Below are 56654 nucleotides of genomic sequence, written 5' to 3'. Positions count from 1 at the left end.
CGATGCGCCTCCGCGACGGTCGGCCGAAGCGTGGTGCCGAGCCGCTCCGCGGTCGCTTGAACGAGCGCGGAGACGACGGTCTCGCGCGGGTCCTCGAGGTGCTGGCGCGACCAATCCGGCGTGGCATGGATGGTGAGCCGTATGCCGTCCGGACGGCCGGGCTTCGAGGAGTCGCAGGCGATGAGGCCGATCGGATCCTCCCGAGGCTCCATCAGGGGCTCCGCCGTCGCCGCCTCGACGGCGAGCATCAATGACCAGCACGGCGCGTACCGGGCCAGGGCGACGCCGGGCAGCGCGAAACCGGACGTTTCGAGCAGGGTGAGCGCTTGGGGCGCGGGGAAGGTGATCGCCACGGCGCCGAACGGCCCATGAACTGCGCCCGTCGCGTCCTCGATATGCCACTCGGACTCGCGCCGCAGAATTCGCGTGATCGTGGTGGTGCTCATCACTGCAAGACCGGCCAGCAGATCGCGGACCGGAGCGGTCATGCTGGGCTGGCCGACGTGGCGCCCCGAACCCGCCCAGGGCGCCGCCACGCCCCGCCGCACCCAATCTTCGAGCCGGATAGCGAATGCGTGTCCATGTGCCCGCATGAATTGGGCACCATGGTCGAACTGCGCGGCCCCGGACCGCCGTGTTGCCATCCGGCCGCCGACGCCGCGTCCCTTGTCGAACACTTGGACGCGTAGCCCGGCTTCGGCGAGTCTGCGGGCCGCCGCCGCACCGGCCATGCCGGCTCCCAGGATCGCGACACTGCGCTGCACGTCCACGGACTGGCTCTGCCCCGATCAAGTGGCGCGAACCGCCGCGCACCGGTCAAACTAGGGGAGATGGAAGAGGACGTCAGGGCGACCGGCTGTCTCGATCCCGCCCGTGCTCACGTCCGCGGATCTGCAACTCGCCCCCTCGCTCCGGAAAGCGGGAACGCCTCGGAGGTCTCGAGGGAGCCCCTTGATGGCCGATACGATCCGTGACGAGCTCGCTCGAGACTGCTGCGCAGTGCCTCGCGATCAGGTTCTGCGGATCCGGGTCCGACGACACGATCCGGGCGAAGCGGTTCTGGCGAGCGCCGGGCAGTTGCCTGCGGCGCGACCGCGCCGCGTCCGGCAGTGCGTGGTGCGGGTAGAGGGAATCGAACCCCCACGCCTTGCGGCTGGCGATTTTGAGTCGCCCGCGTCTACCAATTCCGCCATACCCGCCCGTACGGCGCTCTTCGCACAGGTCGGCCGCGCCGGCCAAGCGCGTTTTTCGCCCGCGGTGCCAATCTGGTCAACGCGGAGCGCCTATGCTCAAAGGGCGCCGCTCGGTCACTTCGGACGGTTGGATGCTTCGCCGGCTCTATGCGTGGATCTTGGCCCTCAGCGACAGGCCGTCCGCGCCCTACGTGCTCGGCGCCGTGGCGTTCGCCGAGAGTTCTTTCTTCCCGGTCCCACCGGACGCGATGCTCGTGCCCATGGCGGTGAGCCGTCCGGACCGCGTCTGGCTCTACGCCACCATCGCGACCGTCGCGTCGGTCCTGGGCGGACTCGTCGGTTATGCCATCGGCGCGCTGCTGTTCGACTCCCTCGGCGAATGGCTCATCCGGGTCTACGGCCTGCAGAATTCGGCCGCGACCTTTCAGGAATCGTATGCGCGATACGGGCACTGGGTCATCCTGTTGAAGGGTCTGACGCCGATCCCCTACAAGCTCGTCACGATCACCTCGGGCCTCGCCCATTACAGCCTGTTCTGGTTCACGGTGCTGTCGGTCATCACAAGAGGTGCCCGCTTTTTCATCCTTGCCGGTCTGCTCGGCCGCTACGGCATCCAGATCCGCGGCGTCCTCGATCGACACCTCAACGCCGTCGTGGCGATTTCCCTCGCCGTCATCATCCTCGGCTTCCTGCTCTTCAAGGTGATCCTGTGACGATGAATACGGCAGCTACCCTGCGCGTGAAGACGACGGGCCTGTGGCTCGCGATGCTGGCGGCCCTCGTCGTGGCGGCCGTCCTCGTGATGCAATACGGATACGGCTATGCGCCCTGCAAGCTCTGCCTGACCGAGCGGCTACCCTACTACGCGGCCGTCCCGCTCGGGTTGATCGCGCTGTTCTCGCCCGAGCGTGTCGGGCGGATGGCGCTCGGACTGGCCGCTTTGGGGCTGCTCTACGGCGCCGGGATCGGCGTCTACCACGCTGGCGCCGAGTGGGGCTTCTGGCCGGGACCGTCCGATTGCGGCGGCGGGACGGGTGCCAATCCGGGTCAGATCGGCAATTTCCTCAACGCCCTCCAATCCACGAAGGTGGTCGACTGCTCGATCGCAGCGCTGCGGGTTCTCGGGGTCTCCCTGGCCGGGTGGAACGTCCTCGCGTCCTTCGCCCTCGCGTCCCTCGCCGGCACGGCCGCGGCGCGGCCCTGAGCGGACAGACGCTTGAGCCCTCTGTCCCGGCCGGTGACGCGCTGGTTTAGTTCCGATCGTCGGGCAGAAAAGGCAGGGCGGCCACGTCGATCCCTTCCTCGATGAGCGCGCGCGCCTCGTCGGGGCTGGCCTCGCCATAGATCGAGCGGCCTTCCGTCTCGCCATAATGGATTTTGCGCGCCTCCTCCGGGAAGCGGGCACCCACATGTTCGGAATTGGCCACGACGTGGTCCTTCAGCGCACGCAGCATCGCCCTGAGCTGTCGCTCGGGTTCGGCCACCATGGTCATGGGCGCCGCCGGTTGCGGCGGCTGCCGGGCAGGTGCACGCTCCCGATCCGTGCGGGCGATGCTCGGGACCATGAGCGCCTTGCTGACTTTCGCACTGTCGCAGATCGGACAGGTCACGAGGCCGCGCGCAGCCTGCGCGTCGTAGGAATCCGACGAGGGGAACCAGCTCTCGAAGCCGTGGGCCGCCTCGCAGACGAGACTGTAACGGATCATTCGCCTGAACTTGCTGCTGTTTTATTGTGCGGCCTGCACCTTCGGGCCGGCCTGTTCAACGGTGAAGGGCCGCCCATGCTTCAGCGACGGAATGCGCGCCCGGGCATCGGCGACCTGCGCCACGTCGATCTCCGCCAGGATCACACCGGGCTCGGACCCGCCCGCATCGGCCAGCACCCGGCCCCAGGGATCGACGATCATCGAATGGCCGTAGGTTTCCCGCCCGTCCTCGTGCAGACCGCCCTGCGCGGCGGAGATCACGAATGAACCCGTCTCGATCGCCCGCGCCCTCTGAAGAACGTGCCAGTGGGCCTCCCCGGTCTGGCGGGTGAAGCAGGCGGGCGCGGTGAGGATCTCGGCCCCGGCTTCGGCCAGCGCCCGGTAGAGACCCGGGAAGCGAATATCGTAGCAGATCGTGAGGCCCAGCATGGCCCACGGCGTGGCCGCGACGACCGCGCAGGCTCCGCCGGTATAGGTCGCCGATTCCCGCCAGCGCTCGCCGCTCGGCAGATCCACATCGAACAGGTGAAGCTTATCGTAGGAGGCCAGGATCTCGCCGTCGGCACCGATCAGGTAGGCGCGATTGGCGATCTTGTCGCCCGAGCGCACCGCGATCGAGCCGATCTGCACCACCGTTCTGGTTGCGCGCGCGGTCTCGCGCAGATCCGCAAGCGTCGCATCCCGGGCCTCGTCGGTCACCTGCGCGAACAGCCGCTCCCGGCTTCGTTCGACCAGGGAGGTCATCTCAGGTGTCTGAATGTAGACCGCGCCGAGCCCAGCCGCTTCGCGGATGCCCGCGACCGCCGCCGCACGGTTCGCGCCCGGGTCCCGGCCCGAACGCATCTGCAAGCAGGCGGCCGCAAACCGGGTTTCAGGCATCGGCCGTGTCCTTCAGGAGGCGATCGAGCTTGCCAGCACGGTCCAGGGCGTAGAGATCGTCGCAGCCGCCGACATGCGTTTCGCCGATGAAGATCTGCGGGACGCTGGTGCGTCCGCCGGCGCGGTCGACCATCGTCTTGCGGGCGCCCTGCACGCGCTCGACATCGATCTCCTGGAAGGCCGCGCCCTTGTCCTTCAACAGGCTCTTTGCCGCCGAGCAATAGGGGCACCAAGCCGTGGTGTAGATCGTGACCGGCTGCATGGCGTTGGTCGTCTCGCGCGTGAACTCCGACCATATAGGAGGGCGCAATCCGAATTGCCTATGCCCGTGTGGTCACAGCGCACCGCGCCGGCAGCGGCGCATCGTGCGATGCGCTCGGCCGCGTGGCGCCGCTCAGGCCGCCAGCAGCTTCTCGACCTCGTTCACGAGGTCGCGCAGATGGAAGGGCTTCGACAGGACCTTCGCGTCCTTCGGCGCCTTGGAATCGGGATTGAGCGCCACAGCGGCGAAGCCCGTGATGAACATGACCTTGATGTCGGGATCGAGCTCGGTCGCCCGGCGCGCGAGCTCGATGCCGTCCATCTCGGGCATCACGATATCGGTCAGCAGCAGCTCGAACGGTTCCTCGCGCAGCCGATTATAGGCCGAGAGGCCGTTGTCGAAGGACAGGACGTCGTAGCCCGCGTTCTGAAGCGCCTTGGCGAGGAACCGGCGCATGTCGTTGTCGTCTTCCGCCAGCAGGATTTTCATCGGCCGGATCCGAGCCTTCGAGTCAGGAGGTTGATCCCATAAAGGGAGGCGATGGTAAACAAGGTGTTAGGATGGCGCCCGCGATTCGCACCGCGATGCCCGAAGCGGCTCCGTGAGCCGCGCGCTTGGAGTGGACAGGCGGCCGATCGCGCACCACAGTGCGGGTCTGCCGCGATTGCCCAACCGCCGGGGTGTCCACGAGACGATGACTGCGCCTGAACCGGTCGAGCCAGACGCCTTCGGATTCGCCCCGGCCTTCATGGTCGACGAGCCGGCGGCTCACACCCTGCCTTTCGTCTTCAATACCGGTCATTCCGGAGCCGTCTACCCCCCGCACTTCATCGCGGCCTCACGCCTCGACGCCCTGTCCCTGCGGCGCTCCGAGGACGCGCACGTGGAGCGCCTGTTCGCCTCGGTGGTGACGCTCGGCGCACCCTTGCTGCGCGCGAATTTTCCGCGGGCCTTCCTGGACGTCAATCGCGAGCCGTTCGAACTCGATCCGCGCATGTTCGACGGTCGGTTGCCGCCCTTCGCCAACACCCGGTCGATGCGCGTCGCCGGCGGACTGGGCACGGTTCCCCGAGTGGTGGCCGACGGTCAGGAGATCTACGCCCGCAGATTGCCGGTGAGCGAGGCGACGGCGCGGATCGAGGGGCTCTACAAGCCCTATCACCGGGCTCTGCGCGACCTCATTCAGCGGACGTCGCGCAATCACGGCCATTGTGTGCTGATCGACTGCCACTCGATGCCGTCTTCAAGCCTCGGGCGCGATACCGAGGTCAAGGCCGATGTCGTCCTGGGGGACCGGTACGGGACCGCCTGCGCGCCGAGCCTGATCGAGGGCTTCGAGGCCGCCTTCCGGGGGCGCGGCTTCCGCGTGGTGCGCAACAAGCCGTACGCCGGCGGCTTCATCACCGAGCATTACGGCGAACCCAACCTCGGGCGCCACGCGCTCCAGATCGAGGTCAATCGCGCGCTCTACATGAATGAGGTGAGCCTCGCGATCACGCCGGGCTTCACCAGCCTCGTGGCGGCCTTGGAGTCGATCGTGGCTGACGTCGCCGCCGACCTGGGCGACCTCGCACCGCGCCGGATGGCGGCCGAATAGCCTTCGCCTGCGTCCGCCTCAGACGGAAGCACCGCCGTCAAAGAAAAAAGGCCACTCCCGAAGGAGCGGCCCGAAGTCTAGGGAGGAAACGCCCAAGAAGGGCTGCGGGACCGCGACGCCATCGCGATCTCGCAACGCACAAACTAAAGTGCGACGCACAAGAAGCAAGGCTTAAATCGTCGCCGCTTCCGCGTCAGGTGCATGGCTGCACCGCGCCGTTCAGCCCTGATCCTTCAGCAGCTTGGCGATCTCGATCCGGAGAGGGCCTGCCAGATCCGGGCGCTCGAGGGCGTAAGCCAAGTTGGCCGTGAGGAAGCCGAGCTTCGAGCCGGTGTCGTAGGTCCGCCCGTCGAACCGCAGGCCGAAGAAGTCCTGCGTTTCCATCAGGTCGATCATGGCATCGGTGAGCTGGATCTCGCCGCCCGCCCCCTTCTTGCCGTGCTCCAGGATACCGAAAATCTCAGGCTGCAGGATGTATCGCCCGGAAATGATGTAGTTCGACGGCGCGGTGCCCTGCTTGGGCTTCTCGACCATGCCGGTGATCTGGAACGATTCTCCGTAGGTCTCGCCGACGCTCACGATGCCGTATTGATGGGTTTCTTCGGGGGCCACCTCCTCCACGGCGATGACGTTGCCGCCGTGCTGCGCGTAGGTCGCCAGCATCTGCTGCATGCAGCCGCGGCTCAGCATGTCGGGCAACAGGACCGCGAAGGGCTCGTCCCCCACGATCTCGCGGGCGCACCAGACCGCGTGTCCGAGGCCGAGGGGCGCCTGTTGCCGGGTGAAGCTGGTCTGACCGGCCTTCGGCAGATCCCTCTTGAGATCCTCGTAGGCCGCGGTCTTGCCGCGCTCCTGAAGGGTGTGATCCAGCTCGAATGCGATATCGAAATGGTCCTCGATCACCGCTTTGCCGCGGCCGGTCACGAAAATGAAATGCTCGATCCCGGCTTCCCGAGCCTCATCGACCACATGCTGCACGACCGGCCGGTCCACGACCGTGAGCATCTCCTTCGGAACCGCCTTGGTCGCGGGCAGGAAGCGCGTACCCAACCCCGCCACGGGCAGGACGGCCTTGCGGATCGGTTTCATCGAACGGTAACCCCGAAACTGATTGGAACGACGTGGTCGACGCTGCGGCACGTGAGATAGGCGAACGCGATACACCACGACGACCCTGCGCGGATTCTATGTGGCAGAGTGCCGTAAATATACCGTCTGCGCGCGACTAAGTGGTCATCGCAGGCAGGCTTCTCGAGGGGTGATATGGCGGTTCTTGTGACGGGTGGGGCCGGTTATATCGGCAGCCATATGGTTCTGGCCCTGCTCGATGCAGGTCACGACGAGGTCGTCGTCTTGGACGATCTCTCCACCGGGTTCGATTGGGCGGTCCCGGAAGGCGTGAAGCTCGTCGTGGGGGACGTCGCCGATCAGGCGCTCGTCACGCAGACGATCCTCCAGCACCGGATCGACGCGCTCGCCCACTTCGCCGCCAAGATCGTGGTGCCTGAGTCGGTATCAGATCCCCTCGGCTACTACCTCGCCAACACCGTCAAGACCCGTGCGCTGATCGAGGCGTCCGTGCGGGCGGGCGTGAAGCACGTGATCTTCTCCTCGACGGCGGCCGTCTACGGGGAGCCCGAGGTCGTTCCGGTGCCCGAGGATCTGCCGCTCGCGCCCATCAACCCGTATGGCCGCTCCAAGCTCATGAGCGAGTGGATGATCGCCGACGCGGCGGCCGCGCACGGCTTCTCCTACGTGATCCTGCGCTATTTCAACGTCGCCGGCGCCGATCCGAAGGGTCGGTCCGGTCAATCGACACCGAACGCCACGCACCTGATCAAGGTCGCCACGCAGGCGGCCTTGGGGCAGCGCGAGCGGCTGGACGTGTACGGTACCGACTACCCCACCCCCGACGGCTCGTGCCTGCGCGACTACATCCAAGTGTCCGATCTGGCCGAGGCGCACCGGGTTGCCCTCGATCACCTGCGCTCTGGCGGCGAGAGCCTGACCCTGAACTGCGGCTACGGACGCGGTTACTCGGTGCTCGAGGTCATCGAGGTCGTCAAGCGGATCTCGGGCCGTGATTTCACGGTGCGTCTGTGCCCGCGCCGCGCCGGAGACCCGGCCCGGATCGTGGCCGAGGCCAGCCTGATCCGCGACCGGCTCGGCTGGAGGCCGCGCAACGACGATCTCGACGCCATCGTCGACCAGGCCCTCGCCTGGGAGGACAGCCTCGGCAAGCGCAACCGGATCTGACCGGATGCCCACACGCAGAGCCGTGTGCGCCGCGGCGCTGTGCCTCGCCGCGGCTCCGGCCCGCGCCGCCGAGGGCGCGCGCAGGGACGGCACCTTCCGGACCTTCGTCGAGGCTTTGCGGCCGGACGCCGCCGCGCGCGGCGTCTCCGCGGCGACCTTCGATGCCGCATTCCGGGGGATCAGCGGTCCGGATCCTGCCATCCTCGCCAGGACCCGCGGTCAGAGCGAGTTCGTGCGTCCGGTCTGGGAATACCTCGTGGGCGCCGTCTCGGGTGGTCGCCTCGCGCGCGGGCGCACGCGGGCCGCGGCCGCAGCATCGACCTTGACGGCGATCGAGGCGCGCTACGGGGTCCCGGCGCCGGTGATCCTGGCAATCTGGGGCATCGAGTCGGATTTCGGTGCCAGTGCCGGCAGCGTCCGCACGATCCGAGCCCTGGCGACGTTGGCCGAGGCTCAGCATCGGGGCGCCCTGTTCCGCGACGAGCTCCTCGCGGCGCTCACGATTCTCGAGCGTGGCGACGTCGCGCCCGATCGCATGAGTGGCAGCTGGGCCGGTGCGATGGGCCAGGTTCAGTTTCTTCCGTCCACCTACCTGACGCACGCGGTCGACTTCGACGGCGACGGACGGCGCGATATCTGGACCAGCGATGCGGACTCGCTGGCGTCGATCGCGGCCTATCTGAAGGATCTCAACTGGAACCCGACGGTCTCGTGGGGCTACGAGGTGCGCCTGCCAGACGGCTTCGACCTGTCTCAGTACACGGGCGAACTCGGCGATTTCGCCAAGCGCGGCGTGGGTCGCGCCGATGGCAAGCCTCTTCCTGGGCGGGGCCGTGCCAGCCTCTTCCTGCCGGGCGGAGTGGGTGCGCCCGCCTTTCTGATCACCGACAATTTCGAGGTCATCCGCGGTTACAACACCTCCGACTCCTACGCGCTCGCCGTGGGGCATCTGGCTGACCGGCTCGACGGTGGTGCGCCCCTATCCGCACCCTGGCCATCGGCGTCACTGCGCCTCGACGGACCCGGTCTACGGGCGCTCCAGGCCAGCCTCGGCGCGGCAGGATTCTACGAGGGCCCGCGTGACGGCCGCGCGGGACCTCGACTGCGCGAGGCGGTGCGGCGCTATCAGATCAGCGTCGGACTGCCGGCCGACGGTTATGCCACGCCGGCCCTCCTGGCACGGATGGTGGGCAAGCCCGCGCCCCGGCCGTAAACTGCGGAGTGATTTAGACCCGCGGCCCAGTTCCCCTATACTGGGTCGATGCCGGGCGGATTCCGTCCGGCGAAAGAGTGCGGAATGCGCATGAAAGTCGCTGGTCGGCATGCCTCGATGAACCCGCTGCCGTTCGGGTTCGCGGCTGCCTTGGGGTTGGCGGTTCTGGCGCTGCTCGGCACGGCGCCCGCGCGGGCCCAGTGGGGCGACGGCTATCAGCAGCCCAGTAACGGCGCCTACTACGAGGCTCCGCCGCGTCGCCGCCCCCGGGACGCCTATTACCGCGACGACGGAAGCTACGCGCGCCAGCCACGCTACGCCCCCCAACAGGAGGCGCCGCGCCAGTTCTACTGGCCGTGGGAAGACAGGCCCCAGCCCGTCGCGCCCCAGCCTGAGCGAACCTACCGCGCCCCGCGCCCGCGTCCCAACTACGGCACCACGGAAGCGCAGCGACCGCCGCCCGCGGTCAAGCGCCGGGTCCGCCCCGCCCGAGCCCCGACGCCCGCGAAACCGGCGGTGGCCAAGAGCGAACCGAGCGTGCAGATCGCGATTTTCGGCGACTCGCTGGCGGACCACTTGGCGAAAGGCCTCGATGACGTCTTCGAGGACAATGCCGACGTGGCCGTGATCGACCGCGCCAAGGGGGACAGCGGCCTCGCCCGCAAGGACGTGGTCGACTGGCCGAAGGTGGCGCAGGATTACCTGCAGGTGAGTCCGAAGGTCCGATACGCACTGATCATGCTGGGCGCCAACGACCGGCAGCCGATCCGCGAGGGCGACGAGACGGCGGAACCGCTGACCGATCGGTGGCGGGTCCTTTACAAGGCTCGCGTCGACGCCCTGATCAAGGTCTTCACCGATCGCAAGGTCCCGCTAATCTGGGTCGGTCTCCCGCCGATGCAGAGCGAGGCGCTCAGTCGCGACCTCGCGTCGATGAACGACATCGTCCGCGACAGCGTGACCAAAGCCGGCGCCACCTACGTCGATATCTGGCCGGGCTTCGTCGATGATCGGGATCGCTACGCCGCCTCCGGTCCCGATCCGGAGGGGCAGATCGCCAAGCTCCGTACCGCCGATGGCGTTCATTTCACGAAGGCCGGCGACCGAAAGCTCGCCCACTTCGCCGATGTCGAACTGAAGCGCCTCATGGGTACGGCGGCGCCGGCAGCCGACCAGCCCCCGGCTGCGGCCGTCGCGCCGAGTTCTCCGTCATCCGTGTCGGGACCAAGCCTGGACGGAAGCGGTCAGCCGACCGATACCGCCGCGATCGACCGCCAGATCACCGCGATGCTGCCCAGCCTGCCGGAGCCGCCGGGTGTGCCAGCACTGCCGGTGAAGCCAGCAGCCGGTCCGGTGGTGCCCTTGAGCCGTGCTGAGGTTTCGCCCGGGGGCACGCTGCTGAATGCCCGTCCGAGGGACGCCGACAATCTCGGTACCGTGGAGCGGACGCTGCTGCGCGGGAACGCTCCGATGCCGCAGCCCGGCCGCGCCGACGATTTCCGGTGGCCGCCCGGCTGATCGCCGGGCTGCCCCGTGAAACATCGCCGCGTCCGATCGGCGGTGACCTACCGGGGCAGGACCGTTGCGCCCATCAGCGTCTCGTCGATGGCGCGCGCGGCCTGCCGCCCTTCCCGGATCGCCCAGACCACCAGCGACTGGCCGCGCCGCATATCGCCGGCCGCCCAGATCTTCGCGTCGGAGGTGCGGTAATCCTCCTCGTTCGCCTCGACGTTGCCGCGCTTGCTCACGCCGATGCCGGACTGCTCCAAGAGACCCTTCTGCACGGAGCCGGCAAAGCCGATCGCCATGAAGACGAGGTCGGCGGGCAGGACAAATTCTGAGCCGCTGATCGGCTGACGCTTGGCGTCGACCCGGGCGCAGACGACGCCGGTGACCCGGCCCTTCTTGTTGCCCTCGACCCGGAGCGTTGCGGCCTGGAACTCGCGCTCCGCACCCTCGGCCTGGCTCGAGGAGGTGCGCATCTTGGTCGGCCAGTAGGGCCACACCGACAGCTTGTCCTCGCGCTCCGGCGGCCGCGGACGAATGTCGAGCTGCGTGACCGAGAGGGCGCCCTGCCGAAACGCGGTGCCGACGCAATCGGAGGCCGTGTCGCCGCCACCGATCACCACGACGTTCTTGCCGCTCGCCAGGATCGGCAGTTCGCCGTTGCCGCGCATCGGCTCGTTGTTCACCCGCCGGTTCGACTGGACGAGATAGGGCATCGCGTAATGCACGCCCTCAAGGTCCTGTCCGGGCAACTGCGGGTTGCGCGGATCCTCCGCGCCGCCGCAGAACATCACGGCGTCGAACTCGGCCTTCAGCTCCTCGACCGGCTTCGTCACGCCGATGTTCTGGTTGTAGTGGAAGACCACGCCCTCGGCCTCCATCTGGCGTACCCGCCGATCGATGTGGCGCTTCTCCATCTTGAAGTCTGGGATGCCGTAGCGGAGCAGGCCTCCGGCCTTCGGCTCACGCTCGAAGACGTGGACGTCGTGACCGACCCGGGCCAGCTGCTGCGCGGCCGCCATGCCAGCCGGGCCCGAGCCGACGATCGCGACGCGCTTGCCGGTCCGCATCTGCGCCGGCTCGGGCTTGACCCAGCCCATGTTCCAGGCGCGGTCGGCGATCGCCTGCTCGATCGTCTTGATGGCGACCGGCTGGTTCTCGAGGTTCAGCGTGCAGGCCTCTTCGCAGGGTGCGGGGCAGACGCGGCCGGTGAACTCGGGAAAGTTGTTCGTGGAATGGAGATTCCGCGAGGCCTCCTCCCAATCCGACTGGAAGACCAGGTCGTTCCAGTCCGGGATCTGGTTGTGGACCGGGCAGCCGGTCGGGCCGTGGCAGAACGGGATGCCGCAATCCATGCAGCGCGCCGCCTGCTTCGTGAGGTCGTGCTCGTCGAGCGGCAGCGTGAATTCGCGGAAGTGCCGCACCCGGTCGGCGGCGAGCTGGTACTTCTGCTCCTGCCGGTCGAACTCAAGAAAGCCTGTGATCTTGCCCATTGGTCAGCCCCTGGGCCGGCCAGTCCCTGACTGCGCTGCCCGCGTCGTCTTGTATGCTGCATGCGTGACCGGGCGGTGCGCCGCCCGGCCTCGAAGGCCGCCTATTCAGCGGCGACCGGCATCCGCGCCATTTCCATCTCGCGGAGTGCGCGGCGGTACTCCACCGGCATCACCTTCACGAACTTGGTGCGATAGGCCGACCAATCGTCGAGGATCGCCTTCGCGCGCGGGCTGCCCGTGTACTTGAGGTGGTTCTTGATGAGCTGCGTCAGCCGTTCCTCGTCGTGGCCCGACATGTCGGCCAGGATGTCCACCCGCCCCTTGGTTTCCAGGTCGCCGTCCTGATGGAAGCGACGCATCAGGTCGTCCTCCTCCTCGACCGGCTCGAGGTCGACCATCGACAGGTTGCAACGCGCCGAGAACGAGCCGTCCTCATCGAGCACGTACGCGATGCCGCCCGACATGCCGGCGGCGAAGTTGCGGCCGGTCTCGCCGATCGACACGACGACGCCGCCGGTCATGTACTCGCAGCCGTGGTCACCCATGCCTTCGACCACCGTGATGGCACCCGAGTTGCGCACCGCGAAGCGCTCGCCCGCCGAACCGCGGATGTAGCACTCGCCGGCGATCGCCCCGTACAGCACGGTGTTGCCCACCATGATGGTCCGGTCCGGCGGCGATTTCAGCGCGTCGCTCGGCCGGATGATCAGCTTGCCGCCCGACAGACCCTTGCCGACGTAGTCGTTGCCGTGGCCGGTCAGCTCGATCGTCACCCCCGCCGCCACCCAGGCGCCGAAGCTCTGGCCGGCGGTGCCGCTGAGCTTCACCACGATGGTGTCGTCGGGCAGTCCCTCGTGACCGTGTGCTTTCGCGACCATGCCGGACAGCATCGCCCCGGCGGCCCGGTCCGAGTTCCGGATCGTGTCTGTCAACACCACCGATTCGCCGGTCTCGATCGCGTGCTTAGCCCCCTCGATCAGGCGCCGGTCGAGGACCGTGTCGATCGGATGGTGCTGCACATCGACGTGGCGGATCGCCGTACCCTCATCCACCTTTGGCCGGTGAAACAGCTTGGCGAAGTTGAGTCCCCGCGCCTTCCAGTGGGCGATGGCCTCGACCTTGTCGAGCACGTCCGAGCGACCGACCGCCTCCTCCAGCTTGGTGAAGCCGAGCGACGCCAGGATCTCGCGCACCTCTTCGGCCACGAAGAAGAAGTAGTTCACGACGTGTTCGGGCGTGCCCTTGAAGCGCTTGCGCAGCACGGGATCCTGCGTGGCCACGCCGACCGGGCACGTGTTCAGGTGGCACTTGCGCATCATGATGCAGCCGGCCGCAATCAGCGGGGCGGTCGAGAAGCCCATCTGATCGGCGCCGAGCAACGCTGCGATGATCACGTCGCGCCCGGTGCGAATGCCGCCGTCCGCCTGGAGGGCGACGCGACCGCGCAAATTGTTGAGCACCAGCGTTTGCTGAGTCTCGGCCAAACCGGTTTCCCAGGGGCCGCCCGCGTGCTTCAGCGAGGTCAGCGGCGCCGCGCCGGTGCCGCCGTCGAACCCGGAGATGGTGATGTGATCGGCCCGGGCCTTGGCGACGCCCGCCGCCACGGTGCCGACGCCAACCTCGGAGACGAGCTTCACCGACACGTCGGCCGCCGGGTTCACGTTCTTCAGGTCGAAGATCAGCTGGGCGAGATCCTCGATGGAGTAGATGTCGTGGTGCGGCGGCGGCGAAATCAGGCCGACGCCCGGCGTGGCGTACCGGACCTTGGCGATCTTGGCGTCGACCTTGTGGCCGGGCAGCTGGCCGCCCTCGCCGGGCTTGGCGCCCTGCGCGACCTTGATCTGCATCATGTCGGAATTGACGAGATATTCCGTCGTGACGCCGAAGCGGCCGGAGGCCACCTGCTTGATCGAGGACCGGCGCGACCGCCCGTCCGGCAGCGGCTTGAACCGCTCCACCTCCTCGCCGCCCTCACCCGAGTTCGAGCGGCCGCCGAACGAGTTCAGCGCGATGGCCAGCGTCTCGTGCGCCTCCTTGGAGATGGAGCCGTACGACATAGCGCCCGTGGCGAAGCGCTTGACGATCTCGGAGGCCGGCTCGACTGACTCGATGGGAACCGGCGCACGGCCGATCTCCGAGGCCGACTTGATGCGGAACAGGCCGCGGAGCGTCTTCAGCTGGTGTTCCTGGCGGTTCACCAGCTCGGCATATTCCCGATAGCGCTCCGGCACGTTGAGGCGCACCGCGTGCTGCAGCGTCGCCACGGTGTCGGGCGTCCAGGTGTGGGTCTCGCCCCGCAGCCGGTAGGCGTACTCGCCGCCGACATCCAGCGCGTTCCGATAAACCGGTGCGTCGCCGAAGGCGTCCCGGTGACGGCGCACCGTCTCCTCGGCGATCTCGGCCATGCCGACACCCTCGATCGTCGTCGCCGTGCCGAAGAAGTCCCGACCCACGAAGGTCGAGTTCAGGCCGACCGCGTCGAAGATCTGCGCTCCGCAATAGGACTGATAGGTCGAGATGCCCATCTTGGACATCACCTTCAGCAAGCCCTTATCGATCGCCTTGATGTAGCGGTAGATGATCTCATCGTCGGTGAAATCCGGCGGAAACTCGTCCTTCATCTCCAAGAGGGTTTCGAAGGCGAGGTACGGATTGATCGCCTCGGCGCCGTAGCCCGCCAGACACGCGAAGTGATGCACCTCGCGCGGCTCGCCCGACTCGACCACCAAGCCGACCGAGGTCCGCAGGCCCTTCCGGATCAGGTAATTGTGCACGGATGCGGTGGCGAGCAGCGCCGGAATCGGGATCCTGTCCGGCCCGACCGCCCGGTCGGTCAGCACGATGATATTATAGCCGCCGCGCACCGCCGCTTCGGCGCGGTCGCAGAGGCGATCGAGCGCTCCGTCCATGGCCTGCGCGCCCGACTCGGCCGGGTAGGTCATGTCCAGGGTCTTGGTATCGAACCGGTCCTCGAAATGGCCGATCGAGCGGATCTTCTCCAGGTCGCCGTTCGTCAGGATTGGCTGGCGTACTTCCAGGCGCTTGCGCCGGGACGCGCCCTCCATGTCGAGGAGGTTCGGCCGCGGCCCGATGAACGAGACGAGGCTCATCACGGCCTCCTCGCGGATCGGGTCGATCGGCGGGTTCGTCACCTGCGCGAAGTTCTGCTTGAAGTAGGTGTAGAGCAGCTTCGACTTCTCGGAGAGGGCCGAGAGCGGCGTGTCCGTGCCCATCGAGCCGACCGCCTCCTGGCCGGTGACGGCCATGGGCTGCATCAGCAGCTTGAGATCTTCCTGCGTGTACCCGAAGGCCTGCTGGCGATCGAGGAGGCCGACGTCACCACGCGACTCGCGCGGCTGCACCGGACGCAAGTCCTCCAGCACGATCTGGGTGTTCTTCACCCATTCGGCATAGGGATGCGCGGCCGCCAGCTCGCCCTTGATCTCCTCGTCGGAGACGATGCGGCCTTTCTGGAGGTCGATCAGCAGCATGCGGCCCGGCTGGAGGCGCCAGGACTGCACGATCTTCTCGTCCGGGATCGGCAGGGTGCCCATCTCGGAGGCGAGCACGACGAGGCCGTCGTCGGTCACGATGTAGCGCGCCGGGCGCAGACCGTTGCGGTCGAGGGTGGCGCCGATCTGGCGGCCATCCGTGAAGGCCACGGCGGCGGGGCCGTCCCACGGCTCCATCAGGGCGGCGTGATACTCGTAGAAGGCCCGCCGCTCCTCGCTCATCAGCGGGTTGCCGGCCCAGGCCTCCGGGATCAGCATCATCATCGCGTGGGCAAGCGGGTAACCGCCCTGCACCAGGAACTCGAGGGCGTTGTCGAAGCAGGCGGTGTCGGACTGTCCCTCGTAGGAGATCGGCCACAGCTTCGAGATGTCGTTGCCGAAGAGATCGGAATCCACGCTTGCCTGACGGGCCGCCATCCAATTGACGTTGCCGCGCAGCGTGTTGATCTCGCCGTTATGCGCCACCATCCGGTAGGGGTGCGATAGACGCCAGGTCGGGAAGGTGTTGGTGGCGAAGCGCTGGTGCACGAGGGCAATCGCGGAGACGAAGCGATCGTCCTTCAGGTCGAGGAAGTAGCCGCCGAGCTGCGTGACCAGCACCATGCCCTTGTAAACGATGGTCCGGGTCGACACGGAGACCGGGTAGAATTCCTTCACCCGCGGATCGTCGAGGGCGTAGACCTTGTTGGAAATCGCCTTGCGGGCGACGTAGACCCGGCGTTCGAAGACGTCCTGGTCGGAGACCGATGCGGGCAGGCCAATGAAGACCTGCCGGTGATGGGGCTCCGTAGCCTTCACGGCCGCACCGAGATCCTCCGGATCGACCGGCACGTCCCGCCAGCCGAGCACCGGCAGCCCTTCGGAGGCCAGGACGGATTCCACGATGTCTTGGATGATCGCCCGCGGCTCCTCGGCCTTGGGCAGGAAGAACTGGCCGATCGCGTAAGCGCCGGCCGGCGGCAGTTCGAAGCCGAGGCGCGAGCATTCGTCGGCGAAGAAGCCGTGCGGAATTTGCGTGAGGATGCCGCAGCCATCGCCCATCTTCGGGTCCGCGCCGACCGCGCCGCGGTGATCCAGGTTCTCCAGGATCTTCAGACCCTGAGCGACGATCGCGTGGGTGCGCCGGTCGTGCATGTCGGCGATGAACCCGACACCGCAGGCGTCGCGCTCGTTCGCGGGATCGTAGGCACCCTGAGCTTTCGGGAGGGCGGGATCGCGCACGACGAGCGGCATCGCGCCACCGCGCGGAGCGGCGGCGTGGACCGAGGACACAGCAAACTCTTCGGCGGGTCTGCGTTGTGACATGCTTCGTCTCGTCCTTCCCTCGAATCCGTCCGCAGCCCTTGAACCCGCGAGCATCTTTCATGCCCGCAAGCCGTCGGCGCCCTGCGCTCTGACCTCATGTCGCAGGCCGTCCGGTCGGTCCCGCTGGGACGCCCCCGTCGACTTGCCTTCATCGAGGACCCAGACCGCTCGAAGGAGCGGTGCGCTGGCGCGCCCGTATCCGTCTGCCGGATTTCTCGCCCACGCGCGAGTCGGCGACGGCCGGGGTGCACGGCCGATGGGACAGTTGTGCTGTCCTAAGTCACGAAACTGCCAGATCGAACTGCTTTCAGCAAGTGACTGGCGACCGGTGCGGCAAGGATGCCGCGACTCCACGGACGACGCGAACGCGCAGCTTCCGCATTCTCGCCCGAATCGCGCGGTCTACGAGCCAGGCCGAGCACAAGCGGCATGCGGGGCAACGACCTCGCCGGCATGGTCGAGGCCCGGGTTCGCCGGCCCGGACCATGCCGGAAACCGGACACTCTGCCGGGTCTCCAAACCGAGAACGTACAAGAGTGACGATGAAGAGCAGATCGGCCCCGCGCCTCCGCATGTTGACGAACCAGGCGTTCTGCGCAGCGCTCGTGGCGGGTAGCGCCATGCTGGGGCTCTGCGGCAATGCCCACGCGCAATTTGCATTCGAAGACGAGATCTTGCCGCCGCGCGTGGTCGCGTGGCGTCTGGCGGACCGCGGCTTCACCGACCTGAGTCGTCCGCGCTTCGACGGGCGCGTCTACGTCGTGGATGCGGTGAGCCCCACCGGGGCTCCGGTCCGCCTGCTCGTCGATCCGGCCGCCGGCGCAATCGTCGGCCAGAGGCGCGTCAATGCTCCGGAAACCTATGCGCGGCTCGAGCGCCCGGCGCCCGGCTTCGGCTGGACCGAGGAAGAGGCTGCGCCCCGACGCGTTGCGCGACCCTCGCCCTTCGATGAAACCCAGCCCCTGCGGCTTCAGCGCAGGCCGGCCGGCGAGGCCATGCGGCCGGAGCTGAATCCCGACGGCGTCAACCCCGATGCCGGCGGCCGGTCCGGCGTTCCGCGTAAAGTCGCGCGCGCGGTCCCCGCTAAACCGCCCGAACTCCGTCCATCGCTTCGTACCAGCCCTGAGGCGCCCGCCCCCACCGTCGCACCCGCCGAAGCGGGCAAGGCCGGGGCCAGACGGGATGCGAAGGCGGATGTGAAGGCCGATCCCCGGGAGGCCTCCATCGGGAAGGCTCAGCCGGCAACGCCCGGCGCCGCGGCGCCGGACAAGCCTGCCGAGACGGTGGTTGCGGAGGCACCCAAACCGGCGCCGAAGGATTGGAAGGATCCGCCTTCGGAGAAGAAGCCCGTGCGGGTGATCGGCGGTGCGACCATCGTTCCGGGCACGGTCGACAGGGACCAGGGCGCCGCTCAATAAGCCGGTTCGACGGGTATCAGCCGCTCCGCGCCGGTGAAGATCGTGACCGTGTCGGCGCGCGCGATGGCGCAGAGCGTTATCGCGTGCGCGCGGGCACGTTCGAGGGCCAGGGCGGTCGGCGCTGAGATCGCGACGATGATGGCCGCTCCGAGGCGGGCGGCCTTCTCGACCATCTCGAAGGAACAGCGGCTGGTGATCACCAGAAAGCCCGCATCGGTATCCGTCCCGGCCCGCATCAAGGCGCCGATCAGCTTGTCCAGGGCGTTGTGGCGGCCGACATCCTCACGGACAGCGACGAGGCTGCCGTCGAGCCGCGCCCAGGCAGCGGCGTGAACCGCCCGGGTCTCGGCTCCCAACTTCTGAGCGGCATCCAGCGACGACAGCGCCCGCGCGATGGCCGGGAGCGTCACCTGCACCGTCCCCCCGGCCCGCCGCTCGGCCCAGGGGAGATCGCTGAGATCCTCGATGCCGCAGACCCCGCACCCGGTGCGACCGCTGATCGCGCGCTTGCGAGCCAAGTGCTCGCGCAGGCGCCCGGGGGCCAGCTCGACATGAAGCCGCACCCCATCCGGTCCGGTCTCAACCCGCGTCTCTCGAATCTCCTCGATGCCTTCGACGATCCCTTCCGTGAGGCTGAAGCCGCAGGCGAAATCCTCCAGGTCGACGGGGGTGGCCATCATCACCGCGTGCGGCACGCTGCCGTAGATGAGGTTGACCGGCACCTCCGCGGCGAGCACGCGAACTCCCGGCCGAGGCTTGCCGCCCGTATAGGCCATGACCTGCATCGGCACCTGCTCCGAGGCGGGGGGCAGCTCGCCGGGTCGACACTCCGGTTCCCAAGACATCCAGCACTCCTATTCGAGCCGAACACGTATCCGGTGGGGCGGGGACCCGGCAATGCCAACCGTGGACAACCCCGTCGCCCTTGTGCGAGCGGGCCACGTGCGCCCGCGAACTGCCTGGAAAGCGCCCGATGCGACGCTTGTGCGGTTGCACCTCGGCGGCCCTTGTGGTCTGAAGCCCCGGTCGGATAATGCCGGGTGACACAACCGCTACTCCGTCACGTCGGTACAATCCCGCTCGCGATCAAGACGGAATGTCCGACAGTAGCCAGACAGTTCAGGGGAGCCACGAGAGGCAGATGCGAACGGTGCGGACGATCAACCGGTCACTCTGGAGCCTCGCCGCCCTCGGCGCTTCGCTCTTCCCAGTTAGTGGCGCGCTGGCGGCGGGATTCGGTCAGCCGGTCCCGTGGGAGATGAGCCGGCAGGTCCAGGTGACCGAGAACGGTCGCGACATCCTCAGCTTCGAGGTCGGCCTTCACTGGCTGTCGCTGGCGATCTCGGTCTTCGTGCTGGGCCTGATCCTGTGGTGCATCTTCCGGTTCGGCGAGAAGCGAAACCCGACGCCCTCGCGCACGACGCACAACACCGCCATCGAGATCGCCTGGACGATCGTGCCGGTGCTGATCCTCGTCGCCGTCGCGATCCCGTCCTTCCGCCTGCTGCGCACGCAGCTCTCGGATCCGAAGGCCGACATGATCGTCAAGGTCATCGGTCACGCCTGGTATTGGTCTTACGAGTACCCGCAGACCGAGAACGGCGGCGGCTTCACCTTCGACGCCAACATCGACGAAGACAAGCAACCGCGCCTGCTGCAGACCGACAACGAGATGGTGGTCCCGGTCGGCAAGATCGTGAAGATCCAGGTGACCGCGGCCGACGTCCTGCACTCCTGGGCAATGCCGGCCTTCGGCTTCAAGATCGACGCCGTTCCCGGCCGACTGAACCAGATGTGGTTCCAGGCCGACAAGGAAGGCACCTTCCACGGCCAGTGCTCCGAGCTCTGCGGCCAGCGCCACGCCTACATGCCGATCGTGGTCCGCGTGGTGAGCGAGCAAGCCTACGCCGACTGGCTCAAGGAAGCGAAGACCAAGTACGCCCGCATCGACAACGGCACGAGCTTCGCCGAGGCGCGCTGAGCCCCGGCTGACCGAACCGAACCCATCAGATCCACAAGGCACCCGAATCCATGGCTACAGCCGCAGCCCATGCCGAGGCCCACGAGGTCCACGACCACAAGCCGTCGTTCTTCGCCCGCTGGTTCCTGTCGACCAACCACAAGGACATCGGCACCCTCTACCTGCTCTTCGCCTTCTGTGCCGGCATGATCGGCGCGTTCCTCTCCTTCGGCATCCGGATGGAGATGGAAGCGCCCGGCCTGCAGTATTTCTCGAACCCCGCGACCTACAACGTGTTCGTCACGGGCCATGGCCTCATCATGGTGTTCTTCATGGTGATGCCGGCGCTGATCGGCGGCTTCGGCAACTGGTTCGTGCCCCTCATGATCGGCGCGCCCGACATGGCGTTTCCGCGCATGAACAACATTTCGTTCTGGCTGACGGTGGCGGGCTTCTGCTCCCTGCTGTGCTCGCTGTTCGTCGAGGGCGCGCCGGGCGCGTCCGGTGCGGGCACCGGTTGGACCGTCTATCCGCCGCTCTCGACCGCCGGCCATCCCGGCCCGGCCGTCGACTTCGCGATCTTCGCCCTGCACCTGTCGGGCGCTGGTTCGATCCTCGGCGCGATCAACTTCATCACCACCATCCTGAACATGCGCGCCCCCGGCATGACGCTGCACAAGATGCCGCTCTTCGCCTGGGCCGAGCTGGTCACCGCGTTCCTGCTGCTCCTGTCGCTGCCGGTTCTCGCGGGCGCCATCACGATGCTGCTCACAGACCGCAACTTCGGCACGACCTTCTTCGACCCGGCCGGCGGTGGCGATCCGATCCTGTATCAGCACCTGTTCTGGTTCTTCGGTCACCCCGAAGTCTACATCATGATCCTGCCGGCCTTCGGCATCGTCTCGCACATCATCGCGACGTTCTCCCGCAAGCCGGTCTTCGGCTACCTCGCGATGGCCTACGCCATGGTGGCGATCGGCGTCGTCGGCTTCGTCGTGTGGGCCCACCACATGTACACCGTCGGCCTCTCGCTCCAGACGCAGTCCTACTTCGTGTTCGCCACGATGGTGATCGCGGTCCCGACCGGCGTGAAGATCTTCTCGTGGATCGCCACCATGTGGGGCGGCTCCATCCGCTTCACCGCCGCGATGCACTGGGCGGTGGGCTTCATCTTCCTCTTCACGGTCGGCGGTGTGACCGGCGTCGTGCTGGCCAACTCGGCGGTCGATAAGTACCTGCACGACACCTACTACGTGGTCGCGCACTTCCACTACGTGCTCTCGCTCGGCGCCGTGTTCATCATCTTCGCCGGCATCTACTACTGGTTCCCGAAGATGACCGGTCACATCATCCCGGAATGGGCCGGCAAGTTGCACTTCTGGCTGGCCTTCATCGGAGCGAACGTCCTGTTCTTCCCGATGCACTTCCTCGGTCTCGCCGGCATGCCGCGTCGCTACGCCGACTATCCGGATGCCTTCGCACAGTGGCACAAGGTATCGACCTACGGCGGCCACATCTTTGGTCTCGGCATGTTCGTGTTCGTGATCGGCGTGGTCCTGGCCTTCCGCTCCAAGGAGCGGGCCGCGGACAATCCATGGGGTGAAGGCGCCACCACCCTCGAGTGGACGCTCTCCTCGCCGCCCCCGTTCCACCAGTTCGAGACGCTGCCCCGCATCGTCGACGAGCCGGGCGCGCACTGATAGACACACCGCGAGGGCCGCTTCGGCGGCCCTCGCCCTTCCCCGGTGGCCGATCCGCGGCCTCCCGGCAAGGGCGAGCGCTGAGGGCGACGAGCACGGGCCGGGGAGCAGTCCCGGGCCCCACTCGCGCCGTCCCTTGAAACACGTCGAATTCGTAACGTGACTCGGCCGTGACGCGCGTGGCCGGGCGCCGGCACAGCAGCAGCAGACGCGATGACGAGCCTGACGAACAGCATCGGACCGGACGTCCCAGCTCCGGCCCTCTCGGCCGCAGGCGGGGATGTGCCGGATTACTTCGCCCTGCTGAAGCCGCGGGTGATGGTCCTCGTGATCTTCACCGCCCTGGTCGGGATGGTCGTGTCGCAGGGCCACGTGCAGCCGGCCATCGGCGCGATTTCCCTGCTCGCCATCGCGATCGGCGCCGGGGCCTCCGGCTGCCTCAACATGTGGTGGGATGCCGACATCGACGCCGTGATGAGCCGCACGGCAAAGCGGCCGATTCCTGCGGGCAAGATCACGTCCGAGGAGGCCCTCGGCTTCGGGCTGTTCCTGTCGGTGGCCTCGGTGGTGGTGCTGGGGCTGGCCGCCAATCTCCTGGCCGCCGCGCTCCTCGCCTTCACCATCGTGTTCTACGCGGTGGTCTACTCCATGTGGTTGAAGCGAGCGACCGCGCAGAACATCGTCATCGGCGGGGCCGCCGGCGCGCTGCCGCCCGTGATCGGCCAGGCCGTGGTGACCGGGTCGGTCGGAATCGAGTCCCTGATCCTGTTCGCCATCATCTTCATCTGGACGCCGCCGCACTTCTGGGCGCTGGCGCTCATCAAGGCCGACGAATACGCCCGCGCCGGCATCCCGATGATGCCGAACGTGGCCGGACCGGCTTCCACCCGCCGGCAGATCGTATGGTACTCGCTGTTCCTTGCGCCGCTCGGTCTCGTGCCTGTTGCGTTGGGCTTCGGAGGCCTCCTCTACGCGGTGATCGGCCTCGTGGGCGGTGTGGGCATGATCGCCTTCAGCATCCGCGTGCTCCGGAACCGCCACGGCGAGGCGGAGAAGCGCGCTGCAATGGGCATGTTCGGCTTCTCGATCCTCTACCTGTTCGCCCTGTTCTCGGCGCTTCTCGCCGAGCAGAGCTTCGGCCTGTTCCGGCCGGTCCTGGGCTGACCGCCATGGGGAATCCCGAGGTCCAGCACCGTCCCCTGACGCCGGAGGAGGAGGCGCGGCGCCGCAAGCGGTCGATCGCCATCGCGTTGGCGCTCGGTGCCTGGGTGCTGCTCTTCTTCGTGTTGACGATCGTCAAACTCGGACCGCAGATCCTCAGCCGGCCGATGTAAGGAGGGCGCGATGATGACACCCCGTGCCAACCCCGGACGTGGGGCCACCCGGACGGCCTTCGCCTGCGCGGGTCTGGCGATCGGGATGATCGGGCTCGCCTTCGCGTCGGTGCCGCTCTACGACGCCTTCTGCAAGGCGACGGGTTACGACGGGACCCCGCGTCAGGGCCCCGCCCTCGCCGCGTCGGCGGCGCGGGCCCACGACAGCATGGTGGTGCATTTCGACACGAACGTGGCCCCGGGTCTGGCGTGGAAGTTCGCCCCCGAGGCGAACCGCGTCGAGGCCACGTTGGGGGAGACCAAGACGGTGTTCTTCCGCGTGCAGAACACCGGATCCAAACCGTCGACGGGTGTGGCGACGTTCAACGTCCAGCCCGGCCTGATGGGCAGCTACTTCGTGAAGATCGCCTGTTTCTGCTTCAACGAGCAGACGCTTCAACCCGGTGAAACCCTGGACGTTCCGGTGGTGTTCTACGTTGATCCGGCGGTCCGGGACGACTCGAACACCGCGCACCTGTCCGAGATGACGCTGTCCTACACCTACTTCGCCGCCAAGAACGGTCAGCCGGTGACGGGGAGTGTGGCGAATTCAGCGTCTTCCGGATCGAAGGGCGATTTCTGATCGCGGGACCGTGACAAGACGGACCCGCACAGACTAAACGTGCCGGCAAGCTTGGGCGGGGTCTCGGTCGCGTCCAGCCAAGGGCAAGCAGCGTAAGGCCGAATGCCGGGAACGGCGCGGGGCGCAAGGGTGAGGAGCGACGGGACGATGGCCGAGGCGCATGCCAAGAATCACGACTTTCACATCCTGAATCCAAGTCCATGGCCGCTGATCGGGGCCTTCTCGGGCTTTCTGATGGCGTTCGGCGCTGTCTTCTGGATGAAAAGCCTCCAGATCGGTACCTTGACGCCCGGCCCGTACATCTTCGGCGCCGGTGCGATAGGCGTCCTCTACACGATGTACTCGTGGTGGAAGGACGTGGCGCACGAGGCCAATTCGGGCGATCACACCCGTGTCGTGCAGCTCCATCACCGGTACGGCATGATGATGTTCATCGCCTCCGAGGTGATGTTCTTCGTGGCGTGGTTCTGGGCGTATTTCGAGGCTGCCCTCTATACCGCCGATCCGATCCAGGTCTCCCGCGTGGAATTCACCGGCGGCGTCTGGCCCCCGAAGGGCATCGAAGCCTTCGATCCCTGGCACCTGCCGCTCCTGAACACTCTCATCCTTCTCACCTCAGGCACCACGGTGACCTGGGCGCACCACGCGCTGCTCGAAGGTGATCGCAAGGGTCTGAAGTATGGTCTGTGGCTGACCATCATCCTCGGCGTGCTGTTCACGGCCTGCCAGGCCTACGAGTACAGCCACGCCGAGTTCGGCTTCTCGGGCAGCATCTACTCGTCGACCTTCTTCATGGCGACGGGCTTCCACGGCGCCCACGTCATCATCGGCACCATCTTCCTGGCAGTGTGCCTGTTCCGGACCTATGCGGGCGAGTTCACCACCCGTCAGCATCTCGGCTTCGAGTTCGCGGCCTGGTACTGGCACTTCGTCGATGTCGTGTGGCTGTTCCTGTTCGCCGCCATCTACGTGTGGGGTTCGGGTGTCTTCCACGGCGGTGGCGCCCACTGACGGCGATCCATCTCGCTGATGCATGGCGGGTCTGCGAAGGGCGGCTTGGGCCGCCCTTTTTCGTTTCGGCGCGATGGGATCCCCATATCGATGGAATGCTCCGGGCGTCGTCCGGAAGCGGTTTCCCGGATCGGTCTGGAGTGTGCACGTGGACCAACGCACCTATTCGCCGCCGCCGCCGATCCCGACGGGTTTGCGCGGCCGATGCCCGCGCTGCGGCGAGGGTCACCTGTTCAAGGGCTACTTGACCCTGCGCCCCTCCTGCGAGGCGTGCGGCCTCGACTATACGCACTTCGATTCGGCCGATGGACCGGCGTTCTTCGTGATGTCGATCGTGGGACTGATCGTGGTCGGCCTCGCCCTCTGGATGGAGATCACCTACGAGCCGCCGATCTGGGTCCACGCCCTGGTGGCCACGACGCTCTCGATCGGTCTCAGCCTGATCCTGGTCCGTCCGCTGAAGGGCATGTTGATCGCGCTGCAATACAGCAACAAGGCCGAGCAGGGACGCTTCGAGCCGTGAACCGGTCGGGATCATCGCGGCCGGCGTGGCGTGACCTGATCGCGCCGGGGATGGCATCCCTGATCGCCCTCGCGATCCTTCTGGGCCTGGGGACCTGGCAACTCGAGCGCAGGGCCTGGAAGGAGGATCTCATCACCCGGATCCTGCGCCAGACCCGTGCCGAGCCGGTGCCGCCGCCGTCGTCGGCGACCTGGGAGCCGAATCGCGACGAGTTTCGCCACGTCCGCGTGACGGGCCGCTTTCTCAACGACCGGGAAACGCTGGTCCACGGCCTCGCTGCCGGTGAGACGCCGGGCCGGGCGCTTCAGGGCTACTACGTCCTCACGCCGTTCGCGCGCGAAGATGGCGGCTTGGTACTGATCAATCGCGGCTTCGTGCCGACCGAGTTGAAGGCGCAGGGTGACCGCCGGAACGGTCTGATCGAGGGGCCGACAGAGGTCACTGGCATTCTTCGGGCCAGCGAACCCCGGACCATGTTCGTGCCGGAACCCGATCCGACGCTGGGCGAATGGTTCAACCGCGACGTCGCCGGCATCGCGGCTGCCCGCGGCCTCGCAGATGCGGCCCCTTACCTGATCGAGGCGGATGCGGTGCCGGATCAGACCACGTGGCCACGAGGTGGGCAACTGCGCATCGACCTGCCGAACAACCACCTGCAATACGCGTTCACGTGGTTCGGCCTCGCCGCGTGCCTGATCGGCGTCTTCTCGGTCTACGCGTGGCGTCGCCTACACGAGCCGGATCGCACGCTGACGGCGTAGGATAATCGTGCATGCGATACGCTCTCCGTAGCAGAGCATCGTCATTACTGTCATAAAAAAAGTAACGTGTTCCTTTGACCTGCGGGCTCCGCGTCGGAATACTTTCCGTGTCCTTGCGTGATTGCCCGCGTTCTGCATGTTGTATTCAGTTCACGGCGATCGACAGCAGGTAAGACGGCGCGTGTGCGCCGCTCATGCGAGGTAATGCCGGATGACCAATTCTCATAGCGATACATCGCCTCCCGAACCGATCCGCTTCGCCTATTGGGTACCCAATGTGTCGGGCGGTCTCGTCATCAGCAAGATCCCGCAGCGGACGAGCTGGGACGCGGCGTACAACCGCAAGCTTGCGCAGATCGCCGAGGAGGCGGGCTTCGATTACGGCCTGACGCAGATCCGCTTCACTGCGGGATACGGCGCCGAATATCAGCACGAGTCCGTCGCCTTCAGCCACGCACTACTTGCGGCGACCACGCGCCTCAAGGTAATTGCCGCGATCCTGCCGGGGCCTTGGAATCCGACGCTCGCTGCGAAGCAGATCGCGACGATCTCGCAACTCACCGAAGGCCGCGTCGCGGTCAACATCGTTTCGGGATGGTTCTCGGGCGAGTTCCGCGCCATCGGTGAGCCCTGGCTGGACCACGACGAACGCTACCGCCGATCGGAGGAGTTCATCCGAAGCCTGCGCGGGATCTGGACCGAGGACAATTTCACCTTCCGCGGCGACTTCTACCGCTACAGCAACTACACCCTGAAGCCGAAGCCCGCTCAGTCCCTGCCGGAGATCTTTCAGGGGGGCTCGTCGCGGGCGGCGCGCGACATGGCGGCGCGCGTGTCCGACTGGTACTTCACCAACGGCAACACGCCGGAAAACATCCGCCTTCAGGTGGACGACATCCGTGCCAAGGCAGACGAGACTGGCAATCGCCCGCGGATCGGCGTGAATGCCTTCGTGATCGCCCGTGATACCGAGGAGGAGGCCCGCGCCGTCCTTCAGGAGATCATCGACGGCGCTGATCCAGATGCCGTGAAGGCCTTTGGCCATGAGGCAAAGAACGCCGGCAAGTCCTCGCCAGAGGGCGAAGGCAACTGGGCGCAATCCAGCTTCGAGGACCTCGTCCAGTACAATGACGGTTTCAAGACCAACCTGATTGGCACGCCGGACCAGATCGCCGAGCGGATCTTCGCCCTCAAGGATGCGGGCGCCGATCTGGCCTTGCTGGCGTTCCTGCACTTCCAAGAAGAGGTCGCTTATTTCGGGCAGCACGTGATCCCGCGCGTCCGCGCCCTGGAAGCCGCCCGCGAGACGCGAGCCCAGGCGGCCTGAGCGCCGCGTAAGACTGCGAAATCCTGTCCTGTCGGAGTTGCATCATGAACGTCGCCGTCGATGCGCGCACGCTCGCGCCGGAGAATCCCAGAGGCACACCGGGCCCCACCCGGTCACCCGTTCCCGCCCACGTCATCCGTGACGACGCCGAGGCACTCGCCGTCGCCCATCGGCTCGCGACTGCGTTCCGGGCAGGCGCCTCGGAGCGTGACCGCGCGTCCGTACGTCCCCTCGCTGAACTGGATGCCTTCTCGCAGAGTGGACTGTGGTCGATCAACGTGCCGCGGGCTTTTGGTGGGCCCGAGGTCTCGTACCGCACCCTCGCCCGGGTGATCGCGATCATCGCGGCGGCCGATCCAGCCATCGCGCAGATCGCGCAGAACCACCTCGGCATCGTGGCGGCGATCCGCACGGTCTCGGACGAGGCGCAGAAGCGACTCCTGTTCGACGAGGTGCTCAGCGGCATCCGGTTCGGCAACGCGTTCTCGGAGCGCGGCACCAAGCGGGCGGCGGACTTTGACACGCGCTTCACCGATCACGGCGACCATGTGGTCGTGCGCGGCGAGAAGTTCTACGCCACGGGGGCGCTTCTGGCTCACCGCGTGCCGATCGTGGCCCTCGATGACGAGGGTCGGGCCTGGTACGCCATCGCGGCGCGGGATGCGCCGGGCCTCACCGTGCTCGACGACTGGTCGAGCTTCGGCCAACGCGGCACCGCGAGCGGCACGGTTCTCATCGATGCCGTGCGGGTGCCCAGGAGCCACCTTGTCCCAGCTTGGAAGGGCTACGCGGCGCCGACCGCGGATGGGGCGGTATTTCAGATCATTCAGGGGGCCGTCGACGCCGGGATTGGGCGTGAAGCCCTGGACGACACGATACGCTTCGTGCGCGAGAAGGCGCGGCCGTGGATCGACAGCGGGCTGGAGCGCGCCTCCGAAGACCCGTACACCATTCAGGCGATCGGCGATCTGACCATCCGCCAGCACGCCGCCGAAGCGTTGCTGGATCGGGCCGGCCTCGCCCTCGACGACGCAGTCGCTCGTCCGACCGCCGAGAGTGTCGCGGCGGCGCAACTGTCCGTAGCGGAAGCCAAGGTCCTCACCACTGAAGTCGCGCTGGCGGCCTCGAACAAGCTCTTCGAGCTTTCGGGCACCCGCTCGACGCTGGCAGCGGAGAATCTCGATCGCCACTGGCGCAACGCCCGGACGCACACGCTCCACGATCCGGTGCGCTGGAAGTATGCCATCATCGGCAATCATGCGTTGAACGGCGTGAACCCGCCGTCCCATGCCTGGAGCTGAGGCACAGGTTGGAGAAGACTCGATGAGTCGACAAGGTCGTCGTCCCCCACAATCGACGGCCCCCCGGTCGGAGGTGCGCGTCGCATCGTGGTTGGTGTTCCAGTACGGGGTCGCCCCGTCGGACCGGTCAGGGCGCAGCACGACGGTGACCATCGGGCTGACGGGTCGCTTACCATGGACGAGTCCTTCCGTGTTCAGGCAGGTCAGCGGCACGTAGATCGTGTTCGCGCGCGTGCCTATCGTACCGGGCGAGCCCTCCTCCGGGGCCGCCGCATCAGCGAGACCGTCGCCTAGAGGACCGGCAAGCCGTGTGCCTTCGCTTCCGCTGCCGGCTCGACGTGGATCGTCACGACGGCCCCGGTGATCGTCGTCTCGAGAGCGCTTTCCAGGCGGTCGCAGATGGAATGCGAATCCTCGACCGTCATCGTTCCCGGCACGACCAGATGGAAGTCGATGAAGGTGGCCTGACCGGCGGATCGCGTCCGCACATCATGGGCTTCCAAGGCGCCCTCACCATGCTTCGAGATCAGCGTTCGAATCTCCGCGATCAGTTCGGGTGAGGCAGCGCGATCCATCAGACCGTCGACGGATTCCCGAACCATCTGGAAACCGGACCAGAGGATGTGGAGCGCCACCAAGCCAGCCACGGCCGGATCGAGGACGGGGTAGCCCGTCGCGAGAACCGCACTCACGCCGGCGAGTACACCGCAGGATGTCACGACATCCGCGAAGACGTGCCGAGCGTCGGCAATGAGGGCCGGTGAGCGCCACATTCGGCCCCACCGCATCAGCGCGAAGGCCCAGACGGCATTGATGATGCTCGCGCCGAAATTGATGGCGAGGCCGAGCACCGGCGCGTCGAGGGGCTTGGGGGCGAGAAGACCGAAATAGGCGTCCCGCAGGATCAGGAGCGCCGCAACGACGATCAGCGCACCTTCGATGACCGCCGAGAAGAACTCGGCCTTGTGGTGGCCATAGGGATGATCTTCGTCCGCCGGTCGCGCAGCCACCCGCAGGGCCACGAAGGCGCCCACCGCCGCAACGACGTTGATGATGCTTTCCAGTGCGTCGGAATACAGGGCGAGGCTGCCGGTGGCGGCAGCGGCATAGAATTTGAGGGCGGTGACGGCGAGGCCGACGCCGGCGCTCAGGAGGGCGGCTTTCTGTGTGCGGTCCATGGTGTGCGCCGTCTGCGAGTCGCTGGCCCCTTAAGGGACGACACACGGCCAAGGCCACGGCAAAGGTTCTAGGGCACCGAAAAATTCTTAGCCCTAGCTAAGTCTCCGACGCGCTTCCGTCCTGACCACGCGTAGCCTCGCGCTGGCGGCTGAGCTCTGCCTTGGCGCGGGCAACCTCCGCCTTCCGAAGGTACCTGCGGCGTTGCCAAGCAAAGCGCGACCCGGTGGCTAGGGCATCCAGACGCGCTGCCTCCCGCTCCCAGTAGCCGAGGAGTTGGCCATCCAACGTGACCCGTCCGGGGTGGCTCGATATCGTCATCGGCCTCAATCCCGCGATGCGGGCGGCTCGCCCGTTTCGGTCACAGTCAGCGCATCGGCATCCCCACGGAAGCTCCCCACGCCGGCGTTGGGCACCGACAGGGCCGGACTGCCGAAAGGCTGACTCGGATAGGCCGCCTCGAACTTCGTCCGAGCGCTCTCAGGATTCTCCGCCTTCAGAACGATCTCGACCTTTCCCGGCAAAGGCCAGCGCGGGTCGGCTTCATCTCGGGGTCGCACGGCGTACCAGGGCATCGGCGGAGCTTCTCGCGTCTCGGTGACGCGGAAAACGGGCACGCCCCGCACCGGTTCCGCGGTTGAAACCTGCTGCCGTTCGGTGCAGGCAGCCGGCGATGCGCGTGGACCTCTTCGATTTCGATCTTCCGGAGACCAGCATCGCCCTGCGTCCGGCCGAGCCGCGCGACACCGGGCGAATGCTCGTGGTGCGCCCCGGCGCGCCGCTGGCGGACAAAATGGTGCGTGACCTGCCTGGCGCCCTGCGGGCGGGCGACGCCTTGGTCTTTAACGACACGCGGGTGATCCCGGCCCGGCTCACCGGCGTGCGCACGCGTCCCGGCGCGCCCGGCCAGCGAACCGAGGTTCTGCTGCATCTGCGGGAGGCGCCCGCCCGCTGGCGCGCCTTCGCACGACCGGCCAAGCGGCTCAGCCCCACCGATACGCTGCGCTTCGGCGACCTTACGGCCGTGGTGGTGGGGAAAGCGGAGGCCGGCGAGATCCTGCTCGAGTTCGATCGGGCCGGCTCGGACCTCGACGCGGCCGTCGCGGCCGAAGGCGCCCTGCCGTTGCCCCCCTACATCGCCGGCAAGCGCGCCACCGATGTTCGGGACGCGACCGATTACCAGACGGTCTATGCCCGCAATCTCGGCGCCGTCGCGGCCCCGACCGCGGGCCTGCACTTCTCAGAGGCGTTGCTGGCGGACCTCGACGCCGCCGGGCTGCAACGCCACCACGTGACCCTTCACGTGGGTGCCGGCACCTTCCTGCCCGTCAAGGCAGAGGATACGGAGAGCCATCGGATGCACGCGGAGGTCGGCCATCTCGACGCCGCCACGGCCGGAGCGCTCAACGCCGTCCGCGCCGCGGGCGGTCGGATCGTGGCCGTCGGCACGACGGCTCTCCGCCTCCTCGAAAGCGCCGCCGGTCCGGATGGGCGGCTCGCGGCCTTCTCGGGCCCTACCGACATCTTCATTACGCCCGGCTACCGATTTCGCGCCATCGACGCGCTGATGACCAACTTCCACCTGCCGCGTTCGACCCTCTTCATGCTTGTCTCCGCCTTCTCGGGCTTGGAGACCATGCAGGCCGCCTACGCGCACGCGATCCAGAGCGGATACCGGTTCTACTCCTACGGTGACGCCAGCCTGCTCTTCCCGGGCCCGGGCGCGGATGTACCATGACCGACTCCGTCCCTTTCGGCTTCACCCTCGTCGCGCAGGACGGCACCGCCCGCACGGGTGAGATTGCCACGGCCCGCGGCACCATCAGAACGCCGGCCTTCATGCCGGTCGGGACGGCGGCGACCGTGAAGGCGATGTATCCGGAGCAGGTCCGCGACCTCGGCGCCGACGTGGTGCTCGGGAACACCTACCATCTCATGCTGCGGCCGGGCGCCGAGCGGATGGCACGGCTCGGCGGCCTGCACCGATTCATGAACTGGGACCGGCCGATTCTGACGGATTCCGGCGGCTTCCAGGTCATGTCCCTCTCGGCGCTGCGGAAGATCGACGAGCAGGGCGTCACCTTCCGCTCGCACATCGACGGCACGGCCCACCACATGAGCCCGGAGCGATCCATCGAGATCCAGGGCCTGCTCGGCTCCGACATACAGATGCAGCTCGACGAGTGCGTCCGCCTCCCGGCCGAGCACGGCGCCATCGAGAAGGCGATGCACCTGTCCCTGCGCTGGGCCGAACGCTGCCGTATCGCCTTCGGCGAGCAGCCCGGCCGCGCGATGTTCGGCATCGTTCAAGGTGGCGACGTTCCGGCGCTCCGGATCGAGAGCGCCCGCTCCCTGACCGACCTCGACTTGAAGGGCTACGCGGTCGGCGGCCTCGCGGTGGGCGAGCCGCAGGCGGTGATGTTCGCCATGATCGAGACGGTGGAACCGCATCTGCCGCAGGCCAAGCCTCGCTACCTGATGGGTGTCGGCACGCCGGACGACATCCTGGGCGCGGTCGCCCGCGGCATCGACATGTTCGACTGCGTGATGCCGACCCGCGCCGGGCGCCACGGGCTTGCCTACACGCGCCACGGCCGGATCAACCTGCGCAACGCCCGCCACGCGGAGGACACGGCGCCGCTCGACGACGCCTCGACGTGCCCAGCTGCCCGGGATTACTCCCGCGCCTACCTGCATCATCTGGTTCGGTCGAATGAGATACTCGGGATGATGCTGCTGACTTGGAACAACCTCGCTTATTATCAGGACCTGATGGCCGGCGCCCGGGCGGCGATCCGGGATGGGCGGTACGGCGATTACTGCAGCGCCACCCGGGAGGGATGGGCGCGCGCGGAGCGTGCGGCCGCCTGATCCAACCCGTCAGGGGCGTGCGAGCACTTGAAAATCGCCCGCGGGATCGCTCGTCCCGCGCGCCACGGCGTCCTTCAGATCCTGTACGATGCGCGCCGCGATCGGCAGGCGGTAGTGCAGCGCGTCCCAGTAATGCGCGTCCTGCGCGGTGATCGGCGATCGGATGCGGAAATCCACCACCACCGCGCCGCGTCGTGCGCCGATCGCCGCGACGCGCGCCTTGCAGGCGGCCTCGCGCCGCCCCGCCGGCGTCCCCGGGGTACCCTGCGCCACAACGTGCACCGGCATGAACGCCACGAGCTTCAGCGCATCCGCCGGAACTCGACCGAGGAGCTGGTCGAGCCGCGTCAGCGCGGGCATTGCCGAGTCGGGGGCGTCCGCGTGCGCGGCCGGATCGAGGGCGCCGGCCTGGATGTGGGCGTGCGCCCGCTCCGGATCGTACCGGTCCTCCGACGGTGTGAAGACGGCGTAACCGTCCCGGCGGATGCGCGGCCGTTCCAGGCCGAGCCGCGCCAGACCGGCCTGGAACGCCACCGTCACGGAGCGCAGGCTGGCCTGCCGCAGAGCGCCCCAGGATACAGCCTCCGCGTAGAGCCAGTCGGGGAAGGCGTTGGCGGTCCGTGTCGGCGGATCGGCGGCGCACCACGTCGTGTCGAGCCCGAACAGGATGACCCGGACCGGTCGGCCAGCCAGGAACAGGTCCGCGAGACGGATCTGCTCATCCGGGGTCGCGGCGTTGACCGCCAGATTCGCGAACGTGGCGCCGAAGGCCGCGTCCAGGGCATCCGGGTCGAGCAGCCGCGCGGTGGACGTGCCGAACACCGCCGCATCGAACCTGCCGCCGCGGGCGATCTGCGGGTAGGACAGCCGCTGGTTGGCATCCATGATCGGGCCCGGCGGCCGTCCGGGTGCGGCCCGTAAACCGTAGGGATCGAGGGCCGCGACGAAGATCAGCGCCGTCGCGCCTGCCAGAACAGCGCAGGCGACGAAGCTCTGCGCGAAGGCGCGCCATGCCGCGGAGGCGGTCGGCGACGGTCGGTCCGGTGCTGGCGATCTCGTGGCCATGAGCGGGAGCCATAGACGCTCGCCGCGGTGCTGTCGCAGGAAACGCGTCGGCGATGGGGCAGAGGGCGACGCTGCTGCCGCGCCATCGGGTCTGCCCGTCGATCTTCGAGCCCCGGGTCGCGCCCGTTGGTCCGCGCCGGTCCGCGGCGAGCGCTGTCGAGTCCTGCGTTCCGATCCGCCCGCCGCGTCGACGTGAAGAGGTGCGGATGGCGCTGCCGAGCGCGGGGGCTCGTTGGAGACACTTGCGACGAGTTCCACCCCGCTTCTGCGGCGGCATGCGCCTCCCCGCCCCAGCCCAACTCCGGGCCGGCGTCACGGACCTTTCAGCGCCGAGCGGCGCCCCACCCCGTCCGACCGCGCAGGCCTCGCGATGGCGGCCGCGGGGGAAGGGTCGGCGCGATCGTCCGGTCATGGAGCACCCGGCCCTCAAGGGAGCCCGCGCTCGACCCCGTGATCGGCAAATTTTCGTGAATCTACTTAGGTAGCCCTACGTCTTCACAACACCGATTATTTATTATTCGCCGCATTGACGGCCGACCAGTCCAAAATTTACAATTTTCAAAATTTCATCGCATGTTCGATACCATGAAACCGTTTTGGCTGGATGGAAATTTCGGTTGGTACGGCGCCGGTCGCAATAACCGCGGCGTCGTGCTCTGCGGGACATTCGGTTATGAACAGCATACGGTGCATCGCTGGTGGCGTGACCTCAGTGAAGGGATCGCGGCCGCGGGCTGCGCAGTTGCCCGCTTCGACTATCCGGGTGAAGGCGACTCGGAAGACACGCCCGTACGACTAGCCAGCGCCTGTGACGCGATCCGCGGGGCCGTTCGCGTCCTGCGGGACGAGGCGAAGGCGGAGGAGATCGTCCTCGTCGGCCTGCGCTTCGGGGCGACGCTGGCGGCGCTCGTCGCGGCGGAAGGCGGTGTCGACCGGCTGGTCCTCCTCGCGCCGTTCACGCGGGGCCGCGCCTATCTGCGCGAGATGGAGATGCAGGCGCGCCTCGTCGATATCGAGCCGGACGGTACCCCCCTGGTGAAGCGGCCGGGCCTGTTATCCGTGGGTGGCTTCAGCGTGAACGCGGACCTGAAGGAGGATGTGGCGCAGATCGATCTCTGCCGCGCTGCGCGGCCGCCGGCGCCCCGGATCCTCCTTCTGGGCCCCGATCTGGCACACCTCGCTGCCAAGTTCACGCAGCAGGGCAGCCGGGCCGAAGCCGGCGAATTCCCCAGGCTCGGCTGCCTTCTGACGGATGCGCATCAGAGCAGCATGCCGGAGGCGACGCGCACGCGGATCCTGGACTTCGTCTCCGAGGATGCTGCGGAGCGACCGGGCCGGTCGCTCTGTCCGCCGGCAGCGGACACGACGATGACCGGCGCGGGATGGAGCGAGGCGCCCCTTCGGTTCGGGAACGGACTGTTCGGCATCCGGTGCCAGCCCCCGGCCGTGCTGCCCAGAACCCCCGCCGTGCTCTTCGTCAACTTGGGCGCCTTCGTGCATTCCGGCCACGGCCGGCACACCACGACACTGGCCCGGACCCTCGCACGCTTCGGCGTGACCTCGCTGCGGATGGACCTCCGCGGGGTCGGGGATAGTGCCGACCGGCCGGACGGCGAGTCGCCGCTCTACAAGCTCGATGCCGTCGGCGACCTCCGCGCGGCCATCGACGTCCTCACCGAGGACACGGCACGGCCCGTCATCGTCGTCGGCGCCTGCAACGGTGCCTATCTGGCCTTCCACGCCATCTGCCAGGATCCCAGGATCACCGCCGCGGTCCTGATCAATCTGTACTGCTTCGATTGGGAATTGACGCACGGCGGCGAGTCGTACGGCGCCAAGCCGGCCCGACATATCTCGGCCTACGCCGCCATGTTGCTCAAATGGGGAACTTGGCGGCGGCTCCTGACCGGGGCGGCGCCGGTCGGCAAGATCGTCCGGTCCCTCGCGCGGCGCAGCACCGCGCGGCTGATCGACAAGTTCGTCAAACCCGCCGGGTCGAACGAACGATCGCGATCGATCAGCGCGCGCATCGCCGACGTGCGTCGCCGCGGAGCGAGGCTCGTCGTCATCTACAGTGCCGGCGACCTCGGCCTGGTCGATCTTCGGACCCAGCTCGGTTCCCTGGACGAAGCGGCCGCGATCCTGGGCGAGCCCGTCCGCGTCATCGCCGACGCGGATCACGCCTTCTCGGCTGAGCCCGCGCAGGCGGCGCTGCTCCATGAACTGCGCAACCTGACCGCGCCGCGGCTGGCGGAGTATCAGACGAGCGAACAGAGCAATCCGTCATCGGCGGGCCGGATGTCGATCGCACTCCAGGGCCCGCTTCGCACAGCCTGATGCGCCAGGTGCCGCCCTTCACGCGAAGGAGCGGTCGGCGGTCAGTGCCGGGATGATGCTGAATCTCGGGAAAGATTGGTCGGAGTGGCAGGATTTGAACCTGCGACCCCCACGTCCCGAACGTGGTGCGCTACCAGACTGCGCTACACTCCGAAGGCGGCCCTGCGTGTCCGCTGGGGCCGGCGACGGGTGTATAGCCGTGCCTTCCCCGGGCCGCAAGCGCGGTTTTGCCGGTTTCAGCTGAGACGATCCGGCCAGTCCGCGGCCCATGCCCGGCAGGAGACGGCTGCGTCGGCCGACCGAACCGCGACGGTGGCGGCGTAGGCCGGACCGAGATCGAGCGTCGCCAGGGTCCAGGCCTCGATCCGGGCGTCGCTCCGGGCGCCGCGCAGGAGCCGCGGCGCCGCCGGGGGGAGCGATACGCTGAACCGGTCCAGGGGCAGAGACAGGCCGGTGCCGAGGGCCTTCACCACCGCCTCCTTGCGGGTCCAGAGGTCGAAGAAGGCCGCTGCGCGCGCGTCCGCCGGAAGGGCCGCGAGGGCGGCGGCCTCGTCGGCGGCGAAATGCGTTCGCGCGATCCGCTCGGCATCCGGCAGGGGGCGCACCACCTCGACATCGACGCCGATCGCGGCGCCCGGCGTCAGGCCGACCAGCGCCCGATCTGCGGAATGCGAGAGGTTGAAGGCGAGGACGCCGCGTGCGGCGCCGGCCAGACACGGCTTGCCGCCCGACCCGGTCGCGAAGCGGATCTCGGTGGGATCGAGGTCCAGCCGATCCGCGAGGATCAGCCGGAGCGCGGCGTGGCTCGCCACGTAGCGGGCGCGATCCGCGGCCCGCGCGAACCGATCCGCCCGGGCACACTCGGAATCGTCGAGGATGCTGGCGCAGAGGTCGAGCCGGTCCGGCGACGACGCGAGGTCGACGACCCAAACCTCGGCCGCGCTCACGCGACGCCTCGCGGGGGCCGGACGCACGGGCTAGCATCGTCGGGACGTGGCACGGCGCGAATGGACCCGGTGAAGACGGCATGAGGACCATCGTGGGTCGTGAGCGGGCCGGCAAGGGCCGTTCGGCTTGATCGCGCTCCGAGCGGCAAGCCTGATCGAAGCCGCTCGCGGCTGGCCGAGCCTCGCCGGACGCCGTGCCCGCTACGGCGTCTTCTTCGCCACCTACCTCTACCAGGGCGTGGTCGCCGGCTTCTCGTTGACGGCCCTCGCCAACCACCTCGCGGTGCAGGGGGTGTCGGCGGCCGAGATCGGGTTTCACTTCGCGCTGGCGGGCCTGCCCTGGACCCTGCAGCCGATCCTGTGGGGACCGCTGATCGACCGTGCCGGCGACTTCCGGATGGGACGGCGCAGGCCGTTCGCCGTCGCGGCGATCCTCGGATGCCACGCGACCCTGGCGCTTCTGCTTCTGCCGGGCACGGACCGGATCAGTTGGCTGGGCCTCATCTTCCTGATCCACAGCCTGTTCGCCGCGCTCCTCGACACCGCCTGCGACCGCATGATCATGGACCACGTTCCGCCGGCCGAACTCGGACGGGTGAGCGCCTGTACGCGGGCCGGATTCGTGGTCGGCACCAGCCTCAGCGCCGCCCTGTTCGGGGGGCTGCTGGCGACCTCCGGGATCGCGGTCAGCAGCCGCTGGCTGCTCGCCACCGCGGTCCTGGCGAGCCTGCCGATGCTGCTGATCCGGGAGGGACGCGCCGACGCGCTGGTGGCATTCAGCCGGCGGGGGGCGCCGCCGCGGCCTCTGTCCGTCCGGCGCTTCCTGCTGCGCCTCTCCGTGTCCCTCCGGCGGCCACGGGCCTTGAGGCTCCTCGCCCTCTGCTTCGGCCTCGACTGCGCCCTCGGCTTGTTCGAGCTGCCGTTCTCGATCGATCTGCTTCAGGGTCAAGGCTGGGACCCCGCCGCCCTGTCGCGGCTCCAGGCCGTCCTGGCGCTCGCGAGCGGTACGGCCGGGGCTCTGGCCATCGGGGTCTGGTCCGACAGGGCCGGGCCGGTCCGGCCGCTGCGCGCCCTGCTGCTGGCCAGCGCCGGCACCTTCCTCCTCGCCGGCGCGCTCCTGGGCCTCGGTCTCGTCGGGCCCGCGGGCCCGCTGATCCTGGCGCTCACCAACATGCTGCCGGGTTTGCTGATCGTCGCGCTCATGCCGGCCCTCCTTCAGGCGAGCCGCGGGCGTGCCGGGGCCGCCACGCAGTTCGAGGTCTACATGGCGACGATGAACCTCGGTTCGGTGGTCGGCACCGCCCTCGCCGGCTGGATCGCCCCCATGCTGGCGCTGCACGCCGTCGCGGCCCTCGTGGCCGCCGTATTCCTGGCGGCCTTCCGATTGGCCGGCCGCAACGACCTGCTCGGGGATTCGCCCTGAGGGAAGCGGGGATGCCGGGCCCCGGCCGACTCCCCGTGGGCCGCCGATGCGTTAGAACCCCGCCATGGCCGCAGCGAAATCCGATCCGTCCGATCTCGACCTCACCGCCGAGGAGGCGCGCGCCGAGCACGCGCGCCTCTCCGACGCGATCCTGGAAGCCGATCGGCTCTACTACCAGGAGGACGCACCGGAGATCTCGGATGCGGAGTACGACCGCCTGCGTCGGCGCATGGAGGCGCTCGAGACCCGTTTCCCCGATCTCGCCGGAACGGGGGCAGCCAGCACCTCCGTGGGCGCCAAGCCGTCGGAGAAGTTCGCCAAGGTCCGGCATGCCGTGCCCATGCTGTCTCTCGGAAACGCCTTCGACGACGCGGAGGTGGCCGAGTTCGTGGCGCGCGTGCGCCGCTTCCTCGGCTGGCCGGACGATGCGCCCCTCGCCTTCACGGCGGAGCCGAAGATCGACGGCCTGTCCCTTTCGCTCCGCTACGTCGACGGCCACTTGGACACCGCCGCCACCCGGGGCGACGGCGAGGTCGGCGAGAACGTCACCGCCAACGCCCGCACGGTGCAGGACATTCCGGAGACGCTCGCGGGGTCCGGATGGCCGGAGGTCTGCGAGGTGCGCGGCGAGGTTTACCTGTCCCACGCCGATTTCGCCGCCATCAACGCCCGGCAGGAGGCGGCCGGCAAGGCGCTCTTCGCCAACCCGCGCAACGCCGCCGCCGGCAGCCTGCGCCAGCTCGATCCCGCGATCACCGCGTCCCGGCCGCTCCGCTTCTTCGCCTATGCCTGGGGCGAGCTCTCCGCACCCATCGCCGAGACGCAGTCCGGGACCCTGCAGCGATTCGCATCGTGGGGCCTGCCGGTGAATCCCCGGACCGAGACCTTCACCGACACGGCGGCAATGCTCGACCATTACCGGCGGATCGAGGCCGACCGGGCCGGGCTCGGCTACGACATCGACGGCGTCGTCTACAAGGTCGACGACCTCGCACTCCAGAAGCGGCTCGGCTTCGTGTCGCGATCACCCCGCTGGGCGCTCGCCCACAAGTTCGCCGCCCAGGAGGCGACGACCTCCGTCGAGGACATCGTCATCAATGTCGGCCGCACCGGCTCGCTGAATCCCCTGGCGAAACTGAAGCCCGTGACGGTCGGCGGCGTGGTGGTGTCCAACGCCACGCTCCACAACGAGGGCTACGTGAAGGGCGTCGGCGGCGACGGCGAGCCGATCCGCGACGGCCGGGACATCCGCATCGGCGACACGGTGACGGTGGTGCGGGCCGGCGACGTCATCCCCAAGGTGATGGACGTCGATCTGACGAAGCGTCCCGCGGGGTCGCAACCCTACGCCTTCCCGGAGACCTGCCCGGCCTGCGGCAGCCGGGCCGTGCGCGCCGTCAACCCGCGCACGGGCCGGCCGGACGCGGTGCGCCGCTGCACCGGCGGGCTGATCTGCCCGGCACAGGGCGTCGAGCGGCTGAAGCATTTCGTCTCGCGCAACGGCTTCGACATCGAGGGTTTCGGCGAGACCTATGTCGAAGTGCTGTTCGAGGCCGAACTGGTGCGACAGCCCGCCGACCTGTTCCGGCTCGACTTCGAGCAGCTGAAGGCCGCCATCGTGGCGCGCCGCGAGGCGCTGTCGGCCGAACGGAGGGCGGAGGCCGGGGCGGCCGAGCCCGCCAGGAAGGCCGCCAAGAAGAAGGGCGAGGAGGACGACAAGGCGATCAAGAACCTGCTGGCGGGCGTCGAGGCGCGCCGCGCGGTGCCGATGAACCGCCTGCTCTTCGCTCTCGGGATCCCGCAGATCGGTGAATCGACCGCGAAGGCCCTGGCGAAGCGCTTCGCCGACATGCCGGCCCTCATCGCGGCGATCCGGGCGGCCGCCGCGGCGCAGCCGGGACCCGACTGGGTCGAGCTGACGGCCGTACCCCGCGTCGGCGGGACGACCCGGGACAGGCTGCTCGATCTCGGCTTTCCGGAGGATGACGGAGGGCCGGCCAAGGAGCGAGCCCGCGTGAGCGCGATCCAGCGCGAGAACCTGCTGGCCCATTACGGTGACGGGGACGCCGTGCGGGCGGCGGTGGCGCGCGCCGCGGAGCAGAGCCCCGGGGATGCCTACCGCCTGTTCGCCGATGACGGCGAGATCGGGCCGGTGGCCACCGACGCGCTGATCCTGTTCTTCTCCGAGCCGCACAATGCCGGGGCGGTCGCGGCCCTGCTCCAGGAGATCGAGGTCGTGCCGATGGAGCGGCCCGCCGCGGCCTCGGCCTTCGCGGGCAAGACGGTGGTGTTCACCGGCACCCTGGAGAAGATGACCCGCAACGAGGCCAAGGCCGTGGCCGAGCGCCTCGGCGCGAAGGTCTCGGGCTCGGTCTCGGCGAAGACCGATCTGGTGGTGGCCGGTCCCGGCGCCGGATCCAAGCTGAAGGACGCCGAGAAGCACGGGGTCCGGGTGGTGTCCGAGGACGATTGGCTCGGGATCGTGGCACAGGGTTGAAGCCCGAGTCCGGCCGGCTTAGACCTGCGGGAGAACGCCCCGAGAACTCCCACCCGGCACGGTCGATCCGCGATGACGGTCCTGGCCCTCGACTTCGAGACGGCCAACGAGCGGCGCGACAGCGCCTGCGCGGTCGGTCTCGCCTGGATCGCGGACGGGCGGGTCGTGCGCCGGGAGAGCCACCTGATCCGGCCGCCCGAGATGCGCTTCGCACCCGGTAACATCCGGGTCCACGGCATCCTGCCGGCCGATGTCGCCGGCAAACCGGATTTCGCGGCCGTGATGGCACCCTACCTGGGCGATCTCGGCCGCGGCCTGATCCTGGCGCACAACGCGAGCTTCGACATCGGGGTGCTGCGGGCCGGTCTGGCGCGGGCCGGCGTGGCCGTGCCGGATCTCACCTATCTCTGCACGGTCCAGGTCGCCCGCCGGGTCTTCCCGGCGCCGGAAGGCTGCGGCCTCGGCAAGGTGGCCCGACGCCTCGGGATCCGCTTTGAGCACCACGATGCCGGCGAGGACGCCTATGCCTGCGCGAAGATCGCGCTCGCCGCGATGCGCGAGCGGGACGCCGCCGACGTGCACGCCCTCGCGGCGGCGATCGGCCTGCCGCTCACGCGGGCCACCGGCGGCCCGCCCGCGCCCCGCCGCGTGCCGGGCGCGATCAGCGGACGGGCGATGGCGGCCTTCCCCGAAGCCCCCGCCGCGCTGCGCTTCGCCATGCGGGGATCGACCGGCAATCGCTACCACGTGAGCCTGGAGGAGCAGGCGGGCGGCCCGCAATTGCGCTGCACCTGCACGGCCGGCCGCTACGGCGTGCGCTGCCGCCACGTGAAGGCGCTGGAAGTCGGCGACATCACCGACCTGCTCTCGGACAACGCGGCCGACGTCGTGCTCCTGGCCCGCATGCTCGGCGGCAAGGCGCGGGTCGCCGGCGCGGCCTGATCGGGCGGATCCGGACGGCGTGCCGGAGAGCCCGCCCGGCCGGAATCCGCGTGCAGGTCCCGGCCGGCTCCGCAACGGCCGCGGGACGACGCGGGGGCTGAAGCGTTCGGACGCTTCAGCCCCCCGGCTCAGGCAGCCCGCTTCTCGGCATCCGCGTAAAACGTGCCGCCGCGCTCGGCCATGGCAACCAGGTTGTCGGGCACCCGGAAGCGCGGTCCGTGCTTGGCCTCCAGCGCCCGGGCGAGATCCACGAAAGCCGCCGCGCCCATGAAGTCGATATACGACAGGGCACCCCCGGTGAACGGCGCGAAGCCGAAGCCGAGGATCGAACCGACATCGGCCTCGCGCGGATCCGTGACCACGCCCTCCCCCACCGTGCGGGCCGCCTCCAGCGCCTGGACCATTAGAAGCCGCTGCTTCAGTTCGCTGAAGTCGACGGCGTCGGGATCGAGGCGGTGCGGCTGCAGATCCTTCAGGCCGGGCCAGAGGCGCTTCGGCGCGCCCTCGGGGTAGTCGTAGAAGCCCTTGCGGTTCTTGCGGCCGAGGCGGCCCTGATGCTCGACCATCTCGGCCAGGATCGCCTTCTGCGCCGGATCCACGGCGCCCTGCCCCACCTGCGCCTCGGTGGCCTTGGCGATCTTGAGCACGAGGTCGAGGGCGACCTCGTCGTTGAGCGAGAGCGGCCCGACCGGCATGCCCGCTTGGCGGCCGGCGCTCTCGATCATCGCGGGCGGCACGCCCTCGGCGAGCATCTTGTGCCCTTCGAGGATGTAGGCGCCGACGCAGCGGTTGGCGAAGAAGCCGCGGGCATCGTTCACGACGATCGGGGTCTTCTTGATCAGCCGCACGTAGTCGAGGGCGGTGGCCAGCGCCGCATCCCCGGTCGCCTCACCCTTGATGATCTCCACGAGCATCATCTTCTCGACGGGGGAGAAGAAGTGGATGCCGACGAACTGCGCCGGGCGCTGCGAGCCCTTGGCGAGGCCCGTGATCGGCAGCGTCGAGGTGTTGGAGGCGAAGATGGCGTCCGCACGGATCACCGCCTCCACCTTCTGGATCACCTCGGCCTTCACCGTCGGATCCTCGAACACCGCCTCGACCACGAGGTCGCAGGCGGCCAGGTCGGCGTAATCCGCCGTCGCGGTGATCCGGCCGAGCAGGGCATCCCGGTCGGCGGTCTTGGCGCGGCCCTTGTTGATCTGCCCGGTGATGAGGGAATGGGCGTAGGCCTTGCCCTTCTCGGCGGCCTCCACCGACTGGTCCACCAGCACCACTTCGAGCCCGGCCTGCGCCGTGACGTAGGCGACGCCCGCGCCCATGAAGCCCGCGCCGATCACGCCGACCCGACGCAGGTTCGTGGCCGGCACGTCCTTCGGCCGGCGCGCGCCCTTGTTCAGCTCGCCCATGGAGATGAACAGCGTGCGGATCATCGCCGCCGCCTCGGTCGAGCGCAGGATATGCGCGAAGTACCGGCTCTCGACCCGCAGGGCGAGGTCCATCGGCAGCTGCAGACCCTCGTAGACGGAGGCCAGGATCGCCTTCGCGGCCGGGTAGTTGTCGTGCGTCTCACGCCGGTAGATCGCGTTGGCCGGCGGCCAGATCATCATGCCGGCCGGCGAGTAGACCTTGCCGGACGGTGCCTTGAACTTCGGCACGTCCCACGGCGCCACCGCGGAGCCGCCCTCGCGGATCCAGGCCTTGGCTCGCGCGACGATCTCGGCCTGCGGGGCCACGGCGTGGATCAGCCCCATGCCCTTGGCCATGGGCGCGCGGATCTGCTCGCCCTTGAACAGCATCTGGAGGGCGTCGCCGGTCTGCATCAGCCGGGCGACCCGCTGCGTGCCGCCGCCGCCCGGAAACAGGCCGACCTTGATCTCCGGCAGACCGACCCGGGTCTTGCCGTCGTCGGAGGCGACGCGGTGATGGCACGACAGCGCCAGCTCGAAGGCGCCGCCCAGGCACAGGCCCTGGATCGCCGCCGCGAACGGCTTGCCGCAGGTCTCGAGCCGCCGGAACAGCAGCGAGAGGCGGCGCGAGGCCTCGAAGAAGTGGCGCATCGCCACCTCCTCGCCCTGCTCGGCCTTCAGCTGCTCGTAGGCCCGCCCGAGGCCCTGGAGCATGGTCAGGTCGGCGCCGCCGGAGAAATTGTCCTTGCCGGTGGCGACGACGCAGCCCTTGATCGCCGGATCGGACGCGACCTGCTCGATGATCTGCTCAAGCTGGTCCATCACCCCTTCGGTGATGACGTTCATCGAGCGGCCGGGCATGTCCCAGGTCGCCACCGCGATACCGTCGGGATCGGTCTCGAAGCGAAAATCGGTCAGCGTCACGGTGCCGTCCTCCCAAAAGAGCGTTGGCGAGATACCAATGCGTTCGCATTAAGCTTCTGTAGAGCGCAGGCCGGCACGGTCTGCCGGTCGGGGGGCACCGACGGACGCCGCACATGACGAAGGACCTCGGTTGCCGCGCCTGCCGCGCCGGCACCACCCTCGACTTCGACTTCACGATGGCCTTCCAGCCGATCCTCGACCTCACGGACGGGTCCGTCTGGGCCTACGAGGCGCTGGTGCGTGGCCCCAGTGGCGAGCCGGCCTACACGGTCCTCGACCGCGTCACGGACGAGAATCGCTATCAGTTCGATCAGGCGGCCCGCGTGCGGGCGATCGAGCTCGCCGGACGCCTCTTCCCGAGAGACAGCGTGACGCGGCTCTCGATCAACTTCATGCCGAATGCGGTCTACGAACCGGTCGCCTGCATCCGCGCCTCGCTGGAAGCAGCCCGGCGCGTCGACTTCTCGCATCGCCGTCTCATGTTCGAGTTCACCGAGCAGGAGCGGTTCCGCGACATCGCGCACGTGACCCGCATCGTCGCCGCCTACCGGCAGCAGGGATTCCTCACCGCGCTCGACGATTTCGGCGCCGGCTTCGCGGGCTTGAGCCTGCTCGCCAACTTCCGTCCCGACCTGATCAAGATCGACATGGATTTGCTGCGGGGCATCGACACCGATGCCGGTCGCCACGCGATCGTCTCGGGCGTCGTAGCGATCGCCCGGGACCTGGGCGTGACGGTGCTCGCCGAGGGCGTCGAGACCGCGGCGGAGCTCGACGTCCTGCGGGGCCTCGGCATCGCGCTCGTGCAGGGCTATCTCTTCGCCAAGCCGATGCTGGAGGCCCTGCCGCCCGTTGCCGGGTTCAGCCCGACGGCCGCGCGCGCGGCCTGAGGCCAACGGGGCGCGCGCGGCGATCACCGGTCTACTTCTGGGCCGGGGCCGCGGAGGGCGGCACCGGCGGCTGACCCGGTTGTGGGGTATTGTCGGTCGCCGAGGCCACGGCCAGCATGTTCAGGAGCTTGGTGACCGAGTTCTGCGAGATCGCCGTCACCGACGAACTCGGGTCGGCGTTCATCGTCTGGAACTTGAGGTATGTCGGATCCGAGTAGATCTCGTCGAGGTGCTTCAGCTCGGTGAGGCTGAACTTCTCGGCGTAGTCCTTCGACAGCCCCTCGATCATGATGCCGCGCTGCTTCTCGAACTCGGCCAGCAGCTCCTTGCGCACGGCCTCGGCGCGGGCCTCCGGCATCGGCGCGACGGTCTTCTCCAGGGCGACGTTGAAGCCCGTCTGGAGATTCTTGATCAGGGTCTTGTTGACGAGGGTCGTGGCCGCGGTGAGGCGGTCCGCGGCCTCGTCGGCGCGGGCTGCCAGCGGCAGGCTCAGGGTGACGCCGAGGCACAGCGTCGCGATCAGGCGGTTCAAGGGCTTGTCTCCCGTGGTTTTATCGTCCGGCCCGGTGGCGGGCCGATCGTCGCCCGCGCCTCTAGCAGCGTTCCTGGACTTTGGGGAGCGGCGTGCCGCCGCTCCCCCACAAGGGTGATCCCGGCACACGCCGCCGGCATGGCCGCATCTCCGGCACTCGGGGCCGTATCCGAACGACCCTCAGACCCGTTCGATGATCGTGGCCGTGCCCATGCCGGCGCCGATGCAGAGCGTGACCAGCGCGCGCTCCTTGCCGGTCCGCTCCAACTCGTCGAGGGCCGTGCCGAGGATCATCGCGCCGGTCGCGCCCAGGGGATGTCCGAGGGCGATGGCGCCCCCGGTGACGTTCACCGAAGCGGGGTCGAGGTCGAAGGCTTGGCAGAAGCGCAGGACCACTGCCGCGAAGGCCTCGTTGACCTCGAACAGGTCGATGTCCGACAGGCTCAGCCCCGATTTCGCCAGCACCTTGCGGGTGACGTCCACGGGGCCGGTGAGCATCAGCGCCGGGTCCGAGCCGATATTGGCGAAGGCCCGGATCCGGGCGCGCGGGCGCAGGCCCGCGGCCTCGCCGGCCGCCCTGGAGCCGATCAGCACGGCGGCCGCGCCGTCGACGATGCCGGATGAGTTGCCGGCATGATGGACGTGATCCACGCTCTCCACGTCCGGGTGCGCGTCGGTCGCCACGGCGTCGAAGCCGCCCATCTGGCCCATCTGCACGAAGGACGCCTTCAGCGAGGCCAGGGACTGCATGTCGGTGCCGGGCCGCATGTGCTCGTCGCGATCCAGCAGCGTGATGCCGTTCACGTCGCGCACGGGCACGACGGAGCCGTCGAACAGGCCCTCGGCCCAGGATTTCGCCGCGCGCTCCTGGGAGCGGACTGCGTAGGCGTCGCAATCGTCGCGGGTGAAGCCGTACTTGGTGGCGATCAGGTCGGCCGACACGCCCTGCGGCATGAAGTAGGACTTGATGGCGATGGCCGGATCCACCGGCCAGGCGCCGCCCGAGGCCCCGATCCCGATGCGGCTCATCGATTCGACGCCGCCGCCCACCGCCATCTCGTGCTGGCCGCTCATGACCTGCGCGGCGGCGAAATTCACGGCGTCGAGGCCGGAGGCGCAGAACCGGTTGATCTGCACGCCCGGGACATGCGCGCCGTAATCGGCCACCAGCGCCGCAGCGCGGGCGATGTCGCCGCCCGCTTCACCCACCGGATCGACGCAGCCCAGGATCACGTCGTCGACGAGGCCGGTGTCGAGCCCGTTGCGATCCTTGAGGGCGCGCAAGGCCGTCTCGGCCAGGCGCAGCGCCGTGACCTCGTGCAGAGAGCCGTCCGCCTTGCCGCGCCCGCGCGGCGTGCGGACGTGATCGTAGATGAAGGCATCCGTCATCAGCACTTCCCCGGGGCGTCGGTTCTCGCCTGTCGGCGACGCGGCCTTACAGGGCCGTCTCCGTCCGCGCCAGTCTGCCACGGCGCGCGCGCCCTCGGCCAGCCCCGTTCGAGGGAGCCGGCGAAGGGCGCGCGACGGCCGCGGCGGCCTCAAGGTGATGACACAGCTGCGGCGCGATCACGTGCGACCGGGCGGCGCCTCCGGGCCCTGCGGGACGAAGTCCGCCCGTTTCCGGGGCGTCTCGATCCCAGCGGGACACGGCTTCCGGCTAGTCCTGCAGCATCCGCTTCAGCAGCTCGACCTCATCGCCGAGCACCGAATCTTCGCCGATCTGCTTCTCGATCTTGCGAACGGCGTGGAGCACGGTGGTGTGATCGCGACCACCGAACCGGCGGCCGATCTCGGGCAGCGAGCGCAACGTCAGCACCTTCGAGAGGTACATGGCGATCTGACGCGGCTTCACCACGGCGGCGGTGCGCCGCTCCGACAGGATGTCCGAGCGCGAGACGTTGTAGCGCGAGGCGACCAGCTTCTGGATGTCCTCGATCTTGATCCGCTTCGGCTCGCGGTTCTTCACGAGGTCGCGGATCGCGCTCTCGGCGGTCTCCATCGTCACGGCGGTGCCGGTGAGCGTCGCGTGGGCCAGGAGGCGGTTCACCGCGCCCTCGAGATCGCGGCCGTTGGCCGTGATGGCGCGGGCCACGTAGGTGGCCACCTGCGGCGAGACGTCGAAGCCCGGATGGGACGCCCGAACGGTCGCGAGACGGGCCGACAGGATCGAGACGCGGAGCGCCTCGTCGAGGGCGGTGATCTCGACCACGAGGCCGCCGCCGAGGCGCGAGCGCACGCGCTCATCGAGGGCCTCCAGTTCGGTCGGAGGCCGGTCCGAGGCGACGACGACCTGCCGGCCGGCATCGATCAGCGCGTTGATCGTGTGGCCGAATTCGGCCTGGATTGACTTGCCCTGGATGAACTGGACGTCGTCGAGGATCAGCAGGTCGATGCCGCGCAGGCGCTCCTTGTAGGCCAGGGCCGACTGCGTCTTCAGGGCGTTGACGAAGCCGTACATGAAGCGGTCGGCGGTCAGGTAGATCACGCGGCGCCCGGCTTCGCGGGCGGCATGGCCGATGCCGTGCAGCAGGTGCGTCTTCCCGAGGCCGACGCCGGCATGGAGATAGAGCGGGTTGTAGAGCGCCCCCTCCCCCTGATGCGCGGCGACCCGCTCGGCGGCGGCGTGGGCCAGGGCGTTGGAGCGCCCGATGACGAAGCTCGCGAAGGTCAGGCGCGCGTCGAGGGGCGTGCCGCTCAGATCTCCGCCGGCCTCGGCGCCGCGGGATTCGGCCGGGACCGAAGCGATGGCGGCCACCGGGACCGGGGCGCCGGCGGCGTGGAGCCGGGCCAGCGGTCCGCTGGCCGGGCTCGGCTTGGACGCTCCGACGGCGACCGGCCGGACCGGGGCGCCGGTGCCACGCACGCCGACCTCGATCCGCGCGATCTCTTCGACCTCGGCCTTGAAGGTGTTCAGCACGCGATCGAGGTAGTGCGACTCGATCCAGCTCTTGAGGAAGCGGGTCGGAACCGTGAGCCGGGCCGTGCCTCCGGCGACCGCCTCAAGTTCCAGGCGGGCGAACCAGCTGGCGAATACGTCCTCGCCGAGTTCCGCGCGCAGCCGGCGCTTCACCCGCGCCCAGGCAGACCCGTAATCCACGCCGCCGCCGTTGCGGCCCCCATCGTCGTCGCTCGCCACCGTTCCGTCGACACGCATCACTGGCTCTCCCGACGCTGCCCACGGAGTCCCGCAGGCCGCGCGTACGCACGAATTACGCCCTCAGCGTCCCGCAGACTTGGGCGGGACAGAGTTCGTCTCATGGAGTCAACCCCTCCACGGAGAACTTTTGCCGATTGAGAGAGCCTATCAACAATTACCTACAGTTTCTTTAACACTGGGACTTGCGGGGATGGCGGGGAGCCTCATCGGCAAGTGTTCTCGAGGGCGCTCAACACGGGTGCTAGAGTCTTGGCGAATCAGAACGATTCGTTTGAGTCCCGAATTCGGTGTGTTTGTCTTGGGCCGTGTCAGTTTCTGTTAAGCTACACGGCACACCCGGACTCCGCAATCGCGGCGATTCTTCAACAGGGTTAACGGTTCCGGTCACGGCTCCGCGCCGCCGAACAGGAGGCCGCCGGGATGCGGACACGAAAAAGCCCGGCGCGAAGGCCGGGCTTGAAACCGTCTGGATTGTGCGGGTGGTTCAGGCAGCGAGGGCCTTCACGCGAGCGGCGAGACGCGAGACCTTCCGCGAGGCGTTGTTCTTGTGAACGATGCCGTGCTGGGCAGCGCGCATCATCTCGGGCTCGGCGGCGCGCAGGGCGGTCAGCGCGTCCTGCTGGTTGCCGGTGGCGATCGCCTCCTCGACCTTGCGGACGAAGGTGCGCATGCGCGAGCGGCGCGAGCGGTTGATCGCCGTACGCTTGGCGATCTTGCGGGTCATCTTCTTGGCCGAAGCGGTGTTGGCCATGGAATCCTCGTTCTCTTCGTCGGGCGATGCCGACGGGCCGGCTGGGCCGGAAATCGGTCGTCGCGTCAGGTTGTCTGGCGATGGCCGAGACGCAGCGCGCGCGAAAGCGCGGCCCCTCGGCGAAGCGGCTTCTATAGTCACGGGCGTCGGGCGCGTCAACGCGGCGCAACACGCTCCTGGTCAGGAACAGCGCGACCGTCGGATCGCCACCTGTGCTGTCGCGTGGTTCGTTCCGGATCCGCCGCGAATGTCGCGCCGTCATGCCGGGGAGCGTCGAGGGGATCGAACCGGACGGAGCGTCGGGCGAGACAGCCGTCTTTCGCCACGTCCTGGCGGGCCTCGCTCCGGAGATCGAGCCGATCCGCGTAACTTGGCGGCGCCAGCCCTGAGACTCGTCCGATTAACCCGGGGGTCCGCCGGAGGGCGGGCAGCGGGTGCGGGAAGCGGTGACTTCGGGGCGTGGTTCGAATCATCGGTAGCCCGCCGAGACGTGCCGGAATCCCGTCGAGTCCAGTTATGCAGAAGAAGTTGCTTCGATGTCCCGGCCTATTGCCGAAGGCGGCTCCGTCGGACCTGAGGATCGCAGCCAAAGCTGAGGACCGATCCGCCAGGTCCGTAGCCCGATCTGGATTCGATGAAAATTTTTAGAAGCAGAAGCATTAGTAATTGGATTGTCGTCTCTCTATGAAGATTGGTATGCGCCCACATCATCTCTCATGAAACGTCTCGTTGATCCCATAAATCCCGCAGGCTAGCCGTTAAGTACAACAGCGGATTGATTAAGACTAAAATCTATATTTTATGCGATGATCATCTTGGATTTTAATCGGTCTGTCGACCTGTAGGCCTTGATACGTGACGGGATTATCCTGCAACATCCATGGCTAAATACCCTAGGGGGTGGATGTTCCAGGTGTTGCAGGCCCAGATCTTCAGAGCGGCGGTGCTGTGCCTGCCGCGAAAATCTCACTCCGGCCAGCGCAGCGCCGCCGCGGCCGCCAGCGTCCCGACCACGGCGGCGATGAGCGTCAGCGCGGCCAGTACCGCCAGCGGCACCAGGAACGGCACCGTCCCCCCGCTCGCCGCCTGAGCGGCCGAGACGCCGAAGATCAGCGTCGGGATCATCAGTGGCAGGACCAGCACGGCGAGGATCAGGCCGCCCCGGCGGATCGAAGCGGTCAGCGCCGCCCCCACCGCGCCGATGAAGCTCAGGGCCGGCGTCCCGGCCAGCAACGTCAGGGAGGTGGCGCCCATGGCGGTGCCGTCGAGGGCGACGAGGAGCCCGAAGAGCGGCGCGGCGAGGACCAGGGGCAGCCCCGTGGTCAGCCAGTGCGCCGCCACCTTGCCGAGCACCACGAGTTCGAGGGGCACCGGCGCGGCGGTCATCAGATCGAGGGAGCCGTCCTCCTCGTCGGCCTGGAACAGGCGATCGAGGCCGATCAGCGTCGCCAGCACGGCCGCGAGCCACAGGATCGCCGGGCCGATCCGCGACAGCAGGTTGAGGTCGGGCCCCAGCGCGAACGGCACCAGGGCGACGATCATGAGGAAGAAGACCAGCGACAGGGCGCCCGAGCCGCCGACGCGGCCGGCGAGGCGCAGGTCGCGGGCGATCAGGGCCAGGACGGCCCGGATCATGCCCAATCCTCCAGCGCGTCCGCGACCGGCGCCGCGGCCGCCCGATCGATGCGCAACTCCGCGGCGTCAGCGAGACCGAGCGACTGGTGCGTCGCGGCGATCACGAGGCCGCCGCCGGCCCGATGCTGCTCCATCAGGCCGGCGAGAACCGCCTGCGAGGCGGTGTCGAGGGCGGCGGTGGGTTCGTCCAGGAGCCAGAGCGGCCGGGCGCAGACGAGGAGCCGCGCCAGGGCGACGCGCCGCCGCTGGCCGGCCGAGAGATAGGCCACCGGCAGGTCGTGGGCGTGAACGAGGCCGAGCTGCTCCAGCGCGTCGCGGGGCGTCAGGCGCGGCGCGCCCAGGAGCCTCTGGGCGAACAGGAGGTTCTCCCCCGCGGTCAGGGAACTCTTCAGCCCGTCGCGATGCCCGACAGCGTGCAGGCATTCGGGCAGGCTCGCCTCGCCGACATCGGCGACGGCGATTCCCCCGGCATCCGGCCGCAGCCGGCCCGAGAGGATGGCCAGGAGGCTCGACTTGCCCGCACCGTTCCGGCCGGTGACCGCCAGGGCGTCACCGGGACCGAGGGTGAAGGAGAGGTTGGAGAAGATGCGGCGCCCGGAGCGGCGGCAGGCCAGATTGTCCACGCTGAGCCGCACCCGATACACCGCCCTCTTCCCCGCCGACGGACGGCGCCAGCAATCGTCGTCGTCTCCATGCCCGATTGCACAGCGGAACGGAACCACAGTCCAGCTCGGGCTTTCGTCCCGCAACGGAGGTTTGCCCATGCCTGAGGCGATGAACCCGAGCGAGGCGGACGTCGCCGCGACACCCGACGCGGTGGCCGGTCGCGCCAAGGTCGAGGCACGGATGGCCGAGTGCACGGCCGAGGAGCAGGCTGCCTTCTGGGACGCGGTCGGCCGCTGCTTCGGCGGCGGCAAGCCGCCAGATATGGAGCCCGCCTCCGGCTGATCAGCCGCCCTTCCGCGTCAAGGCCCGCAGCGCGCCGCGGAAGGTGCGCACGTCCTGCTCAGTCAGGCTCATGCGGTGGAGCATGTCCCGCATATTGCGGGCGATGATGTCGCGTTTCTCCGGGGGATAGAACTTGGCCGCGTCGAGCGCGGTCTCGAGGCTCCCGAACAGCGCGATCAGCGCCTCCCGCGTCGCGGGCGGGGACAGGAGCTCTCCGGAGAACGGCAGCCGGGCCCGGCCGCTGGCCTGCCGCCACGCGTAGCCGATCAGCAGCACCGCCTGCGCGAGGTTCAGCGACGGGAAATCCGGCGACACCGGGAACGTCACGATCGCGTCGGCGAGGGACACCTCGTCGTTGGTGAGCCCCACCCGCTCGCGGCCGAACATGACGGCGCAGCGCTGCCCCTCCCGAGCGACGAGTTCGGCCATCCCGTCCTCGGGCGCGAAGACGCGCTTCATCTGTCCGCGCTCGCGCGCCGTCGTGGCGAGCACGAAGGTGAGGTCGGCGATCGCCTCGGCGACGCTGCCGTGGATCGTCGCCCGGTCCAGCACGTGGGTGGCACCGGAGGCCGCCTCGCGCACGCCCTTCTTCGGCCAGCCGTTCTTCGGGTTGACGAGGCGCAGCTCCGACAGGCCGAAATTCGCCATGGCGCGGGCGGTCATGCCGATATTCTCGGCGAGCTGAGGCTCCACGAGGATCACCGCGGGGGCGATCCCCGGCGGGAGTTCGGTGACTGTCCTCGGGGCTTCGCCCTGCGCGTCGCGGCTCGTCATGGCCGCCCTCTGGCATGACGGGGCCCGGCCCGTCGAGGGCCGGGTGACGAAGCCGCCCGGATGACAGTGCGCGCCTTTCGTCGCCGGAAGGGCCGCGCTATGTCGCGGAGCGATTCCGACCCGACGGTCTGGCCCAACGGTCTTGGGCAGGCGACCGCACGACCCTTGCAGGCCGTGTGCGGGAACAACGCGAGAAGGCAACGGTCCATGGCGAAGATCAAGGTAGCGAACCCCGTCGTCGAGCTCGACGGCGACGAGATGACCCGGATCATCTGGGCCGAGATCAAGAACAAGCTGATCCATCCCTATCTCGACGTCGACCTCGAGTACTACGACCTCGGGGTCGAGCACCGCGACGCCACCAGCGACAAGGTGACGGTCGACGCCGCCGAGGCGATCAAGCGCCACGGCGTCGGCGTGAAGTGCGCCACCATCACGCCCGACGAGCAGCGGGTGCAGGAGTTCGGCCTGAAGGAGATGTGGCGCTCGCCCAACGGCACGATCCGCAACATCCTGGGCGGCGTGATCTTCCGCGAGCCGATCATCTGCAAGAACGTGCCGCGCCTCGTGCCCGGCTGGACCCAGCCCTTCGTGATCGGCCGCCACGCCTACGGCGACCAGTACCGCGCCACCGACTTCAAGGTGCCCGGCAAGGGCCGCCTGACCATCAAGTTCGAGGGCGACGACGGCACGGTCATCGAGAAGGAGGTGTTCAAGTTCCCCGAGGCCGGCGTCGCGATGTCGATGTACAACCTCGACCAGTCGATCATCGACTTCGCCCGGGCGTCACTGAACTACGGCCTGGCGCGCAAGTACCCGGTCTACCTGTCGACCAAGAACACCATCCTCAAAGCCTATGACGGCCGGTTCAAGGACCTGTTCCAGAAGGTTTACGAGGAGGAGTTCGAGGCCAAGTTCAAGCCCCTCGGCATCACCTACGAGCACCGGCTGATCGACGACATGGTCGCCTCCTGCCTGAAGTGGTCGGGCGGTTACGTCTGGGCCTGCAAGAACTACGACGGCGACGTGCAGTCCGATACCGCGGCCCAGGGCTTCGGCTCGCTCGGCCTGATGACCTCGGTGCTGATGACGCCGGACGGGCAGACCGTCGAGGCCGAGGCCGCCCACGGCACCGTCACCCGGCACTACCGTGAGCACCAGAAGGGCCGCGAGACCTCGACGAACTCGATCGCCTCGATCTTCGCCTGGACCCGGGGCCTGTCTCACCGCGCCAAGCTGGACGGCAACGACGATCTCGCGAAGTTCTCGGCAACCCTGGAGAAGGTCTGTGTCGACACCGTCGAGGCCGGCCACATGACCAAGGATCTCGCGCTCCTCGTCGGACCCGATCAGAAGTGGCTCTCCACCACGGGCTTCCTCGACCGGGTCGACCAGAATCTGAAGGCCGCGATGGGCGCCTGAGGCGTCGGTCTCAATGATAACCGGCGGGCGTCCCGGACGCCCGCCGTTCCTCGGGACGGCGGTTCGCCCTCAGGCGGCCACGAGAAGGGCGGCGCCGGCGACGCCGGACAGCACCAGGCGCAGCCGGCCGAGCCAGAGCGGCGCGAGGCCGCGGCGGGGCAGGTCCTGGTCGACGAGGCCCCAGGCCAGCACGAGACCGCCCAGGACGCGCAGGTCCCAGGGCGCGGGTGCGGCCAGCGCGGCCCAGGCCACGAGCGAGGGGAAAATCGCCAGGACGTAGTCGGCGTTGCCGGCGTTGCGCGCCGCCGCGGCACCCCAGCGGATCCCGCCGAGGAACGAGGCGATCACCGCACCGTAAGCGGACAGGATCGTGCGCGGCGACAGCCCGATGCTGCTCAGGCCCCCGTCCGTCCCCGAAACCGCGAGCGCGGCGAATCCCAGGAACGGGATCAGGCCGGCCACGCCGAGCACGATGGCGCTGATCGGCACTTGGTTCCGGCTCGCCATCCATCCTCCGAGAAGCGGTGTGGGCCGGCGTACCGTGCAATCCGATTTCGGCCTGATGCCAACCCGGGCGGAGCGTTCCCGCATCGCGGCACGGCGGTCAAGCTCGGTGCGGAGGCCCGACGCCGGGAGCCCGGCGGCGTACCACCGCAGGTTAAGTACGCCGCGGCGGCGCCGTGAAGGCCACGGCGTTCGGCGTCGGGGCACCGAGGAGCGACATCGGCGCGGATGCGCCCGCCTTCGGAGCCGGGGGCTCGTTCACCGCCGCGTCAATCTTTCGCGGCTTGAAGCTGGTCGCCAGGCTCTTCGCGCTGGCGAGGTCGGCGGGGCTCAACTTGTTGGCCACGTCGTCGCGCTTCTTGGCGGCGTCGTCGTCGCCCTGGGCGGCGGCGGCGGCGAACCAAGCGTAGGATTGAACGAGGTCCTGCGTGAGGCCCAGGCCGCGTGCGTAGAGGACGCCGAGGTTGTACTGACTGTCACGGACGCCGAACTCGGCACCCTGGCGGAACCAGGACGCCGCCGTGGCGAAGTCCGGCTTGCCGTTGGCGCCGGGATTCTCCGCGTGGAGGACGGCGAGGTTGTGCATCGAGCGGGCATGACCCTGCTCGGCGGCCCGGCCGTACCACAGCTTGGCCTTCTCGAGGTCGCGGACGACGCCGGATCCCTTCTCGTAGTGGCCGGCGACCTTGTACTGGGCGGGCGCGTAGCCCGCGACGGCCAGCTTCTCGAAGAGCTTGGTCGCCGTCGCGAGATCCCGGGGCATGCCGCGGCCGTCGGCCTCCCGCGTCGCGAGATCCCACACCGCCGTCCCGTCGCCTTCCAGCGCGGCGAGCTTCACCTTGGCCAGCGCCGGCGGCAGGGTGCTGAGATCGCCCTGCAGGGTGCCCATCCCGGACACCTGGGGCACCGACGTCCTGACCGCCGACGGGCGGGCCTCGGCCGGGAGCGGGTTCGGGAGGGCCTGCGTGGTCGTCGGATCGGCCGCCGGCGGTCTGGCTGCCGAGGCGTCCTTCGGCGCGTCCTTGGCACCCTCCTTCGCGCCCTCCTTCGCGTCGTCCCTGACGGTGTCCTTCGCGGCGTCCTTCGAAGAGTCCTTGGAGGGATCCCGGGCGGGCTCCTCGCGGGCGGGTGCGGGCTGATTCACGGGAGCGGCGCGCCGCGGCTCCTCGGGGCTGCGCAGGCTGATCGCCTGCAGTGCCCCCAGCGCCAGGACGATGGCGGCGAGGCCGAGCAGCAGCGGCCGGCGCCGCCGGTCGATCTCGGCCCGCAGCCGGCCGAAACGGCCCTCCTCAGCGGCAGCCTGCGGCGTCGCCTTCTGGGCGCGGCCATCCCGGCGCTCCGCGGGCGCTTCCGCGGCCAGTTCCGCCTGCGCGGCCTGGGCGGCCCGGCGGGCCGCCGCGATGAAGCTCGTCTTGATGTCGGCCTCTCCGCCGGCCTCAGCCGTCGGGCGCTCCGTGCCGGACCGGCGCGCGGACGACTCGCGTCCGCCGCGCGATTCGCGGCCCGGGCGGCCGCTGCCGGGCTCCAGCAGATCGTCGGCGATCCGCGGGGTCTCCGCGACGTCGCGGCGTGCC

The 56654-nt window shown here is 68.6% G+C and carries 49 protein-coding genes and 2 tRNA genes (1 of these 51 running past the window's edge); 26 read left to right on the top strand and 25 right to left on the bottom strand.

Going from position 1 to position 56654, the window contains the following annotated elements; all coding sequences use genetic code 11:
• Together MKK82_RS18570 and MKK82_RS18565 are read right to left on the bottom strand one after the other, a co-directional pair.
• On the bottom strand, positions 1–770 hold the 5' portion of the coding sequence (locus tag MKK82_RS18570; RefSeq protein WP_238286358.1) for an NAD(P)/FAD-dependent oxidoreductase. 172 nt of this gene lie to the left of the window's left edge; the window shows 770 of its 942 coding nt (coding positions 1–770); its start codon is at positions 768–770; its stop codon lies beyond the left edge, outside the window.
• 344 nt (positions 771–1114) lie between these two features.
• Positions 1115–1199: transfer RNA gene (locus MKK82_RS18565), tRNA-Leu, on the bottom strand.
• Positions 1200–1324: 125 nt separating this feature from the next.
• Between MKK82_RS18565 and MKK82_RS18560 the strand changes: the two genes are divergently transcribed.
• Positions 1325–1906: a YqaA family protein gene (locus MKK82_RS18560; protein ID WP_238286357.1), complete on the top strand. Its 582-nt coding sequence runs from the start codon at positions 1325–1327 to the stop codon at positions 1904–1906.
• A gap of 2 nt (positions 1907–1908) precedes the next feature.
• Positions 1909–2397 (top strand): disulfide bond formation protein B, encoded by a 489-nt coding sequence (locus MKK82_RS18555; protein WP_243986442.1) that lies wholly within the window; start codon positions 1909–1911, stop codon positions 2395–2397.
• 46 nt (positions 2398–2443) lie between these two features.
• Here MKK82_RS18555 and MKK82_RS18550 read toward each other — a convergent pair whose 3' ends face one another.
• From MKK82_RS18550 to cpdR, 4 genes are all read right to left on the bottom strand, one after another.
• Positions 2444–2899, bottom strand: a complete 456-nt coding sequence (locus MKK82_RS18550) for a DUF1178 family protein (protein ID WP_238286355.1) — start codon at positions 2897–2899, stop codon at positions 2444–2446.
• A 21-nt stretch (positions 2900–2920) separates the two neighbouring features.
• Positions 2921–3778: a carbon-nitrogen hydrolase family protein gene (locus tag MKK82_RS18545; RefSeq protein WP_238286354.1), complete on the bottom strand. Its 858-nt coding sequence runs from the start codon at positions 3776–3778 to the stop codon at positions 2921–2923.
• Positions 3771–4040, bottom strand: a complete 270-nt coding sequence (grxC, locus tag MKK82_RS18540) for a glutaredoxin 3 (protein ID WP_238286582.1) — start codon at positions 4038–4040, stop codon at positions 3771–3773. The genes MKK82_RS18545 and grxC overlap by 8 nt, the downstream gene beginning before the upstream one ends.
• Positions 4041–4172: 132 nt before the next feature.
• A complete protein-coding gene (cpdR, locus tag MKK82_RS18535; protein ID WP_003603128.1) occupies positions 4173–4529 on the bottom strand; it encodes a cell cycle two-component system response regulator CpdR in 357 nt (118 codons plus the stop codon).
• 205 nt (positions 4530–4734) lie between these two features.
• Here cpdR and MKK82_RS18530 point away from each other — a divergent pair, with 205 nt between their 5' ends.
• Positions 4735–5637 carry an N-formylglutamate amidohydrolase gene (locus MKK82_RS18530; protein ID WP_238286353.1) on the top strand — a complete coding sequence of 301 codons (903 nt, stop codon included), beginning with the start codon at positions 4735–4737 and terminating at the stop codon, positions 5635–5637.
• A 219-nt stretch (positions 5638–5856) separates the two neighbouring features.
• Here MKK82_RS18530 and MKK82_RS18525 read toward each other — a convergent pair whose 3' ends face one another.
• Positions 5857–6726: a UTP--glucose-1-phosphate uridylyltransferase gene (locus tag MKK82_RS18525; RefSeq protein WP_238286352.1), complete on the bottom strand. Its 870-nt coding sequence runs from the start codon at positions 6724–6726 to the stop codon at positions 5857–5859.
• 174 nt (positions 6727–6900) lie between these two features.
• Here MKK82_RS18525 and galE point away from each other — a divergent pair, with 174 nt between their 5' ends.
• The 3 genes from galE to MKK82_RS18510 all read left to right on the top strand — a co-directional run bounded on the left by galE (position 6901) and on the right by MKK82_RS18510 (position 10624).
• Positions 6901–7893 carry a UDP-glucose 4-epimerase GalE gene (galE, locus tag MKK82_RS18520; RefSeq protein ID WP_238286351.1) on the top strand — a complete coding sequence of 331 codons (993 nt, stop codon included), beginning with the start codon at positions 6901–6903 and terminating at the stop codon, positions 7891–7893.
• Between the two features lie 4 nt (positions 7894–7897).
• Complete coding sequence (locus MKK82_RS18515) at positions 7898–9106, top strand: lytic murein transglycosylase (protein WP_238286350.1); 1209 nt, start codon at positions 7898–7900, stop codon at positions 9104–9106.
• Between the two features lie 84 nt (positions 9107–9190).
• Positions 9191–10624 (top strand): DUF459 domain-containing protein, encoded by a 1434-nt coding sequence (locus MKK82_RS18510; RefSeq protein WP_373323291.1) that lies wholly within the window; start codon positions 9191–9193, stop codon positions 10622–10624.
• A gap of 47 nt (positions 10625–10671) precedes the next feature.
• On the opposite strand, the gene MKK82_RS18505 is transcribed toward MKK82_RS18510, so the two are convergent.
• Positions 10672–12105: a glutamate synthase subunit beta gene (locus MKK82_RS18505; RefSeq protein WP_238286348.1), complete on the bottom strand. Its 1434-nt coding sequence runs from the start codon at positions 12103–12105 to the stop codon at positions 10672–10674.
• A gap of 101 nt (positions 12106–12206) precedes the next feature.
• Positions 12207–16922: a glutamate synthase large subunit gene (gltB, locus tag MKK82_RS18500; protein ID WP_409566823.1), complete on the bottom strand. Its 4716-nt coding sequence runs from the start codon at positions 16920–16922 to the stop codon at positions 12207–12209.
• 572 nt (positions 16923–17494) lie between these two features.
• Here gltB and MKK82_RS18495 point away from each other — a divergent pair.
• Positions 17495–18340 (top strand): hypothetical protein, encoded by an 846-nt coding sequence (locus MKK82_RS18495; RefSeq protein WP_238286578.1) that lies wholly within the window; start codon positions 17495–17497, stop codon positions 18338–18340.
• Here MKK82_RS18495 and fdhD read toward each other — a convergent pair.
• Positions 18334–19185, bottom strand: a complete 852-nt coding sequence (gene fdhD / locus MKK82_RS18490) for a formate dehydrogenase accessory sulfurtransferase FdhD (RefSeq protein ID WP_238286347.1) — start codon at positions 19183–19185, stop codon at positions 18334–18336. The two genes, MKK82_RS18495 and fdhD, sit on opposite strands and share 7 nt — an antisense overlap.
• A 296-nt stretch (positions 19186–19481) precedes the next feature.
• Here fdhD and coxB point away from each other — a divergent pair, with 296 nt between their 5' ends.
• From coxB to MKK82_RS18440, 10 genes are all read left to right on the top strand, one after another.
• Positions 19482–20321, top strand: a complete 840-nt coding sequence (gene coxB / locus MKK82_RS18485) for a cytochrome c oxidase subunit II (protein WP_238286346.1) — start codon at positions 19482–19484, stop codon at positions 20319–20321.
• Positions 20322–20371: 50 nt separating this feature from the next.
• Positions 20372–22000: a cytochrome c oxidase subunit I gene (ctaD, locus tag MKK82_RS18480; RefSeq protein ID WP_238286345.1), complete on the top strand. Its 1629-nt coding sequence runs from the start codon at positions 20372–20374 to the stop codon at positions 21998–22000.
• 213 nt (positions 22001–22213) lie between these two features.
• On the top strand, positions 22214–23164 hold the full coding sequence (locus MKK82_RS18475; RefSeq protein ID WP_238286344.1) for a heme o synthase: 951 nt from the start codon (positions 22214–22216) through the stop codon (positions 23162–23164).
• 5 nt (positions 23165–23169) lie between these two features.
• Positions 23170–23334 carry a hypothetical protein gene (locus MKK82_RS18470; RefSeq protein WP_238286343.1) on the top strand — a complete coding sequence of 55 codons (165 nt, stop codon included), beginning with the start codon at positions 23170–23172 and terminating at the stop codon, positions 23332–23334.
• A 10-nt stretch (positions 23335–23344) separates the two neighbouring features.
• On the top strand, positions 23345–23956 hold the full coding sequence (locus MKK82_RS18465) for a cytochrome c oxidase assembly protein (protein WP_238286342.1): 612 nt from the start codon (positions 23345–23347) through the stop codon (positions 23954–23956).
• A gap of 147 nt (positions 23957–24103) precedes the next feature.
• Positions 24104–24967, top strand: a complete 864-nt coding sequence (locus tag MKK82_RS18460) for a cytochrome c oxidase subunit 3 (RefSeq protein WP_238286339.1) — start codon at positions 24104–24106, stop codon at positions 24965–24967.
• A 148-nt stretch (positions 24968–25115) separates the two neighbouring features.
• Complete coding sequence (locus MKK82_RS18455; RefSeq protein ID WP_238286337.1) at positions 25116–25490, top strand: DUF983 domain-containing protein; 375 nt, start codon at positions 25116–25118, stop codon at positions 25488–25490.
• Between the two features lie 50 nt (positions 25491–25540).
• Complete coding sequence (locus MKK82_RS18450) at positions 25541–26251, top strand: SURF1 family protein (RefSeq protein WP_238286336.1); 711 nt, start codon at positions 25541–25543, stop codon at positions 26249–26251.
• Between the two features lie 211 nt (positions 26252–26462).
• Positions 26463–27578 (top strand): dimethylsulfone monooxygenase SfnG, encoded by a 1116-nt coding sequence (gene sfnG, locus MKK82_RS18445; protein WP_238286334.1) that lies wholly within the window; start codon positions 26463–26465, stop codon positions 27576–27578.
• 44 nt (positions 27579–27622) lie between these two features.
• Positions 27623–28879 (top strand): SfnB family sulfur acquisition oxidoreductase, encoded by a 1257-nt coding sequence (locus MKK82_RS18440; protein WP_238286333.1) that lies wholly within the window; start codon positions 27623–27625, stop codon positions 28877–28879.
• Between the two features lie 290 nt (positions 28880–29169).
• On the opposite strand, the gene MKK82_RS18435 is transcribed toward MKK82_RS18440, so the two are convergent.
• On the bottom strand, positions 29170–30057 hold the full coding sequence (locus tag MKK82_RS18435; RefSeq protein WP_238286331.1) for a cation diffusion facilitator family transporter: 888 nt from the start codon (positions 30055–30057) through the stop codon (positions 29170–29172).
• 324 nt (positions 30058–30381) lie between these two features.
• Complete coding sequence (locus MKK82_RS18425) at positions 30382–30630, bottom strand: hypothetical protein (protein ID WP_238286327.1); 249 nt, start codon at positions 30628–30630, stop codon at positions 30382–30384.
• 98 nt (positions 30631–30728) lie between these two features.
• Between MKK82_RS18425 and queA the strand changes: the two genes are divergently transcribed.
• Together queA and tgt are read left to right on the top strand one after the other, a co-directional pair.
• Positions 30729–31793, top strand: coding sequence for a tRNA preQ1(34) S-adenosylmethionine ribosyltransferase-isomerase QueA (gene queA, locus MKK82_RS18420; RefSeq protein ID WP_238286325.1), 1065 nt, complete (start codon positions 30729–30731; stop codon positions 31791–31793).
• Positions 31790–32926: a tRNA guanosine(34) transglycosylase Tgt gene (gene tgt / locus MKK82_RS18415; RefSeq protein ID WP_238286324.1), complete on the top strand. Its 1137-nt coding sequence runs from the start codon at positions 31790–31792 to the stop codon at positions 32924–32926. Before queA ends, tgt begins: the two co-directional genes overlap by 4 nt.
• A gap of 9 nt (positions 32927–32935) precedes the next feature.
• Here tgt and MKK82_RS18410 read toward each other — a convergent pair whose 3' ends face one another.
• Positions 32936–33991 carry a hypothetical protein gene (locus MKK82_RS18410; protein ID WP_238286322.1) on the bottom strand — a complete coding sequence of 352 codons (1056 nt, stop codon included), beginning with the start codon at positions 33989–33991 and terminating at the stop codon, positions 32936–32938.
• A gap of 687 nt (positions 33992–34678) precedes the next feature.
• On the opposite strand from MKK82_RS18410, the gene MKK82_RS34230 reads away from it, so the two are divergent.
• Positions 34679–36328, top strand: coding sequence for an alpha/beta fold hydrolase (locus MKK82_RS34230; RefSeq protein WP_243986441.1), 1650 nt, complete (start codon positions 34679–34681; stop codon positions 36326–36328).
• 76 nt (positions 36329–36404) lie between these two features.
• Here the strand turns inward: MKK82_RS34230 and MKK82_RS18400 are convergent.
• Both MKK82_RS18400 and MKK82_RS34225 read right to left on the bottom strand, forming a co-directional pair.
• Positions 36405–36481: transfer RNA gene (locus MKK82_RS18400), tRNA-Pro, on the bottom strand.
• 83 nt (positions 36482–36564) lie between these two features.
• Positions 36565–37275 (bottom strand): 4'-phosphopantetheinyl transferase family protein, encoded by a 711-nt coding sequence (locus MKK82_RS34225; protein ID WP_243986440.1) that lies wholly within the window; start codon positions 37273–37275, stop codon positions 36565–36567.
• A gap of 127 nt (positions 37276–37402) precedes the next feature.
• Here MKK82_RS34225 and MKK82_RS18390 point away from each other — a divergent pair, with 127 nt between their 5' ends.
• The 3 genes from MKK82_RS18390 (at position 37403) to MKK82_RS18380 (ending at position 42137) form a co-directional block, all read left to right on the top strand.
• Positions 37403–38698 carry an MFS transporter gene (locus tag MKK82_RS18390; RefSeq protein WP_238286316.1) on the top strand — a complete coding sequence of 432 codons (1296 nt, stop codon included), beginning with the start codon at positions 37403–37405 and terminating at the stop codon, positions 38696–38698.
• A gap of 64 nt (positions 38699–38762) precedes the next feature.
• Positions 38763–41195 carry an NAD-dependent DNA ligase LigA gene (gene ligA / locus MKK82_RS18385; protein ID WP_238286315.1) on the top strand — a complete coding sequence of 811 codons (2433 nt, stop codon included), beginning with the start codon at positions 38763–38765 and terminating at the stop codon, positions 41193–41195.
• Positions 41196–41267: 72 nt separating this feature from the next.
• On the top strand, positions 41268–42137 hold the full coding sequence (locus MKK82_RS18380; protein WP_243986439.1) for a 3'-5' exonuclease: 870 nt from the start codon (positions 41268–41270) through the stop codon (positions 42135–42137).
• Between the two features lie 128 nt (positions 42138–42265).
• Here MKK82_RS18380 and MKK82_RS18375 read toward each other — a convergent pair whose 3' ends face one another.
• Positions 42266–44467 carry a 3-hydroxyacyl-CoA dehydrogenase NAD-binding domain-containing protein gene (locus MKK82_RS18375; RefSeq protein ID WP_238286313.1) on the bottom strand — a complete coding sequence of 734 codons (2202 nt, stop codon included), beginning with the start codon at positions 44465–44467 and terminating at the stop codon, positions 42266–42268.
• A 113-nt stretch (positions 44468–44580) separates the two neighbouring features.
• Between MKK82_RS18375 and MKK82_RS18370 the strand changes: the two genes are divergently transcribed.
• Positions 44581–45357: an EAL domain-containing protein gene (locus MKK82_RS18370; RefSeq protein WP_238286312.1), complete on the top strand. Its 777-nt coding sequence runs from the start codon at positions 44581–44583 to the stop codon at positions 45355–45357.
• A gap of 31 nt (positions 45358–45388) precedes the next feature.
• Here MKK82_RS18370 and MKK82_RS18365 read toward each other — a convergent pair whose 3' ends face one another.
• From MKK82_RS18365 to ccmA, 6 genes are all read right to left on the bottom strand, one after another.
• The gene (locus MKK82_RS18365) at positions 45389–45889 is read right to left on the bottom strand and encodes a hypothetical protein (RefSeq protein WP_238286310.1); all 501 of its coding nucleotides are present in this window, start codon (positions 45887–45889) and stop codon (positions 45389–45391) included.
• A gap of 180 nt (positions 45890–46069) precedes the next feature.
• Entirely contained in the window at positions 46070–47278 is a 1209-nt protein-coding gene (locus MKK82_RS18360; protein ID WP_238286308.1) for an acetyl-CoA C-acetyltransferase, read from the bottom strand.
• Positions 47279–47546: 268 nt separating this feature from the next.
• Complete coding sequence (gene dnaA / locus MKK82_RS18355; protein ID WP_238286306.1) at positions 47547–49043, bottom strand: chromosomal replication initiator protein DnaA; 1497 nt, start codon at positions 49041–49043, stop codon at positions 47547–47549.
• Positions 49044–49530: 487 nt separating this feature from the next.
• Positions 49531–49797 carry a 30S ribosomal protein S20 gene (gene rpsT / locus MKK82_RS18350; protein ID WP_238286305.1) on the bottom strand — a complete coding sequence of 89 codons (267 nt, stop codon included), beginning with the start codon at positions 49795–49797 and terminating at the stop codon, positions 49531–49533.
• A 966-nt stretch (positions 49798–50763) separates the two neighbouring features.
• Complete coding sequence (ccmB, locus tag MKK82_RS18345) at positions 50764–51432, bottom strand: heme exporter protein CcmB (protein WP_238292222.1); 669 nt, start codon at positions 51430–51432, stop codon at positions 50764–50766.
• The gene (gene ccmA / locus MKK82_RS18340; protein ID WP_238292224.1) at positions 51429–52067 is read right to left on the bottom strand and encodes a heme ABC exporter ATP-binding protein CcmA; all 639 of its coding nucleotides are present in this window, start codon (positions 52065–52067) and stop codon (positions 51429–51431) included. The genes ccmB and ccmA overlap by 4 nt, the downstream gene beginning before the upstream one ends.
• Positions 52068–52194: 127 nt before the next feature.
• Between ccmA and MKK82_RS18335 the strand changes: the two genes are divergently transcribed.
• On the top strand, positions 52195–52380 hold the full coding sequence (locus MKK82_RS18335) for a hypothetical protein (RefSeq protein WP_238292226.1): 186 nt from the start codon (positions 52195–52197) through the stop codon (positions 52378–52380).
• Here MKK82_RS18335 and MKK82_RS18330 read toward each other — a convergent pair whose 3' ends face one another.
• The gene (locus tag MKK82_RS18330; protein WP_238292228.1) at positions 52381–53154 is read right to left on the bottom strand and encodes an RNA methyltransferase; all 774 of its coding nucleotides are present in this window, start codon (positions 53152–53154) and stop codon (positions 52381–52383) included.
• Positions 53155–53361: 207 nt separating this feature from the next.
• Between MKK82_RS18330 and MKK82_RS18325 the strand changes: the two genes are divergently transcribed.
• Entirely contained in the window at positions 53362–54576 is a 1215-nt protein-coding gene (locus MKK82_RS18325; RefSeq protein ID WP_238292230.1) for an NADP-dependent isocitrate dehydrogenase, read from the top strand.
• Positions 54577–54645: 69 nt separating this feature from the next.
• Here MKK82_RS18325 and MKK82_RS18320 read toward each other — a convergent pair whose 3' ends face one another.
• Together MKK82_RS18320 and MKK82_RS18315 are read right to left on the bottom strand one after the other, a co-directional pair.
• Positions 54646–55083 (bottom strand): DUF3429 domain-containing protein, encoded by a 438-nt coding sequence (locus MKK82_RS18320; RefSeq protein WP_238292232.1) that lies wholly within the window; start codon positions 55081–55083, stop codon positions 54646–54648.
• Between the two features lie 151 nt (positions 55084–55234).
• A partial coding sequence (locus MKK82_RS18315; protein WP_279603111.1) for a tetratricopeptide repeat protein occupies positions 55235–56654 on the bottom strand: 1420 nt, incomplete at its 5' end.

Source organism: Methylobacterium sp. E-046 (assembly GCF_022829625.1).
GTDB lineage: Bacteria > Pseudomonadota > Alphaproteobacteria > Rhizobiales > Beijerinckiaceae > Methylobacterium > Methylobacterium longum.
This window is presented reverse-complemented; position numbering and strand designations above follow the sequence as displayed.

Excerpts from the sequence above, each read along its gene's own strand:
- MKK82_RS18560 (WP_238286357.1), top strand. The coding sequence starts at position 1,325 with ATGCTTCGCCGGCTCTATGCGTGGATCTTGGCCCTCAGCGACAGGCCG.
- MKK82_RS18555 (WP_243986442.1), top strand. The coding sequence starts at position 1,909 with ATGAATACGGCAGCTACCCTGCGCGTGAAGACGACGGGCCTGTGGCTC.
- MKK82_RS18550 (WP_238286355.1), bottom strand. The coding sequence starts at position 2,899 with ATGATCCGTTACAGTCTCGTCTGCGAGGCGGCCCACGGCTTCGAGAGC.
- MKK82_RS18545 (WP_238286354.1), bottom strand. The coding sequence starts at position 3,778 with ATGCCTGAAACCCGGTTTGCGGCCGCCTGCTTGCAGATGCGTTCGGGC.
- grxC (WP_238286582.1), bottom strand. The coding sequence starts at position 4,040 with ATGCAGCCGGTCACGATCTACACCACGGCTTGGTGCCCCTATTGCTCG.
- cpdR (WP_003603128.1), bottom strand. The coding sequence starts at position 4,529 with ATGAAAATCCTGCTGGCGGAAGACGACAACGACATGCGCCGGTTCCTC.
- MKK82_RS18530 (WP_238286353.1), top strand. The coding sequence starts at position 4,735 with ATGACTGCGCCTGAACCGGTCGAGCCAGACGCCTTCGGATTCGCCCCG.
- MKK82_RS18525 (WP_238286352.1), bottom strand. The coding sequence starts at position 6,726 with ATGAAACCGATCCGCAAGGCCGTCCTGCCCGTGGCGGGGTTGGGTACG.
- galE (WP_238286351.1), top strand. The coding sequence starts at position 6,901 with ATGGCGGTTCTTGTGACGGGTGGGGCCGGTTATATCGGCAGCCATATG.
- MKK82_RS18515 (WP_238286350.1), top strand. The coding sequence starts at position 7,898 with ATGCCCACACGCAGAGCCGTGTGCGCCGCGGCGCTGTGCCTCGCCGCG.
- MKK82_RS18510 (WP_373323291.1), top strand. The coding sequence starts at position 9,191 with ATGCGCATGAAAGTCGCTGGTCGGCATGCCTCGATGAACCCGCTGCCG.
- MKK82_RS18505 (WP_238286348.1), bottom strand. The coding sequence starts at position 12,105 with ATGGGCAAGATCACAGGCTTTCTTGAGTTCGACCGGCAGGAGCAGAAG.
- gltB (WP_409566823.1), bottom strand. The coding sequence starts at position 16,922 with ATGTCACAACGCAGACCCGCCGAAGAGTTTGCTGTGTCCTCGGTCCAC.
- MKK82_RS18495 (WP_238286578.1), top strand. The coding sequence starts at position 17,495 with ATGTTGACGAACCAGGCGTTCTGCGCAGCGCTCGTGGCGGGTAGCGCC.
- fdhD (WP_238286347.1), bottom strand. The coding sequence starts at position 19,185 with ATGTCTTGGGAACCGGAGTGTCGACCCGGCGAGCTGCCCCCCGCCTCG.
- coxB (WP_238286346.1), top strand. The coding sequence starts at position 19,482 with ATGCGAACGGTGCGGACGATCAACCGGTCACTCTGGAGCCTCGCCGCC.
- ctaD (WP_238286345.1), top strand. The coding sequence starts at position 20,372 with ATGGCTACAGCCGCAGCCCATGCCGAGGCCCACGAGGTCCACGACCAC.
- MKK82_RS18475 (WP_238286344.1), top strand. The coding sequence starts at position 22,214 with ATGACGAGCCTGACGAACAGCATCGGACCGGACGTCCCAGCTCCGGCC.
- MKK82_RS18470 (WP_238286343.1), top strand. The coding sequence starts at position 23,170 with ATGGGGAATCCCGAGGTCCAGCACCGTCCCCTGACGCCGGAGGAGGAG.
- MKK82_RS18465 (WP_238286342.1), top strand. The coding sequence starts at position 23,345 with ATGATGACACCCCGTGCCAACCCCGGACGTGGGGCCACCCGGACGGCC.
- MKK82_RS18460 (WP_238286339.1), top strand. The coding sequence starts at position 24,104 with ATGGCCGAGGCGCATGCCAAGAATCACGACTTTCACATCCTGAATCCA.
- MKK82_RS18450 (WP_238286336.1), top strand. The coding sequence starts at position 25,541 with ATGGCATCCCTGATCGCCCTCGCGATCCTTCTGGGCCTGGGGACCTGG.
- sfnG (WP_238286334.1), top strand. The coding sequence starts at position 26,463 with ATGACCAATTCTCATAGCGATACATCGCCTCCCGAACCGATCCGCTTC.
- MKK82_RS18440 (WP_238286333.1), top strand. The coding sequence starts at position 27,623 with ATGAACGTCGCCGTCGATGCGCGCACGCTCGCGCCGGAGAATCCCAGA.
- MKK82_RS18435 (WP_238286331.1), bottom strand. The coding sequence starts at position 30,057 with ATGGACCGCACACAGAAAGCCGCCCTCCTGAGCGCCGGCGTCGGCCTC.
- MKK82_RS18425 (WP_238286327.1), bottom strand. The coding sequence starts at position 30,630 with ATGCCCTGGTACGCCGTGCGACCCCGAGATGAAGCCGACCCGCGCTGG.
- queA (WP_238286325.1), top strand. The coding sequence starts at position 30,729 with ATGCGCGTGGACCTCTTCGATTTCGATCTTCCGGAGACCAGCATCGCC.
- tgt (WP_238286324.1), top strand. The coding sequence starts at position 31,790 with ATGACCGACTCCGTCCCTTTCGGCTTCACCCTCGTCGCGCAGGACGGC.
- MKK82_RS18410 (WP_238286322.1), bottom strand. The coding sequence starts at position 33,991 with ATGGCCACGAGATCGCCAGCACCGGACCGACCGTCGCCGACCGCCTCC.
- ligA (WP_238286315.1), top strand. The coding sequence starts at position 38,763 with ATGGCCGCAGCGAAATCCGATCCGTCCGATCTCGACCTCACCGCCGAG.
- MKK82_RS18380 (WP_243986439.1), top strand. The coding sequence starts at position 41,268 with ATGACGGTCCTGGCCCTCGACTTCGAGACGGCCAACGAGCGGCGCGAC.
- MKK82_RS18370 (WP_238286312.1), top strand. The coding sequence starts at position 44,581 with ATGACGAAGGACCTCGGTTGCCGCGCCTGCCGCGCCGGCACCACCCTC.
- MKK82_RS18360 (WP_238286308.1), bottom strand. The coding sequence starts at position 47,278 with ATGACGGATGCCTTCATCTACGATCACGTCCGCACGCCGCGCGGGCGC.
- dnaA (WP_238286306.1), bottom strand. The coding sequence starts at position 49,043 with ATGCGTGTCGACGGAACGGTGGCGAGCGACGACGATGGGGGCCGCAAC.
- rpsT (WP_238286305.1), bottom strand. The coding sequence starts at position 49,797 with ATGGCCAACACCGCTTCGGCCAAGAAGATGACCCGCAAGATCGCCAAG.
- ccmB (WP_238292222.1), bottom strand. The coding sequence starts at position 51,432 with ATGATCCGGGCCGTCCTGGCCCTGATCGCCCGCGACCTGCGCCTCGCC.
- MKK82_RS18335 (WP_238292226.1), top strand. The coding sequence starts at position 52,195 with ATGCCTGAGGCGATGAACCCGAGCGAGGCGGACGTCGCCGCGACACCC.
- MKK82_RS18330 (WP_238292228.1), bottom strand. The coding sequence starts at position 53,154 with ATGACGAGCCGCGACGCGCAGGGCGAAGCCCCGAGGACAGTCACCGAA.
- MKK82_RS18325 (WP_238292230.1), top strand. The coding sequence starts at position 53,362 with ATGGCGAAGATCAAGGTAGCGAACCCCGTCGTCGAGCTCGACGGCGAC.
- MKK82_RS18320 (WP_238292232.1), bottom strand. The coding sequence starts at position 55,083 with ATGGCGAGCCGGAACCAAGTGCCGATCAGCGCCATCGTGCTCGGCGTG.